Here is a 55468-nt window from a genome sequence, read left to right as displayed (position 1 = left end):
GTCGGGGTGCCGTCCCGGGTGAAGGTCGACCTCAACCGCTCCTGCTCCTCCTTCGAGGCGGTGGCGGGGCTGGACGACCTGGGCGCGGGCGGCGGGCCGGTGGTGTTCAGCGTCGAGGGCGGGGACGGCCGCACGCTGTGGCGCTCGCAGCGGATCGGGCCGTGGGACCGGCCGGTCCCCGTACGGGCCGACCTGGCCGGCCAGACCTCGATCCGCCTGGTCGTCACCCCGGCCCCCGGCAGCTGGTCGCTGATCGACGTGGCGGACTGGGCGGACGCCCGTTTCACCTGCGCGTAGGGCGCCGGCGGCCGGTCAGACCGCGCAGGCCCCGTCCGTGCAGCCGTGCGCCTCGGCCGGGGCGGCGCTCTCGGCGGCGGTGTCCGCGGCGACCTGCTCCAGGACCCGCAGGAAGGTGTCGGCCTCCTGGCCGCCCTGGACGGCCCACCTGCCCTCGAAGACGAAGGTGGGCACGGCGCTGATGCCGAGCTCGCGGGCCTCGGCCAGCCGGGCGCGGACCTCGGCCGCGCCCTCCTCGCCCGCCAGGTACCCGGCGGCCCGGTCGCGGTCCAGGCCGGCGGCGACGGCCAGTTCGGTCAGCTCGGCGCGGTCACCGACGTCGACGCCGTCGCTGAAGTGGGCCTTGAGCAGCAGTTCCTTGAGCCGGGACTGCGCGGGGGCGCCGTACTCGGTCTCGGCGAGGTGCAGCAGCCGGTGGCCCAGGAAGGTGTTGACGTGCAGCGCGGTGTCGAAGTCGAACGCGACGCCCTCGGCCCGGCCCAGTTCGGTGACCCGGTCGTCCATCGCGACCGACTGCGGGCCGTAGCGATCGGCCAGCCACGCGCGGTGCGGGCTCGCGCTCGCGGGGGCGTCCGGCACCAGCTGGTACGGCCGGTAGACCACCTCGACGTCGGCCTTCCCCGGGAAGCGGTCCAGCGCCTGCTCGAACCGGCGCTTCCCGAGGTAGCACCAGGGGCAGGCGATGTCGCTGTAGATTTCGACCTTCATCGGGGGACGGGCTCCTGTCCGTGTGGGGCTGAACGAGAAGATGAACGCTCAACCATTGAGCGGCATTCCCCGACGTCCACGAACCGCGGCAGGCCACCGTGGCCGTCAGCCCGCCGGCGGGGCCGGGACGACCAGGACCGGACAGGCCGCGTGGTGCACCGCCGCCGAGGTGACCGAGCCGAGCAGCAGCCGGGTGAAGCCGCCGTTGCCCCGGGTGCCCAGCACCGCGGTGTGCTGCCCGGCGGTGCAGGCCAGCACCACCTCCACCACGTTGCCGAGCACCACGTGCAGCGACAGCTCGCCGCCGTACGGGCGCTCGCGCGCGGACTGGACGGTGCCGACGGCCCGGCGCAGCCCGTCCGCCATGCTCTCGGTGAGCCGCTCGACGCTCTCGTGCACCAGCTCCTCCATCCCCGGCGGGTAGCCGGTCGGGGACGGGTTGACCACCGCGAGGACGTACAGCGGCAGCCGGAACAGCTCCGCCTCGGTCATCGCCCGGTCGAGGGCCCAGAGCGAGCCGTCCGAGCCGTCGCAGGCGGCCAGGATGCCCGGACGCCCGGCGGCGGGCGGCTCACCGAGCACGGGGAACGGTTCTCGCACGGCGGCCTCCCGGGTGACGGACCATCAGGCCAGGATCACCGATCGGCCCGGCCGGCCCCCGCAGGACGCGCCCGGATCAGGCCGGGCGGGCCAGGGCGCGCCGCTCGGCCGGCGGCAGGCCGGTCCAGCAGGAGCCGTGCCGGCGGGCCGCCACCCGGCGCAGCCAGAGTTCGGCGGCGATCAGGTCGGCCAGGCCGGCCAGCGTGCCCGGCGGCAGCGCGGCGCCGGGCGCGGCGGCCCGGCCCAGCGAGGCCCGGACGGCGGCCGGGTCGATCAGACCGGCCTCGCCGAGCAGCGGCCGGTCGAAGAGCTCGGCCAGGCCGTCGGCGGCGAGCCGCAGGCCCCGGCAGGCCGGCGCGGCCCGGTCGGGGCGGGGGCCGCGGCCCCAGTCCGCGGGCAGGTCGGTGCGGCCGGCGCCGGTCAGGACGGCGTGCAGCAGTGCGTGCCGGGCGCCCGGTTGCAGCCGGACCTCGTCGGGCAGCAGCCGGGCGGCCCGGACCACCTGGTTGTCGAGGAACGGCGCGTGCAGACGCTGGCCGTGCTGCTCCGCGGCCTGGACCAGGGTGCGGTAGCCGGCCGCGTGCCGGTGCAGCGCGAGCCTGGCCCGGCGGGCACCCGGCAGCTCGGTGGGGGCGCCGCCGCGGGCGGCGATCCGCAGCCGTTGGGCGACCGAGGCGAGCGCGTGGTCGGAGAGCCAGCGGGCGGCCGGGCCGGGTACCGCCCAGGCCAGCGCGGCGGCCGAGCCGGCGCCCGCGGTCGGCCCCGGTTCGGGGACCTGCCGCAGGGTCAGGGAGACGGCCAGGTCGTCCAGGGCGTCGGCGTAGCCGGCCCGGGCCAGCCGGTGGGCGGCCCGCAGCACCGTGACCGGCGTCCGCACGGCCCCGGTCAGGGCCCCGGCGGCGGCCCGGTCCGCCCCGGCGAGGGCGGCGACCGGTCCGAGCAGTTCGCGGGAGCGGCCGAGCCGGATCAGGTCGGCGAGGCGGGCGGGGTGGCCGTCCAGCACGTGCCGGGCGCCGTAGCCGGTCAGGTGGTCGGTCCCGCCGGCCCGGAAGCGGCTGCCGTCGGCACCGGCGGCGAGCAGCGCGGCGCCGGGCTCGTCGGTGAGCGGCCCGGCCGGGGCCTCGGCCGGCGGGTCGACCAGCTCGGCGTAGGGGAGGGCCGGGGGCAGCACGACGTGGCGGAGCCTGGGCGCGTCGACGGCGAGGGCCGGCCGCTCGCTCTCGCCGAGGGTGACCGCGGCGAGGGTCTCCGGGGTGGCCGCCTCGTCCCGCGGGACCGGTCCGCGGGCCCAGGAGCCCTTCACGGCGCCGGACCTGACCGGCGGGGTCGCCGCCGGGGGCGCGGCGGCCGCGGCGGCGGGCCCGATCGGCACGGCGGCGGCGAGCAGGGCGACGGTGGCGGAGGCGGTGCCGTACGAGAGGTCGACGCCGAGCCGGGGGCGCTCCTGCGGACTGCCGGGAGTGGCCGGGGTGGCGGTCCTGACCCGGCAGCGGACGGCCTCCAGCAGCGCCCGGGTGAGCTCCCGGACGGCGGGCGCCTCGTCCCGTGTCCAGCGGCCGTCGCCGGTCTCCGGCTCGTACCCGGCGGTGTAGGGGCGGCCGCTGCGGATGCCGAGGGTGTGGCCGGCCGGCACCCGGTGGACGCCCGCGTACGGCGTGCCGGTGCCCAGCACCTCGGCGGCCTCGGGGACGGCCAGGACGGCGGCGAGATGGTCCGGGTCGAGCGGGGCGGCGACCAGGTCGGCGAGCGGGAGGGCGGCGGTGGCGTACGCGGTGCCGCCGCACCAGGGGGTGTGGAAGACCTGCTGCAGGCCGGCCAGGTCGGTGAGCAGGACGGTGCTGCGGACGCCCGCGCGCAGCACCACGATGTAGCTGCCGGGCCAGCTGGTGAGGTGGCGGACGGCTCCGCCGCGGGCGGCGGCCAGTCCGGCGGCGATCTCGGCGTCGGAGGCGCCGCAGTGGCCGACCACGGCGAGCCGCAGGGTGGCCGGGGAGTCCAGGTCGGTGGGGTCGTCCGGCTGCGGGCCGGTGCGGACGGTGGCGGGGGCGCCGGGGCGCAGGGTGGCCAGGCGGATCTCGTCCGGGCGCCAGTCCCCCACCGCCCAGAGCGGGTTGGGCCCGCCCCAGAGCGCGGTGCCGGCCAGTGGTCGCACGGCGGCCAGGGCCGGGTTCCCGGTGCCAGGGGAACCGCTCCAGCCGGTGAGCCACCGCATCGCGCCTCCGCCTGCCGAGGGGATCGGGCGCGTGCGTGGTGCGGGTCGGACGCGCCGTCAGGAGACATCGTGCCACTGGACGGGCCGCCGGTTACCCGTGTTGCGGAGGTGAGTTCGGCGGGGCCGGGCGCGGGCGCGGCGGATCGTCCCGCGGCGGGCGGTCCGGGCCTCCCCCTCCGTGACCCGGGCCGCCCCCGGTGTGGCACAGGAAGGGCCGTCCGGCGGCCCGTGGCATGGACATCGCCGGATGGCCGAAAGGCGCCGCACAGCCCGGGAGGGCATCCGCATGCCCTCCCGGACCCACCACCGCCCGCGGGGACGTAGGCGGTGGTTTCCCCCGGCCCGCCGGGTCCTCGGCGACGGGCCGTTCCACGGCGTCCAGCGAATCGCCGACCTGCCCCTGTGAGCCAGGGAGCACGGGTGGCGCACGTCGGCACAGGACCGGAGCACGGCCCTCCGCAGACGGCCGGCCGGGGCGCACGGGCCCCTCCCACCGCCGGTTCCCCACCGGTCGCGCGGGCGCGCGATCCCGCCATCCGGAATGCAGACTCTTAACCCTCGGAACCCGGACGACTACGCTAGGTGCAGCAGTACGGGAGCGGACACCCGCACAACGGGCCGACGCCGCCCTGCCGCTCGCCCGCCATCCGCGCACGACGTCGCCCGGGGGTGCCACCGCCACCATGACCGTCAGCTCACGAGGGCCGAACGAACGGCTCGGCGCACTCCTGTCGCTCGCCCAGATCAGCAACGCCGGTCTCGCCCGCCGGGTCAACGACCTCGGCGCGCAGCGCGGACTGACGCTCCGCTACGACAAGACCTCGGTGGCCCGGTGGGTGACCAAGGGCATGGTGCCGCAGCGCCCGGTGCCCCACCTGATCGCCACCGCCCTGGGCAACAAGCTGGGCCGGCCGGTGCCGCTGGAGGAGATCGGCCTGGCCGACTCGCACCCGACCCCGGAACTGGGCCTGGAATTCCCGCGCGAGGTGCCGGAGGCGGTGCGCTCGGCGACCGAGCTGTGGCGGGTCGACCTGGACCTGCGGCGCGGCCCGGGCGGCGGGCGGTGGAGCGACAGCCTGGCGGGGACGTTCTCGGTCTCGGCGTACGCGACCCCGGTCTCCCGCTGGCTGATCACCCCGGCGGACGGCTCGGTGGCCCGCGAGACCCTCGTACCCGACCTCTCCGGCTACCGGGTCGGGCACGCGGACGCGGCCAAGCTCCGCGAGGCGGCCCAGGAGGCCCGCCGCTGGGACTCCAAGTACGGTGGCGGGGACTGGCGTTCGTCCATGGTGCCGGAGTGCCTGCGGGTGGAGGCCGCCCCGCTGCTGCTGGCCTCGTACAGCGACGCGGTCGGCCGTGCGCTGTTCGGCGCGACGGCCGAACTCACCCGGCTGGCCGGGTGGATGGCCTTCGACACCGGCCAGCACGAGGCCGCGCAGCGGTACTACATCCAGGCTCTGCGGCTGGCCCGGGCCGCCGGCGACGTGCCGCTGGGCGGCTATGTGCTGGCCTCGATGAGCCTGCAGGCGGCCTACCGGAACTTCCCCGACGAGGCGATCGACCTGGCGCAGGCCGCGCTGGAGCGCAACCGGGGGCTGGCGACCGCGCGGACGATGAGCTTCTTCCACCTGGTGGAGGCCCGGGCCCACGCGAAGGCGGGCTCGGCAGCGGCCTGCTCGGCGGCGCTGGCGGCCGCCGAGATCGCGCTCGACCGCGCCAGGCCCGGGGATCCGGACCCGACCTGGATCGACTTCTACGCCTACGACCGGCTGGCCGCGGACGCGGCGGAGTGCTTCCGGGATCTCGGGGTCCCGGCCAAGGTGCGGCACTTCACCCGGGAGGCGCTGGCCCGGCCGACCGAGGGGTACGTCCGCTCGCACGGGCTGCGGCTGTTCGTCTCCGCGATGGCCGAGGCCGAGGCGGGCGACCTGGATGCCGCGGTCGCGGCCGGCGAGCGGGCCGTCGAGGTCGCGGGCCGGATCTCCTCGCACCGCAGCCGCGAGTACGTGGTCGAGATGCTGCGGCTGCTGGAGCCGTACCAGGACGAGCGCCGGGTCCGGGAGTTGGCGGAGCGGGCCCGGCTGGTCCTGACGGCCTCCGGGTAATCCGCGTGCGGGCCCGGCGGGCGGCGACTACCGTCGTCCTCGTCCGGGTGCGCGGGTGGGGGCTCCTTCGGATTCTGGCGTGCGCGGGTTCGACTCCCGTCACCGGCTGAAGGGCCGGTGTAGCTCAGCGGTAGAGCTCCAGACACAATGCCCCCGCCGCATTCCCGTCCTCCGGACACCATTTTCAGGAAAGCACGAACGCACCCGCTCCGGCGGCGGCCGAAATCCGGGTGCGGGCACGGCAGTCGAATGGCTACCGTCGTACCGTCCAGGTGCGCAGGCAGAGGCTACTTCTTCATCTATGGGTCGCGGGTTCGATTCCCGCCGCCGGCTCCGGCCGGTGTAGCTCAGTCCGGGAGAGCAATAGCAAACGCCTCGGCCGATCCCGGTTCTCTGGACACCATTCCTGAACAGCATGTCCGCACCTCCCGGTGCGCAGGGTCCCGGCTACTTCCTCCAACGAAACCGCCGGTTCCCGCTCTCAGATCTCGGGAGGCACAGCGCCGGTGCGCCCGGTGCGCAGGCCGTGGTTACTTCTGTGGAGCACCCTTCCGGGGGTGCGGTGAAGCCGATTCTCGACCGACCACTGCCGATTCGACCTCGGGCGCGCCGGCCGGCCTCCCCACTTCCTTTTCCAGCAGGGGGATTTCCGCATGTCTCGTTTCAACACCCGGCGCACCAAGGCGGGTCCGTCCTCGCCCGTGGCGACCACCGGGCAGGTGACCGCCAACCACCAGGGTGGCAGGGGCCACCTCCGGGACGAGAAGTCGGAGCTCTTCCTGCTGGCCGTCGCCAACCTGGTCGGCCAGGACACCTTCTACGAACGCGGCGGCGACCGCGACGACCGCTACACCACGCTGGTGCGCGCCCTGGCCGTCGAGGATCCCGAGTGGACCCTCGGCCTGCTGCGCTGGCTGCGCTCCGACGCCTTCCTGCGCACCGCGTCCCTGGTCGGCGCGGCCGAGTTCACCCGGGCCCGGCTGGACGCCGGCGCCGCCGGACACTCCCGGCAGGCCGTCGACGCCGTCCTGCAGCGCGCCGACGAGCCGGGCGAACTGCTCGCGTACTGGACGTCCCGGTACGGCCGGAGCCTGCCGAAGCCGCTCAAGCGCGGCGTCGCGGACGCCGCCCGGCGGCTGTACACCGGGCGCTCCCTGCTGAAGTACGACACCGCGTCCAAGGGCTACCGCTTCGGCGACGTACTGGAGTTGACGCACCCCTCGCCGCCGCCCGACCGGCCGTGGCAGAGCGAGCTGTTCCGGTACGCGCTGGACCGCCGGCACCGCCCGGAGGAGGCCCTGCCGCCCGTCGGGGACGGTCTGCTGGCCGCCAACCGCGACCTGCTCGCCACACCGCTCGCCGACCGGCGTGCCCTGGTCACCGGCCCCGGCGGCGCCGAGCGGCTGGCCGCCGCCGGTCTCACCTGGGAGGCACTGGCCGGCTGGCTGCAGGGCCCGCTGGACGCCGCCGTCTGGGAGGCGATCATTCCGTCCATGGGCTCCATGGCGCTGCTGCGCAACCTGCGCAACTTCGACCGGGCCGGGGTCTCGGACGAGGTCGCCGCGCAGGTCGCCCGGCGGATCGCCGACCCGGACGAGGTCCGGCGGTCCCGGCAGTTCCCGTTCCGCTACCTGGCCGCGTACCGGCACGCGCCGTCGCTGCGCTGGGCGTACCCGCTGGAGCAGGCGCTCGGCCACTCGCTGGCCAACGTGCCGGCGCTGCCGGGCCGCACCCTCGTCCTGGTCGACCGCTCGGGTTCCATGTTCGACCGCCCGAGCGCACAGACCCAGCTGAACCGCGCCGACTCGGCGGCGATCTTCGGCACGGCACTGGCCCTCCGGGCCGCCGACGCCGACCTGGTGCAGTTCGGCTCGACCAGCAACCGGCTCGACCTCGAACGGGGCGACTCGGTCCTGACGACGCTGCAGCGCTTCGGCGACCTCGGCGGCACCGACACCGCCAGTGCGGTGCGCAGCCACTACCGCGGCCAGGACCGGGTCGTCGTCGTCACCGACGAGCAGGCCTACGGCACCTGGCACGGCGACCCGCTCGACGCCGTCCCCGGCCACATCCCGGTCTACACCTGGAACCTGGCCGGCTACCGCACCGGACACGCGCCGTCCGGCACCGCCGGCCGCCACACCTTCGGCGGCCTGGGCGACTCCGCGTTCCGGCTGATCCCGCTGCTGGAGTCCGGCCGGGACGCCGACTGGCCCTGGCTGCGGTAGCGGACCCGAAACCCTCACCCCCGGCTCCCCGCCGTGAAAGCATCGCCTCGGGGAGCCGGCGGAAGGGGCTGCGGTGGGTTACGACGTCGATGTGCTGGTGGTGGGCGGCGGGATCGTCGGACTGTCCACGGCGTACGCGCTGACCCGGGCCAGGCCCGGGCTGGCGGTGGCACTGCTGGAGAAGGAACCGGACTTCGCCGCCCACCAGACCGGCCGCAACAGCGGCGTGATCCACAGCGGCGTGTACTACCGCCCCGGCTCGCTCAAGGCGCGGTACGCGACCGGCGGCGCCGCCGAGATGGTCGAGTTCTGCCGCGAGCACGGCATCCCGTACCAGGTGACCGGCAAGCTGATCGTGGCCACCGGCGCCGCCGAACTGCCCCGGCTGGCCGCGCTGGCCGAGCGCGGCCGGGAGAACGGCATCCCGGTCGCCGAGCTCGGCCCCGACGGCATCAGGGAGCACGAGCCCGAGGTCACCGGCATCGCCGGCCTGCACGTCGGCACCACCGGCATCTGCGACTTCCCCGCCGTGGCCCGCACCTACGCGCGCCTCGCCGAGGAGAAGGGCGCCGAACTGCGTACCGGCACCGAACTGCGCGCGGTGGTCCGGCGCCCCGACGGGGTGACGGTGCAGACCTCCTCCGGCGAACTGCGCTGCGGCGTCCTGGTGAACTGCGCCGGCCTGCACAGCGACCGGATCGCCCGGCTGACCGGCGACGACCCCGGGGTGCGCATCGTCCCGTTCCGCGGCGAGTACTACGAACTCACCGAAGCCCGCCGGGCGCTGGTCCGCGGCCTGGTCTACCCGGTGCCCGACCCGGCCTTCCCGTTCCTCGGCGTCCACCTCACCCGCGGCGTCCACGGCGACGTCCACGTCGGCCCCAACGCCGTCCCCGCGCTGGCCCGCGAGGGCTACGACTGGCGCACGCTCAAGCTCCGCGACCTGGCCGAGACGGCGGCCTTCCCCGGCACCTGGCAGATCGCCCGGCGCCACTGGCGTTACGAGATCGGCGAGTTGCACCGCTCGCTGTCCAAGCGCGCCTTCACCACCGCCGTGCAGCGGCTGCTGCCCGCCGTCACGGCCGCCGACCTGGTACCGGCCACCGCGGGCGTCCGGGCCCAGGCCGTGGCCCGGGACGGCTCGCTGCTGGACGACTTCGCGTTCGCCGGCTTCGACCCCGCCGACGCCGCCTCCGCCCGCCGCACGGTGCACGTCCTCAACGCCCCCTCCCCCGCCGCCACCGCCTCCCTGGCGATCGGCCGCGAGGTGGCCCGCCGGGCGCTGGCCGCGCTGGAGGCGGGCGGCTGACCGTCCGAGGTGAGGAATGCGTCACGCGCCGCCCCGGCCCTGCGCACGCCCCTTTAGACTTGGCCGATTGTGACTGCCACCGCCTCCCCCCAGCTGACCGAGACCGTCTCGCCCGAGACCGAGCTGCGCCCCTCGGCCCGGCTTTCCGCCGCCCCCGCGGGCTACCCGGCGCCGATGTACCCGCACAAGGCCACCGAGGAGCAGCACCGCGAGCACCGCATCCGCAGCTTCCAGCCGCGCCGCGGACGGATGACCAAGGCCCAGGCCGGCGCGCTGGACCGGGGCTGGGAGCAGTACGGCCTCGCGATCGACGGCACCCCGCTGGACCTCGTCGAGCTGTTCGAGGGGCGGCCGGTCACCCTGGAGATCGGCTTCGGCATGGGCGACACCACCGCCACCATGGCCGCCGCCGACCCGACCGCAGGCATCCTCGCGGCCGACGTCCACACCCCCGGCCACGGCAACCTGCTGCAGTTCCTGGAGCGCGACGACTCCCGCAACGTCCGGCTGGCCGCCGGCGACGCCGTCATCCTGCTCCGCGACATGCTCCCCGACGCCTCGCTGGCCGGTCTGCGGGTCTACTTCCCCGACCCGTGGCCCAAGCCCAAGCACCACAAGCGGCGCCTGATCCAGGAGTCCTTCCTGGAGCTGGTCCTGCCGCGCCTGGCGCCCGGCGCCCTGGTGCACTGCGCGACCGACTGGGAGGAGTACGCCGAGCAGATGCTCCGCGTGCTCTGCGCCTCCCCCGAGCTGGAGAACCTGCACCCCGAGGGCGACGGCACCGGCTGGCTGGAGCCCGCCGAGCACCCGACCGGCAGCGTCCCCGGCTACGCGCCCCGGCCGGGCTGGCGGCCGATGACCAAGTTCGAACGGGCCGGCCTCGCCAAGGGGCACGTCGTGCACGACCTGCTGTTCCGCCGCCGCTGAGCACACCCGTCGGCCCACCGCCGACGCAGGTCACGGGCACCACATCCGCACAGCGTTACCACAGGTGGGTGGATTGACGCGGCTTGTTCCGCACTCTCCCGCACGGCCGACCGGGTCGCCTACGCTTTCGGCGTGAGCTGTCCGTCCGGCGGCAGCGCGCCCGCAACGGTCTCCCTTCCCGCTGCGGGCGCCGGCGCCGCCGCCGACCGGCCCACGCACACCACCGGCACCCGGCGAATCCCGGGGCCGCGGGTGCGGCGGGCCGCCGTACCGCTGCCCCCGCAGGCCGGGCGGCTGCTGCACCGCCTGACCTCGCTGCGCCGCCCGGCGCTGTCCTCGGCCCTCGCCGCCGGCGCGCTGGCCGGCTCCGGGGTGCTGATCCTGCACCTCGTCCAGCGGCAGACCGGCACCACCGGGCTCCTGGTCGGCCTCGCCCTGGCGATACTGCCGTTGCCCTTCGTCCTCGGCTCGCTGGCCTGGCTGAACCGCACCGCCAGGGTGCCGCTGCGGCACATCCTGTTCTGCCTCGCCTGGGGCGCCTGCGCGGCCACCACCGTCGCCATCATGGCCAACGGCTGGGCCAGCGACTTCCTCATCGCCCACCAGGGCACGGCCCGCGGCGAGACCCTGGTCGCGGAGTTCGCCACCCCGCTGATCGAGGAGAGCGCCAAGGCCGCCGCCCTGCTGCTGCTCCTGCTGCCCTTCCACCGCCGGCTGCGCTGCCGCACCGAGCGCACCTGCGCCCTGCTCGCCCGCCAGCTGTCCGCGATCCGGCCGGACGGCTCACCACGGCCCCCGGTGCCCCCGCGGCGGGCCCGGGCCCGGCTGCGCCCGCTCCCGTACTTCCGACCCGCACCGCCCGGGCGGCGGGCCCGCTCCAGCCCGCGCACGCTGGCCGCCGGCACCGTCCTCGGCTCGATCACCGCCAGCGGCTTCGCCTTCACCGAGAACGCCCTCTACCTGGGCCGTGCCTTCACCGACGACCAGCAGGCCCGGCTGGACTCGATCGGCCTCGGCGAGCCCCCGAGCCTGCGGGACTTCGACGGCACCGTGCACACCTTCGTCCTGCGCGGTCTGCTCTCCCCGTTCGCCCATCCGCTGTTCACCGCGCTCACCGGCCTCGGCATCGCGATCGCCCTGACCACCGCCCGCCGCTGGCCGGCCCGGCTGGCCGCGCCGGCCGGGCTGCTGCTGGCGATCACCCTGCACGGCAGCTGGAACGCGGCGGCCGGGCTCGGCACGGACGGCTTCCTGCTCGTCTACGCCCTGGTGATGGTGCCCTGTTTCGCGGCCCTGGTCTGCTTCGCGGTCTGGGCCAGGACCCGGGCCTCCCGGCAGCCGGTCCGCACCGCGGCCGCGCCCGGGCGGGAATCGGATTTCCCTTCCGCTTGACCGTCCCGTACTGTTGGGTTCACCGACGCGGGGTGGAGCAGCTCGGTAGCTCGCTGGGCTCATAACCCAGAGGTCGCAGGTTCAAATCCTGTCCCCGCTACTCAGTAGCAACGAAGGCCCGGCAGCCAGTCTGCCGGGCCTTCGCCGTTCCCCCGCCGCGCCCTCCGCCGCCCCCGCCCCTTTTCGCGGGCACCGACGGGAATCGGATTTCCCTTCTGCCCGCCACTCCCGTACTGTCAGGTTCACCGACGCGGGGTGGAGCAGCTCGGTAGCTCGCTGGGCTCATAACCCAGAGGTCGCAGGTTCAAATCCTGTCCCCGCTACTCAGTAGCAACGAAGGCCCGGCAGCCAGTCTGCCGGGCCTTCGCCGTTCCCCCGCCGCGCCCTCCGCCGCCCCCGCCCCTTTTCGCGGGGAACGGCCACGAAGATCGAGAAAACGGCGCGCTCCCGCCGCCCCGAAAAACCGTTGCCCTCCTCCGAGGAGCGTGCCTACAGTGGCGGCACACTGAAAGGAGGTGATCCTGAATTGAGTTCCATCAGGATGCGTGAGGTGGCTGCTCGCTAGAGCCGCCCCTGCCTGTGCAGAAGAGGCGCGTACGGCCTCCGGCGGCAGGCGCAGACCCAAGCAGTCACCCGGCCCGTGGGCTCACCGGTACATCCCCGGTGCCTCGGCCGCCAGGGCCCCTCGCGGGCCCGGCGCCGAGGAGAGCAGCCCACGGGCCGCCTGCTGTCCGGACCCGGTCGGCCACGGCAGCCGGGACCCGGGTGCCCGCCTGCGGCAGGCCGCGGTGGTCGGACACCGGGAGTCCGGGGACGCCCGCTGCCGGATCGAGCAGGCGGGCCGCTTCGGCGGGGGCGACGACGGCGCCGAAGCGCGGGAAGGCGCGCCGGACGGCGTGGGTGTGCTCCCCGACGGCCATCCCCCGGGCCGGGGGCGAGCGGGAGTTCCACGATCCGGGTCCGCAGGTCCACCAGGACCAGGGCGGTACGTCCTCGATCGGTCACGGCCTCACCCCGACGAGTGCTGCCGTCCCCGGCGCGTAATCCGCTACAGTCGCAGCGACCTGACGGACCGTACGGGGGTGGAGTCGGTGGAGCTCGAACGCGGCGGCGAGCCGGTGCCGGCGGTGAAGATCGCGCTGGCCGGAGTCCTGGGGGCCGGGGTGCTGGGCCTCGCCCTGTTCGCCGCGGCAGCGCCGCACTGGGCGGCGGCGCTCGGCGGCGGGCTGATGGTGGCCGCGACCTTCTCGGTGGCGGGCGGCCTGCTCGGCTTCCTGTTCGGTGTGCCGAAACTGCTGACCAGCGGCGCCGCCGCGCATCCGGAGGACCGGGCGGCGACCTCCACGGCGAGCTACGCGCCCAACACCAACCTGGAGCAGGTCTCCGACTGGCTCACCAAGATCCTCCTCGGGGCCGGCCTCACCCAGATCGGCACGGTGCCGCAGCGCCTGCGGGAGCTGGGCCGGGCGCTCGCCCCGGTGGTCGGCGGCGGTCCCGGGGCGGCCGGCTTCGCGGCCGCGCTCGGGGTGTACTTCAGCGTGGTCGGCTTCCTGACCGGCTGGCTGCTCACCCGGCTGCTGCTGGCCCGGGCGCTGTCCGCGGCCGACCGGCAGACGCTGGCCGACTCCGTGAACAAGACCGTCGTCGCGGCCCCTTCGCTCGGCTTCAGCGCCGCGCAGGTCCGGGATCTGTTCCAGACCGGGGTGGAGGGCCTGCGCGTGCAGGCCCTGGCCCTCCTGCAGGGCGCTCCCGACGCGGGCAACCTCGACCTGGTGATCACCGCGATCGACCGCCACCTCTCGGCCTTCGAACTGCTGCAGGCCCTGCTGGCGGCCCGCGCCGCCGCCGACCTGCCCGACCTCACTCCCGAGCAGCGCGGCGCACTGCGCGACGCCGTCCGCTACAAGATGCGCAACTCCCGTAACGTGCCGCCGTATTCACGGCGCCGGGCGGTGGCGGAGGACGTGCTCAGGGTGCTGCCCGAGCAGCTGCCCGCCGGGACCGGCCCGGCCGGGCCCGCTCCGGACGCTGCCGGCCCGGCGGGTCCGACCTCGACCGATCCGACCGTACCCGATCCGGCCGTGCCCGCCCCGCGCTGAGCCCGGCCGCCCGGCGGCGGTGGTCGGCCGCGCGCAGGACCAGCACCCGGTGGGTGCCGGGCCGTCCGTACCGCCTGATCTCGGTGGCGACCTGATGGCGGCCCAGTTCGGCGCGCAGCGCGTCCAGTCGCGGGTAGGGCCGGCCGGTGGAGTCGTGCAGCGGGTGGATCCGGACCTCACCCGTCGGGTCGGTGACCCGGACCAGTTCGCGCAGGGCGGCGAGTTGCTCCGCCGGGGAGAACAGCGCGGGGTAGGCGAACAGCAGGTAGCTGCTGAGGGTCAGCGCGAACGCGCCGTCCGCGAACGGGAGTCGGGGCAGCGCGGCGGCCACGTAGTGCTCCGGGTGGACGGCCGCATCGGCGGCGAACAGCCGCCGGGAGCGGTCCCAGCTGCGCAGGTAGCGGTCGGCCCGGGACTCCCGGGGGAGGTAGCGGGCGGGCTCGGCCCGGATGGCGGCGGCCATCGTCTCCCGGCCGGCCCGGGCCAGCGCGGCCAGCGCGGGCGGCGGGACGGCGTAGCCGGGGTCGACCGCGATCGCCCGGCAGCCGAGCGCCCGGGCCTCGGCGACCAGCCCGGACGCGCCGCCGGGGCAGTCGAGGACCGGCCCGGGAAGGGTGCGCAGTTCACTGCGGGTGAGGCCGAACAGCCCGCAGTACTCGTCCAGCGGGCGGGAGGTGACCAGCACGGACACGGCTGCTCCTGACTCGGGGCTCGCTCGCGCACGGCGGGCGACGGGCCGTCCCAGCCGATCACGGGGTGGCGCGGGCCGCCCTCCGGCACCCGCCGAACGGGTGCTCCCGGGCGGGGAGCCGGAGGCGTACGGGCCGGGTCAGCGGCTGCCGGAGGCGTACGGGCCGGGTCAGCGGGCGCCGAGCAGGCCGCGCACGGCGAGGCGGTGCACGCTCGTCAGCCCGTGGACGATCTTCGGGGTGAGCAGTACCAGGGCGATTCCGACCACCGAGACCGCGGCGATCTGGTACGGCGAGGTGACGTAGTAGGCGTAGTACTCGCCCTTGCCGTTGGTGAACTCGACGACCCGGTAGCCGGGCCAGTCCAGGTAGCGCTCGAAGACCCAGTGGTAGGCCGGGTAGAGGGCGACGACCCAGCCGGTGACCAGGAAGACCACGGTGATCACGAAGCTGGCGATAGCCCAGGGCAGCATCAGGACCTGGTAGAGCGCGGCCCGCCAGCCGGCCGGGTCGGCCAGCCGGGCGGTGACGCCGCCCCAGAAGCCGCGCCGGCCGGACCGGAGCGGACCGGGTGCGGTCACCGGGGTGTCCAGCAGGGTGCGCACGCGCTCCCGGTCGAGGGCGCCGAGGCCACGGGAGGCGGTCAGCATCAGGGCCAGCACCGGCAGGCCGAGGGCGGTGACCACCAGGCCGAGTCCGAGCGAGAAGAGGACCACCACGAACACGAAGCCGAGGAGCGCGATCGGCAGCCCGGTGAGGACGAAGCCGACCTCGCGGTAGGTCGAGGCGCTGAACGGCGCCCGCCAGAAGGCCGGTCGCGGGGTCACGGGGTGGCTGTACGGGCTGGTGCTGGCGGTCATCTCAGGCCCCTCGAAGTCGTCCGTTCTCACGACGTCCACGATGCCGAACGGGGGCTCAGCGGAGTATCCGGTCCGCTGCCGGATCGGGGGTGGGGTTGTCCCCACCCCCGGCGGGCCACTCGTGCTCCAGCAGCGAGTACTGCATGCCGTCGAGCCAGCGGCCGGCCCGGTTCAGCTCGTGCCGGATCCGGCCCTCCAGCTGGAAACCGGCCCGGGCGAGCACCCGGGCCGAGGCGGCGTTGCCCGGGTCGGTACGGGCGGCCAGCCGGTGCAGGCCAAGGGTGTGGAAGCCGAATCCGCAGAGCAGCGTGACGATCTCGCCGGCGTACCCGTGGCCCCAGGTGTCCCGGCGCAGCGCGTACCCGAGGACGGCGGCCCGGTCGCCTTCGAGGGTGAGGGCGGCGGTGCCGACCAGGGGCGCGCCCTCGCCGTCGGCGGGCCGGGCGACGGCGAGGCGGTACTCGGTGCGGGGGCGCTGCTCGGCGGCGTCCAGGTACTGCTCGATCTGGTCGGCGCAGTCCTCCAGGTCGCGCGGCTCGAACGGCAGGTAGCGGGCGGTCTCCGGGTCTCCGAAGACGGCGTGCAGGCCGGCGACCTCCGCCTGGGTGTGGTCGAACTCGCGCAGGATCAGGCGGGGGCCGGTCAGCCGTACTGGGTCCATGTCCGCCGACCCTACCCGTCGGGGTCTGCGGCACCGGCTACGGTTTGTCCGTGAACGACGAAGACCTGCAGCTCATTCCACACACCCGCGCCGCCGACCTGATCGCTTCGGCGGCCGAGGAGGGCGTGCCCGAGGAGGCGGTGCGGACGGTGCTGGCGCTGCTGGAGCTCAGCGGTGCCCGGATGCACGACGGCTACCCGGAGTTGGGCTCGGCGCTGCTGGAGCAGCTGCTGTACGAGCGGCTCTACCTGTACGTCCAGCCCGGCGGCGACCCCTCGGCGTACGGGGCCGCGGTGCTGCTGCTGATCGAGCACCAGCGGGCGGCACGCCGGCTGAACACCAAGCGGTACGAGCGGCTGCGCGCGGAGGCCGAGTGGCAGGGCGAGGTGCTGTGCGGGCTGCTGCGGCGGGCCGACCTGGTGACCTGGCCCCGGCTGTACGCCCTGCTGCTGTGGGCGGACGGCGTGGACACCGCCGACCCGGACGCGGTGCGTGCCTGGCTGGACGCCTTCCGGGAGCTGCCGGAGCAGCAGCGCCTGGAGGCGTTCGCGGCGGTTCCGGGCCTGGACGCGGAGGAACGGGACGGCGGTTGGGGGCCGACCCGGCTGCTGATGATCGGAATGGCGACGGACGGCGCGCGGCTGCTGCTGGAGCAGGGCCTGATGCAGCGCAGCTACCGGAACCTGGCCGAGCTGACGGCGCTCGGCCGGCCGATGCCCGAGGAGCTCTCCGGGGACTTCGAGGGCTTCGAGGCGACGGTGGCCGTGGAGGCGCTGCGGCTGTACGGGGAGTGGACGGTGCCCGGCCTGCCGGCGCTGCTGGTCGAGGAGTACCCGGACCTGGCGCCGGAGCCGGGCAACGACGAGATCGAGGCGTACCTGGCGGACCAGGCGTCGGCCGTCCAGGAGCCTACGGATTGAGGCCGTGCGCCTGCATCCAGGCGAGCGGGTCGACGGGGGCGCCGCCGTCGGGGCGGACCTCCAGGTGCAGGTGCGGGCCGGTGACGTTGCCGGTGGCGCCGACCGCGCCGAGCACGGTACCGGGGGCGACCGGGCCGTCGGCGGTGGCGATCCGGGAGAGGTGGCAGTACCAGACCTCGGTGCCGTCCGGCAGGGTCTGGATGACCCGGTAGCCGTAGGCGCCGGACCAGCCGGCCGAGGTGACGGTGCCGGCGGCGACGGCGGTGACCGGGGCGCCGGTCTGCGCGGCGAAGTCGAGCCCGGTGTGCAGGTGCGACCAGTAGGAGTCGGACTGCCCGTAGTGCGCGCTCAGGGTGTAGTCGGCGACCGGCGGGGCGAGCGCGACCCGCGGGGCGTGGTCGGCCTGCTCCCGGGCTTGCACCGGGGGCCGGGCCTGGACCGAGGGCTGGGCCTGCACCTGGACCGAGGGCTGGACCTGGACCTGCTGGGCGGCGCGCTTGGCCTCGGCCTCCTGGGCGGCGGCGAGCCGGGCGGTCTCCTCGGCGCTGCTCCGGCCGTCGGCCTGCTGCTGGATCCGGGCGGCGAGGGCCAGGCCCGGGTCGGCGGCGGGCGCCTGGGCGGCGGCCGGTGCCTGGTCCTGGTCGAAGGAGTCGGCGGCGAAGACGGCGGGGGCGGGGGTGGGCGCGGGGGCGGCCTGGGCGGAGGACGCGGCGGCGAAGCCGGTGGCGCTGAGGGCCGCGGTCATCGCGGTGACGCCGAGCAGTGGCCCGCTGCTCCTGGCCTGACGGGGCATCCGGTGCCGGGCCGGGTCGGCGTTCTGGTCCACCGGGTGGACCGGGCCCACCGGGACCGGGTGGTCGAGCAGCTGGATCCCTGCGGCCGTGCCCTGGAGCGGGTGCGTCGACGCCACGGAGGCGTGCTCCTTTCCTTCCCTCTCGCCGACCGGGTTAGCTGACGGGTTCGGAGCAGGAAGGTCTCCTACGGCCTGGCCTGGGCCTGGCCGATTCACCCCAAGGAACGTGGTTCCCCGGCTCCCCGGGCCCGCCGGTGAAGGCGTGCCCGCGGATTGAGCGATGGCGCACGGTGCCGTCTGGGTACGGCGTTTCGTACCGCGCTGCGTTATCGAAAGTTAATCCTATGCGCCCCATGATTCCAAGCGCCTCGGCGGAGAGAATGCGACCCGGCCGGGCGCCCGGGGGCGGTTCGCCCGCTTTCGGGCCGACGCCCGTGACGGACTGCTACCGACCGGTTGAGTATCCGTACTCATGTGCCGGGAAAGGGACTTGGAGACCCTTTCGACATGAGCACAAAGATGCAGTCCAGGACCACGGCCGCGTACTTCGTCCAGGCCGTCATCTCCTTCGCCCTCGCCACCGCCGCCCTCGCCGCCGGGATCGCCTATCTCCCGGTGGACTCCTGGATGCGGGGTTTCCTGGCCGTCGGCCTGCTGTACGAGATCACCTCGGCGTTCACCCTGGCCAAGGTGATCCGCGACCGGCAGGAGGCCGACGAGCTGACCACCCGGGTGGACCAGGCCCGGCTGGACAAGCTGCTGGCCGAACACGACCCGTTCCGGATCGAGGGGGCCTGACTCCCGCCCCGGCCGCGCTCCGCAGCGCGGCTCAGCCGACCTCGGCGGCCTTCGCCTTCCGTGCGGCGAAGGTCTCGCCGCCGGCCGACCAGTGGGTGGCCGGGACCTCCTCGACCGCGACCCAGATCTTCTCCGGGTCCACGCCGGTGACCGTGGCGTAGGCCTCGGTCAGGGCCCGGACGATCTCGGCGTTCTGCTCGTCGCTCCGTCCGGACAGCTGCTTGACGTTGATGAAGGGCACGACGCCTCCTGGCGCTCGAACGGGCACGGGCACTGCGATCAGCCGCACGCTACCCCAGGGCAGCGGCCACCCCTTGACGGCTAAGGCTATTAGCCTTAGCTTTGGAGCTACAGGGGTTCGCCGAACCGGTCGAGCGCCCGTCGAGGAGCTCAGGAGGCAGCAATGACCAGCACCAGCACCCGGTACGTCGACGTCCCCGGCGGCCGGATCGCCTTCGACGACTCGGCCACCGGCGCCGGCCTCCCCGTCGTCCTGCTCCCCGGCATGCTCGACAAGCGCACCGCCTACCGCCAGCTGGTCCCGCTGCTGACCGCCGCCGGCCACCGGGTGATCACCATGGACCTGCGCGGCCTGGGAGAGTCCTCGACCGGCTTCACCGACCACTCCCCGGCCGCGATCGCCGAGGACGTGCTCGCCCTGCTCGACCACCTGGGCATCGAGCGGGCCGTGCTGGTCGGCAACTCCTACACCGGGGCCACGGTGGTCAGGCTGGCCGGCGACCGGCCGGAGCGGGTGGCCGGCATCGCGCTGATCGACGCCTTCATCGAGAACCTCCCGCCGAACGCCTTCCAGAAGGCCCTGGTCAAGACCCTCGGCGCGGCCGTGGTGCGGTTCCCGGCCCTGTGGGGCGCGGCGCAGCGGCTCTACTTCCCCACCGCCCGGCCCGCCGACTTCGACCAGTACCGCGCCGGGCTGGTCGCGATGCTGCGCGAGCCCGGGCGCAGGGCGGCCGTCCGCGGGTACGTCGCCGGCGACTCCGCGCCGGTCGGCTGGTCCTCCGCGGTGCGCTGCCCGGCCCTGGTGATCATGGGCGGCAAGGACCCCGACTTCCCGAAGCCGGAGGTGGTGGCGGACCGCCAGGCGGCCGCGCTGAAGGCCCGTAAGGTGATGATCGACGGCGGCGGCCACTACCCGATGGCGGGATTCCCGCAGGCCACCGCCGATGCCCTGCTCCCCTTCCTGGACGAGGTCGCCTGATGCCCCGGGTCGGACTCACCCCCGCCGCCGTCGTGGACCACGCCCTGGCCCTGCTGGACGACCAGGGCGGCGAGGCCCTCACCCTCGCCGCCGTCGCCGCCCGCGCCAAGGTCGCCACCCCCTCCCTCTACAAGCACGTCCCCGGCGGCCTGGCCGAGCTGCGCCGCCTGATAGCCGTCCGGGTCACCGAGGAGCTGGCCGACCGGCTGACCGCCGCAGTGCTCGGGCGCAGCACCGACGAGGCCGTCGAGGCGCTGGTGGCGGCCTACGTCGAGTACGCCGTGCGGCACCCCGAGCGGTACGCGGCGCTGCCGCAGGCGCCGGACGGCGCGGACCCCGACCTGGCCGCGGCGGGCGCCCGGCTGGTCGATGTGATCACGGCGGTGCTGCGCGGCTACGGCCTGGAGGGCGCGGAGGCGGTGCACGCGACCCGGACCGTACGGGCGGTGGCGCACGGCTTCGCCTCGCTGACCACCGGCGGCGGGTTCCAGGTTCCCGAGGACCTGGCGGTGACCCGGCAGCGCGTGACCGGGGTGCTGACCGAGGGGCTGCGCAACTGGCCCGGGCGGGTCTGAGGGTCCACCCGTGTCCTCCGGGCCCCGGGCGGCGTTGGGCAGGCCATGAAGAAGCGAAGCATGCTCGCCGTCGCCTCCCTCGCCGTGGGTGTGGTGGCCTCCCTGACCGCCCCCAGCGCGCACGCGGCCCCGGCCGTCGGGCAGGGCCTGACGCCCGATGCCATCACCGCCCCCGACCTCCCCGTGGACCTCGTCGGCACCGTCGCCGAGGGCAGCCCCGACGTGGACGGGCTGAACGCCCTGCCGGGGTTCCCCGTCTGAGCCGCCTCCCGATCCTCGTGGGCCACCCGGGCTTCCGGGTGGCCCGCTTGCCGTCCCGGGCCGGTACCGGTTCGGGTGGGATTCGAGACCGTTCCGTCACCGTCCACGGGTGACACTGGCGGGTACCCGAACGTTCCGTCGTTCGGCGGCCCGGCCGGCCACGCCCCGTCAGACCGGCGGTGCCGCACCGGCATCCCGGAGGACGTGGACAGATGACCAGGACCGTGCAGCCCGGCCGGAGCGCCGTCGGCCTCGTGCCCGCCCAGCGCGCCGGAGCCGGCCACGGCGAGGGCCGCCCGGCGGCCGCGTCCCCGCGGGGCCACCTGTCCCGTGCCTACGCCGTGGTCCGCGGCCTGCGCTCGATGCGGCCCGTCCCGGCGGTCGCCCAGGAGCCGTACGGCGAGTCCGACGGCCAGTAGCCGCACTCCCCGGAGCTCCCCGCACACGCACCGCCCTCGCACCGCCACCGCCCTGCAACCGGCCGGGCGTACAGGACGTCCATAAGATGTTCACATCGGACATCCGGCGGACTGAGCGGAAGGGACCGGTCGAGCCTCATGGACCTGACCTCGTCGCGCCCCGCCACCAGGACCGAGCTGCGCTGCGTCCGGCTGCTGCTGCGCTGCACCGGCGCCGCCGAACTGCTCGCCACGGTGCTCACCGAAGGGCCCGGCTGGATCACCGGCGAGGGCTCCGCCCTCTACCTGCTGGACTCCGACGGCATGCTCCGGCTGGCCGCCTCGCACGGCCTGCCGGACTGGGCCCACGAGCGCTACAACCTGGTCGACCCGACGAGCGACCTGCCCGCGGCCCTCGCCCTGCGCCGGCGCGAGACCGTCCTGCTCAGCCCCGACCGGACCCGCGGCGACCAGCCCGGCACCAACCACGGCCGCGGCACCGGGCTGGTCGCCCTCGCCGTCATGCCGCTGGTCGTGGACGGCGTCCCGATCGGCGCGCTCGCGGTGGCGCTGGCCCACCGCGGCACCGTCCCGCAGCGCGACGTGGAGACCCTGGAGACCATCGCCGAGGCCTGCGCCCACCGGCTCTCCCACCTGATCGACCACGTCCAGGCCGCGAGCCCGGTGCCCGAGGGCATCCGCACCGCCTCGTACCAGGGCGACCGGCCGCTGCTCTCGCTGGCCGTCCGGGCCGCCGGGGCGGGCGCCTTCGAACGCGACCTGGTCACCGGCGAGACCACCTGGGACAGCCGCGCCTACCAGGTCGTCGGCCTGCCCCCGCCGCCGGAGGGCGACACCGCCCCCGCGCCCGACCTCAGCCGGGTGGTGCACCCCGAGGACCTCCCCGACCTGCAGGCCGGCATGGCCGACGCGCTCGCGGCGGGCGGGCCGTACCGGCTCGACTACCGCGTCGTGCACGCCGACGGCACCATCATCCGGGTGGACGAGTCGGGCGAGGTGATGCGCGACCTGCACGGCCGCCCGGTCCGGATCGCCGGCCTGCTGACCGCCCGCGACCGGCCCGCGTACCCGGAGCGCTCCGGCCCGGAGGAGGGCGTCGAACCGTCGGCGGACGCCTCCAGGGCCGGGACCCGCTCGCTGCTGCTGCTCTCGCTGACCCGGGCGCTCTCCCGGGCCGTCACCGTCCGGGACGTCACCACCACCCTGACCGACATAGCCCGGCCGGCCCTCGGCGCGGCCAGCGTGGTGCTGGACCTGGTCGACGAGGGCCGGCTGCTGCCGGTCTCCCCGGCCGTCTACGGCGGGCCCTACCGCAGCGAGCTGAACCGGCTGCACGAGCTCTCGGCCGGCGTGATGCAGCAGTCGCTGGCCCGGGCCGTCCCGCTGTTCAGCGAGGAGGACGGGCCCGGACCGGGCGGCGGCCGGCTCACCCCCTCGGCCTGGGCGGTGCTGCCCCTGGTCGCCTCCGGGCGGCAGGTGGGATCCTGCCTGATCACCTTCGACACCGCGCGGATCTTCAGCCGCGAGGACCGCACCATGTACTCGGCCTTCGCCGGCATCCTCGCGCAGTCCCTGGAACGGGCCAGGCTCTACGACATCCACCACCACCGCGCCACCGAGCTGCAGCGGGCCATGCTGCCGCGCAGCCTGCCGCGGCTGGCCGGCATCGTCTCGACGGCCCGCTACCTGCCCGGCACCGAGGGCATGCAGATCGGCGGCGACTGGTACGACCTGCTGCGTCTACCGGACGGCGCGGTCGGCCTGGTGATCGGCGACGTCCAGGGCCACAACGCCGAGGCCAGCGCCGTGATGGGACAGCTGCGCAGCGGCCTGCGGGCGTACGCCACCGACGGGCACGACCCGGCCGCGACGCTGGCCAGGACCAGCCGGCTGCTCGCCGAGCTGGACACCGACCTGTTCGCCACCTGCCTCTACCTCACCCTGGACCCGGCCACCGGGACGCTGCGCGGCGCCCGGGCCGGCCACCCGCCGCCGATCCGGATCTCCGGCGGCTCGGCGTCCGAGCTGGAGCTGCCCGGCGGGCCGCCGCTCGGCGTCGCCCCCGGCTGGACGTACCAGCTGACCGTGCACGGCCTGGCGGTCGGCGAGACGCTGCTGACGTACACCGACGGTCTGGTCGAGGACCGCGGCGAGGACTACGACGACTCGGTGCGGCGGATGGTCGGCGGGCTGGAGCTGTGGGCCCGGCAGAGTGCCGGTGTGGGCGCCGACGGCGCCCAGGACAGCCTGGAGGGGCTAGCCGAGGCGCTCACGCTGAACGTCACCCAGCGCAACTCCCGCCCGGACGACGTCGCGCTGCTGCTCCTGCACCGAATCTCCACGGACGCGGCTACCCGCCGGTAGTCGGCCCCGGCACGATCCGGACGATCTGTTCGACGCTCGGCCGAACGCCCCCGCGGCGGCCATCGGAGTGGCGGCGGATCCGGCGCTGCGGCCGCTTCGGTGACCAGCACCGATGTGTTCACGTCAGGTAGTTCGATGATGGTGCCGACTGTGAGAGCTTGACTGATTAGGTTCAATTGACGATCGATCGGTTCACACGAACGTAGGATCATCGCCCTACAATTCGCCGCGTGACGATGACTCAGTGGTGCGGAGCAGCAGCCGGCGTCCTCGCCGTCCTCGCGTTGGTGGCAGCCGCGAGGTACCGAGCCGTCACCGTGACCCTGCGTGGCCGACTGGCCGCGCACGAAAGCGAACTCGACCGCCTGCGGGCCGCCCTGGAACGGGAGCTGGACCACCGCACCGCCGAGATCGCCGCCGTCCAGCAGGAGCAGGACCTCAACTCGGCGACCCGGCGGGCCTTCCTGAGCGTCGCCCGGCGCATCCTGGTGATGGCCCACGACCAGCAGGCCGGGCTGGACGAGATGGAACGCACCCACGACGACCCGGCCCTGCTCGACGGCCTGCTGAAGGCGGACCACGCGGCGGCCCAACAGGCCAGGCTGGCCCAGACGCTGGCCGTGCTCTGCGGCGCCCGGGCCGGCCGGCACTGGCCCGAGCCGGTGGCGCTGGAGGACGTGGTGCGCGGTGCGCAGTCCCGCATCCTGCCGTTCCAGCGGGTGGTGGTCCGCAGCCGGATCGAGACCGCCGTGGTCGGCGCCGCCGCCGAGGCGCTGATCCACGCCGTGGCCGAGCTGCTGGACAACGCGACCCGCTACTCGCCGCCCTCCACCCAGGTGTTCGTCACGCTGATGCCCGTCCACAACGGCGCGGTCGTCGAGATCGACGACTGCGGCGTGGGCATGCCCGAGCAGGCCGTCGAGAAGGCCGCCGCCGCCCTCGCCGGCGGCGGCACCCTGGAGGTCTCCCGCCTCGGCGAGGTACCGCAGCTGGGGCTGGCCGCAGTCGGCCGGCTGGCCGACCAGTACGGCTTCCGGGTCACGCTCAGCTCCGCGCCCTCGCCGTACGGCGGCGTGCGGGTGGTCGTCCTGCTGCCGAACGCGCTGCTCACCGAGCCGCTGCCGGCCGCCCTCCCCACGGCGCTGCCGGCCGGACCGCAGAGCACGCCGCCGACCGCCCTGCCGTCCGCGCCGCCGACCCTCCCGGCGGCGGTCGCGGCGCCCGCGGCACTCCCCGCCGCGGACCCGACCAGGGTCCCCGCCCAGCCCCGGGCCGCGGTCCAGCCGCCGTCCGGCGCACTCCCGCGCCGGGCCAACCGCCGGGGCGGCGAGCCCGCGCCCCGCCCGGAGCAGCCCGCGGACGCCCCCGCGCCCGCACGCTGCCCCGAGGAGGCCAAGACCTTCATGGCCCTGTTCCAGGCCGGCACCGCGAGCGGCCGGACGGCCGCCCGACAGGACCGGCCGTCCGATGCTCCCCACCCGTCCCCCGGACCGGCGGAGCCAACCCCCGAGTCCCCCCGACTTCCCCAGCGCTCCGGAGATTTCCATGACCACCAATCCTGACCTCGGCTGGCTGCTCTCGGACATCGTCGGCGTACCCGATGTCCGGCACGCCGTCGTGGTGTCCAACGACGGCCTGGAGATCGGCCGCAGCGAGAAGATCGGCCGCGACGACGCCGAACGCCTCGCCGCCGCCTGCTCCGGACTCCAGTCGCTGGCCCGGGGAGTGGCCCAGGGCTTCGGCGGCCACGGCAGCAGCACCCGGCAGATCGTCGTCGAGTACGGCGGCGGCTACCTGTTCGTGGTCGCGGCCGGGGCCGGGGCGCACCTGGCCGTGGTAACCGGCGAGGCGGTGGACGCCGGGCTGGTCGCGTACCAGATGCAGGTCCTGGTGGAGCGGATCGGCACCCACCTGACCAGTCCGCCCCGGGTCGAGCAGGCGGCCGGGGACGTCCGGTGAGCGGCCCGGTCCGGCCCTATGTGATCACCGGCGGGCGCAGCCGGACCAACCGGCCGGCCCTCGCCATCGAGAGTCTGGTCCACGCCCTGCCGGCGGCCGGACTCGACCCGGACCTGCTGGCCGGCGACCGCCTCAACCGGGAGCACCAGCGGATCCTGACGCTCTGCCACGACCTGCTGTCGGTCGCCGAGATCGCCGCCCACCTGCGACTGCCGGTCAGCGTCGTCCGGGTGCTCGTCGACGACCTCTGGGACCTCGGCGCCGTCCGGGTCCGCCCGCCCGCCCAGCAGGCCGACCGCCTGCCCACCACACTCCTCGAGGAGGTACTCGTTGGCCTCCGCCAGCTCCGCTGAGCCCGCCGTCGGCACGGCCGAGCCGTCCTACCTGCCCGCCACCGTCCAGGGCGCCGTGAAGATCCTGGTGACCGGCCCGTTCGGGGTCGGCAAGACCACGCTGGTCGGCGCGCTCAGCGAGATCACACCGCTGCGCACCGAGGAGGTCATGACCACGGCCGGCGTCGGCGTGGACGACCTCACCGGGCGGCCCGACAAGACCACCACCACCGTGGCGCTGGACTTCGGCCGGATCACGCTCAACCCGCAGCTCGCGCTGTACCTCTTCGGCACCCCCGGCCAGCAGCGGTTCTGGCCGCTCTGGGAGGACCTCTCGCGCGGCGCGCTCGGGGCTATCGCCCTGGTGGACGCCCGCCGCCTGGACGAGAGCTTCGACGTCCTGGGGCAGCTGGAGGAGCAGCGGATCCCGTTCGCGGTCGCCGTCAACGTCTTCCCCGATTCCCCCGAGCACCCGGAGGACGACCTGCGGGTGGCGCTCGACCTGCTGCCGGACGTGCCGATCCTGCGCTGCGACGCCCGCGACCGGCAGGCCGCCTACGACGTCCTGATCGACTTCGTGGACCACCTGCTCTCCACCGCCGTACTGGAGCTCCAGCGATGACGACACCCGAGCCCGAGGCGCCGGCCGTACCGCCGCCCGGCTGCCCGATGCACGCCGCCGGCGGCCCGTCGGCCGGGCCGGCCCAGCTGTACGGCGCCTCCGTCTCCGACGACCCGCACGGCCTGTACGCGCGGCTGCGCGAGCAGCACGGGCCGGTCGCACCGATCGAGCTGGAGCCGGGCGTCGAGGCCTGGCTCGTGCTCGGCTACCCCGAGCTGCTCGAACTGACCCGCAACGAGCAGCTGTTCTCCAAGGACTCGCGGCGCTGGCGGGTACCGGCCGAGGGCCGGCTGAAGCCGGACTCCCGGCTGCTGCCGATGACCTCCTGGCGGCCCACCCTGCTCAACCTGGACGGCGCCGAGCACCAGCGGCTGCGCGGGGCGGTCGCCCAGACCCTCGGCCGGATCGACCACCGCCAGCTGCGCGAGACCACCGAGGCCGCGGCCAACAGCCTGATCGACAGCTGGGGACCGGACGGCACCGCCGACCTGATCGCCCAGTACGCGCGCCGGCTGCCGCTGCTGGTCTTCACCCAACTGCTTGGTCTGCCGGCCGAGATGGGACCGCACCTGATCGAGCTGATCAGCCACTTCGTGGACAGCAGCGAGAAGTCCGTGCGGGCCAACGCCGAGTTCCAGGCCATCCTGACCGACCTGGTCCGGCGCCGCCGGGCCGAGCCGGGCGCGGACCTGACCTCCTGGCTGCTGGCCCACCAGGCCGCGATGACCGACGAGGAGGCCCTGCACCACCTGGTGGTGATCCTGGTCGCCGGCAACGAGACCACCATCAACTGGACCGGCAACACGCTGCGGCTGCTGCTCACCGACCGGCGCTTCCGCTCCACCCTCGCCGGCGGGCGGCTCACCGTCGCCGACGCCCTGGAGGAGGTGCTCTGGCGGGACCCGCCGACGCAGAACTTCCCCGGCCGCTGGGCCACCGGTGACACCGTGCTCGGCGGCCAGTACATCAGCGCCGGCGACATGCTGGTGCTCGGCCTGGCGGCGGCCAACGCCGACCCCTCGGTGCACGCCGGCGACAACATCGCCGGGAACCGGGCGCACCTGGCCTGGGGGGCCGGCCGGCACGTCTGCCCGGCCCAGCACCCGGCGCGACTGATCGTCGAGACCGCGCTGGAGACCCTGCTGCACCGCCTGCCCGACCTCCAGCTGGCCGTCCCCGCCAACGAGCTGGCCTGGCGGCCGTCCCCCTGGTCGCGCGCCCTGGTCTCCCTGCCGGTGCTGTACAGCGCCTTCACCCCGCCCCGAGCCGCCGCACCCGAAAGGCCGTCATGGACACCGCCGACACCCTCACTCCCGTCACCCTCGACGCCTTCGGACGCGACCAGCACGGAGAGAACGGCCGACTCCGGGAAGCCGGCCCGGCGGTCCTGGTGGAACTCCCTGGCGGGGTGGTGGTCTGGGCGATAACCCACCACGACACCCTGCAGGAACTGCTCGCCGACCCGCGGGTCGGCAAGAACCCGCAGCTGTGGAACACCTTCCGGGAGGGCCGGCTGCCCAGGGGCTGGCCGCTGCTCAACTTCGTCACCGTCCCCGGCATGATCACCGTGGACGGGGCCGACCACCGGCGGCTGCGGGCGCTGGTCACCCAGGCGTTCACCCCGCGCCGGATCGCCGAACTGGCACCGGCCGTGGAGGCCCGCAGCAACCGGCTGCTGGACGCGGTGGCCGGGCTGGAGGGCGACTTCGACCTGCGGGAGCACTTCGCCTACCCGCTGCCGATGCAGGTGATCGGCGAACTGCTCGGCCTGGCCGTCGAGCAGCAGGACCGGCTGCACGAGCTGTCCGACACCCTGGTCAGCAGCTCGGCCACGCCCGAGGCGGCGCTCGCCGCCCAGCAGGGCCTGTTCGCCCTGCTCGCCTCGGTGGTCGCGGCCAAGCGGGCCGAGCCCGGCGACGATCTGACCACCGACCTGATCTCGGCCCGCGAGGCGGACGACCGGCTCACCGAGCAGGAGCTGGTCGGCACCCTGCTGCTGATGCTGGTCGCCGGTCACGAGACCACGCTCAACCTGATCACCAACGCGGTACGCGCCCTGCTGGCCGCCCCGGACCAGCTGCAGCTGGTGCTGTCCGGCGCCCGGCCGTGGTCGGCGGTGGTCGAGGAGACCCTGCGCTACGACTCCCCGGTCGGGCAGTTCCCGCTGCGGTACGCGGCGCAGGACATCCAGGTCGGCGGGGTGCTGATCCGGCGGGGTGAGGCGCTGCTCGCCTCCTACGCCTCGGCCGGCCGGGACGAGCACCACTACCCGGACGCCGACCGCTTCGACCTGAACCGGCAGCCCGCCAAGCACCTCTCGCTCGGCCACGGCCCGCACTTCTGCCTCGGTGCCGGACTGGCCAGGCTGGAGGCCGAGACGGCGCTGCGCGGCCTGTTCACCCGCTTCCCCGGGCTCACCCTGGCGAAGGACGGCCCGGCGCCGGAGCCGATCGCGTCCTTCGTCAGCAACAGCGTCCGCACCCTGCACGTGCGCACGGGCTGACGCTCCCCGGGCGGCCCGGGGGGGGCGTCCCCGGGCCGCCGGCTGCCGCCGTCCGTGGCCGTGGCCGATACCCCGGGGGCCGGGGCTCGTTGGGCAGGGCATGACGAAGACCCCGGTGCTCGCCGTACTCTCCCTGGCCGCGCTCGCGGCGGCCGCCGCTCCCGCGCAGGCGGACCAGGTCCGCGACTACGCGCAGGGGGCGACCGCCGGGGAGGTCTGCCACCAGGAGCTGGCCCAGTACCCGGTGGTCGGGCCGGCCGCCGAGCACACCACCGGGGTCTGCGGGACGGTCGGCCGGGTGCTGGACCACCCACCGGTGTCGGTGGCCTGAAGCGCCCTCAGCTCTCGAACAGCGCGTTCATCTCGTCGAAGCCCAGCCCGTCCGCCAGCGCGTGGTAGCTGCCCTCGGCGTACACCTCACGGGCGGCGCGCCGCACCGCCGCGTAGGCGGCCTTGGCCAGACCCGGGCCGAGGCTGATCCGGCCCACGCCCAGGGCGGCGAGCTCCGCGACCGTCGGGGCCCCGGGCCCCGCCATCACGTTGAGCGGCACCGGCAGCGCCTTCACCAGGGCGGCGACGGTGGCGGGGTCGTCGACGCCGGGGACGAAGATGCCGTCCGCGCCGGCCTCCACATAGGCGCGGGCCCGGGTCAGCGCCTCGTCCAGGCGGCCGGCCGGGTCGCCGACGCCGAGCAGGAAGACGTCCGTCCGGGCGTTGAGGAACAGCGGGACCCCGGCCCGGTCGGCGGCCCGGCGGGCGGCCGCGATCCGCTCGGCCGCGTCGGCCGCCGGACGCAGCGCGCCCGGGCCGGACCAGCCGTCCTCCAGGTTGACGCCGACCGCGCCGGTGGCGAGCAGCCCGGTGACGGTCTCCCCGACGCCGTCGGCGGTGTCGGCGAAGCCGTGCTCCAGGTCGGCGGTGACCGGGAGGTCCACGGCCGAGGCGATCAGCGCGGTCTGGGCCAGTGCGCGGGCCCGGTCGAGCCGGCGGCCGTCCGGCACGCCGAGGGTCCAGGAGACGCTGGCGCTGGCGGTGGCGATCGCGGGGGCGCCGGCCTCGGCCACCAGGCGGGCGCTCGCCGCGTCCCAGACGTTGGCGAGCACCAGCGGCGCGCCGGGGCGGTGCAGGGAGTGGAGGAGCTTCGCCTTGTCGTGCTGCGTGGTCATGGTGACAACCTGCCATTCGGAGGGCGGGGCGGACCGGCGGATTTCGGACGTCGACCGTCCGGCCGGCTCCGGGCCCCGGAGCCGGGGCCCGGTGCGGCCGCGGCGCGGGGTCAGGCCTGCTTGGGGGCCGGGCTCATCCGGGAGGTGATGGCGATCCGGTTCCAGGAGTTGATGGTGATGATCAGGGCGATCAGCTGGGCCAGCTCCTGCTGGTCGAACAGCTTGGCCGCCGCGTCGTAGACCGCGTCCGGGACATGCCCGTCCGTCACCAGGGTGACGGACTCGGTGAGGGCCAGCGCGGCCCGCTCCCGCGCGGTGAACCACGGGGTCTCGCGCCAGGCCGGCAGCGAGTAGATGCGGTGCTCCTGCTCGCCCAGCTTGCGGGCGTCGACGGCGTGCATGTCGAGGCAGAACGCACAGCCGTTGACCTGCGAGGCCCGGATCTTCACCAGCTCCGCGAGGATCGGGTCGAGCCCGGCCGTGGCGGCCCGGTCCAGCTTGATCATCGCGCGGTAGAACTCGGCGGCCTGCTCGGGCAGCGAGATCCGCTGGACGGGCGCCGGGACAGCGGCGTCGGAGACGGGGGCGGCGGAGGCGGAGGCGTGCTCGTTCGTCGTCATGCGCTCCACCCTAGGTGTCGGGTGGACCGGTACTGTGGTTCATTTGACTCATGGAATCCTGGGCCACTTTCGGTGGCGACCTGCACCTCGACCTGTCCGCCGGCCGGGCGCGCGGACTCGGCCTGCGGGCCGCCCTGGAGGACGCGCTGCGCTCCGCCGTCCGGGACGGCCGGCTCACCGCCGGCACCCGGCTGCTCTCCTCCCGGGCGCTGGCCGCCGACCTCGGGATCGCCCGCAACACCGTCGCGGAGGCGTACACCCAGCTCAGCGCCGAAGGCTGGCTGACCTCCCGCCAGGGCTCCGGCACGATGGTGGCCGAACGCGGCACCCCGCCCGCCGCGGCCCCGCCGCCGGGGGTCCGGCCGAAGCCCGCCGTACGGCACGACCTGATGCCCGGCAGCCCCGACCTGTCCCGCTTCCCCCGGGCCGCCTGGCTGGCGGCGACCCGCCGGGCCCTGGCCGGCGCCCCGCACGAGGCCTTCGGGCTCGGCGACCCGCGCGGCCGGATCGAGCTGCGCCGGGCGCTGGCCGACTACCTGGCCCGGGTCCGGGGCGTGCGCACCGACCCGGAGCGGCTGCTGGTCTGTTCCGGGTACACCCAGGGGCTCGGGCTGGTCTGCCGGGCCCTGCACGAGGAGGGAGTCCGCACCCTCGCCGTGGAGGAGTACGGGCTGCCGCCCCAGCGGGCGGTGATCGACGCGGCCGGCCTCGCCACCGTCGCCCTGCCGCTCGACGAGGGCGGCGCCCGCACCGAGGCGCTGCTCGGCTCACCGGCCGGGGCGGCGGTGCTGACCCCGGCGCACCAGTTCCCGACCGGCGTCGCCCTGCGGGCCTCCCGCCGGGCGACGGCGGTCGCCTGGGCGCGGGCCACCGGCGGGATCCTGATCGAGGACGACTACGACGGCGAGTTCCGCTACGACCGCCAACCCCTGGGCGCCATGCAGGCCCTGGACCCGGACCGGGTGGTGTACGCCGGGACGGCCGCGAAGAGCCTCGCCCCCGGTCTGCGGCTCGGCTGGCTGGCCCTGCCGTCCCGGCTGGTCGAACCGGTGATGCGTCAGAAACGGCTGGCCGACGGGCAGTCGGGCGCCCTGGAGCAGCTCACCCTGGCCGAGCTGATCACCTCCGGCGACTACGACCGGCACATCCGGCGCAGCCGGCTGCAGTACCGCAAGCGCCGCGACCAACTGATCGCGGTGCTGGCCGAGCGCGCACCCGAGGTGCGGGTGACCGGCCTGTCCGCCGGTCTGAGCGCCGTGCTCGAACTCCCGCCCGGCTCGCTCGGCGAACAGGACCTGCTGCGGCAGGCGCAGTGGCTGGGCATCTCGCTGAGCGTCCTGTCCTGGTGCCGGGCACCGTCGGTCGAGCCCGCTCCGGACGCCAGGTCCGCGCTGGTGGTCGGGTACGGAACGCCGTCCGACCGCGCGTTCCCGGCGGCACTGGACGCGCTGTGCACGCTGGTCCGGCTCTGAGGCGGGCGCGCGGGGCCAGGCCGGCGACCTGACATTCCCGGCGGCCGGGCGGAATTTCCCCGCGGGCACGGCACTTTGAAGCGGCTACCCGGGTCGGGTGGCCCGGTGCACGAGGAGGGGAATCCATCATGACCATCGCCGTCATCGGAACCGGAAAGATCGGCAGCACCCTGGCACGGGCGTTCAGCGCGGCGGGGCTGGAGACCGTACTCGGCTCGCGGAACCCGGACGGGTCGGCGGACGGCCCGGTGAAGGTCACCACCGTGGCCGAGGCGCTGGCCGGCGCGGACACCGTGGTGCTGGCCCGGCCGGGGACGGCCGTGGACGAGTTCCTGGCCGAGCACGGCGCCGCACTGGACGGCAGGCTGCTGGTCGACGCGGCCAACCGGCTGGAGGCGGCGGTGCAGCACAGCGCCGCCCAGGTCGCCGAGCACGCGCCCGGTGCCCGGTACGCGCGGGCGTTCAGCAGCCAGGGCGTCGAGGTGTTCGCCGAGCCGGTCATCGACGGCGTGGTCTGCGACCACCTGTTCTCGGTGGCGGAGGAGGACCGGGCGGCCGTGGAGCGGCTGATCTCGGCGGTCGGCCTGCGGCCGGTCTACCTGGGGCCGGACCAGTACGACCTGGTGGACCACGCGCTGTGGATCTGGTTCCGGCTCGCGGTCGCCCAGGGGAACGGGCGGCACTCCGGGTTCCGGCTGCTCACGGACCGCGCCGGCGGCTGACCGCCGAGGGCCGACGGCTGACGGACCGGCTGAGGGAGCTCACCGGCCGTCCGCCGCCGTCCCGATCCCGTCAGCGCCCCCGCTGCCCGATCTCGAACAGCAGGATCACGAACCCCGCGAACACATGGGTCGCCACCATGTAGATGGTCGCCCGGATCCACACCCGGCGGTCGGTCCGCCGTCCGGCGTCGGTGGTGAGTCTGCTCATGGCCGTCCTTCCGACTACTGGATGAGCCCGCTCGGTCAGAGTCGGGGCGAGTCACCGAGGCAGAGCTCGCCACCCGGGCTCTGCAGCAGGGTGTGCAGGAAGAGGAGTTCGACCCCGTCGGGCGAGTCGGCGGCGATGCAGTGCGGGGTCAGGGAGTCGAAGTGGGCGGAGTCGCCCTCGTCCAGCAGGTGGACCGTCTCGCCGAGGGTCAGCCGCAGCCGGCCCCGGGTCACGTACAACCACTCCTCGCCGGGGTGCACCCGGACGACGGCGTCCTGGAGGCTCGGCGGCACCTGGACGTGCAGGGCCTGCATCGCCCGGCCGGGGGCGCCGGCCCGCCGGTACCCCCAGCCGCCCACCCGGTCGGGTTCGACGGCGGCGCCGCGGATCACCGGGTCCGGCTCTCCGGGCTGCTCGCCGAGCAGCCCGGAGACCGTCGTCCCGTAGGCGCGGGCCAGTCCGAGCAGGACCGGCAGCGAGGGCTGGCGCCGTCCCGTCTCCAGCCGTGACACGTAGGCTGGGGAGAGCCCGACCCGGGCGGCGGCCGTCTCCAGGGTGAGCCGGCCGGCCAGCCGGTGTTCGCGCAACCGGGCTCCGAGGCCCGCGACCTCCTGGTCGTCTGTCATGCGTCCAGTCCACACCCCGCACTGCCTCCAAGGCAAGAAACTTGCCCCAGAGGCAAACCGGCAGCTCAGCCGACCAGCACCCGGCCTTCGACCGGCTCCGACCGTTCCTGCGCCCCCGGGGCCGCCGCCTCCGGCACCCGCCGCGGCAGCGCCGCCATCAGCGCGAAGACCACCAGCAGCCCGCCGGCCACCCACCACAGCGAGCGGGTGAACGCGTCCACCACGGTCTGTCCGACCGGCGCACCGTCGTCCACCACCGAGAAGAACGCCACCGAGCTGAGCCCCAGACCGAACGCCACCCCGAGCTGCTGGGTGGTGTTGATCAGCCCGGAGGCGGATCCGGCGTGCTCCGTCGGTACCTGGGAGAGCACCGAGTCGGTGAGCGGCGCCACGATCAGGCCCATCCCCACGCCCATCAGCACCAGCGGCGCCGTCATCTGCCAGAAGCCGATGCCGGTGCCGTAGTGGGCGGACAGTCCCAGGTGGAGCAGCACACCGGCGGCCATCACGAGTGCGCCGGCCTGCAGCACTTTCCGCCCGTACCTCGGGACCAGCTTCTGCACCGAGAGCCCGGCCGCCGCCGAGACCGCGAGCGAGAACGGGACACCGCCCAGGCCCGACCGCAGCGGGCTCCAGCCGAGGCCCAACTGCAGGTAGAGGGTCCAGACCAGGAAGAAGATGCCCGAGACCACACCGAAGGTCAGCTGCACGCCGATGCCGGCCGCGAAGCTGCGGACCCGGAACAGCGACAGTTCCACCAGCGGCGAGCCGTCCCGCGCCGCCTTGCGGCGCTCGTACCGGACGAACAGGGCGAGCACCGGCAGGCTGCCCGCCATCAGCCCGAACCCCCACAGCGGCCAGCCCAGTTCGCGGCCCTGGGTGAGCGGGTAGAGCAGCATCAGCAGGCCTCCCGTGGCCAGCGCCATGCCCACCAGGTCGAGCCGCAGGGCCCGCGGGGCCCGGGATTCGATGATGAACCGGCGGCCCAGCAGCAGTCCGGCCAGTCCCACCGGCAGGTTGACCAGGAAGATCGGCCGCCAGCCGAGCCCGAAGAGGTCCCACTCGGTGAGCAGGGCGCCCAGCAACGGGCCGAGTACCGCGCCCAGCCCCACCATCGCGCCGAACAGTCCGAAGACCTTGCCGCGCTCGTGGGCGGGGAAGCCGGCGTGGATGATCGACAGCACCTGCGGCACCATCAGCGCGGCCGTCGCGCCCTGCAGGATCCGCGCGCCCACCAGCGCCTCGGCGCCGGGCGCCAGGCCGCAGAGCGCCGAGGCCGCCGTGAAGCCGGCGATGCCCAGCAGGAACAGCCGCCTGCGTCCGTGGATGTCGCCGAGCCGGCCGCCGGTGATCAGTCCCACCGCGAAGGCCAGGGCGTAGCCGGCGGTGATCCACTGGAGCGCGCCGAACGAGGCGCCGGTGTCCCGCTGGATGCTCGGCATGGCGATGTTGACGATGGTGACGTCGACCAGGTCCATCAGGCTGGCGGTCATCACCACCGCGAGCGCGAACCAGCGCCGGCGGTCACCGGGGGCCCCGGTCTCGGGCCCGTCCTCCCGGAGTGTCTGTGGCGTCATCGGCATGCTCCTACGTCGTGGGGTCGGTCGGGGGGCGGCGGGATCCGACGGGGCCGGTCGTGGCCCGCCGCACGTCCTCGCGCTTCCCGGTCGACGTTAGGGGCCGTGCAGGCCAGATCCTGTCCTAGTTCTCCGCCATGCTGGGGCCCATGACCGACACCCCGGCCCGGCTGCTCACCCTGCTCTCGCTGCTGCAGACCCCGCGCGAATGGCCCGGCAGCGAACTGGCCGAACGCCTGCGCGTCAGCTCCCGCACGATCCGCCGGGACATCGAGCGGCTGCGCGACCTCGGCTACCCGGTGCAGGCCGGCAAGGGGGTGCTGGGCGGCTACCGGCTGGCGGCGGGCACGGCGATGCCCCCGCTGCTGCTGGACGACGAGGAGGCGGTGGCCATCGCCGTCGGGCTCCGCACGGCGGCCGGGCACGCGGTGGACGGCATCGAGGAGTCCTCGGTCCGGGCGCTGGCCAAGCTGGTCCAGGTGCTGCCCGCCCGGCTGCGCCACCGGGTGGCCGCGATCGAGGCCGCCACCGTCCCGCTGCTGTTCGGCGACGGCCCCGGGATCGACCCCGAGGACCTGGCCCTGCTGGCCTCCGCGGTGGCCGCCCACGAGCGGGTGCGGTTCGGGTACCGGGCGGGGGACGGCGCCGAGAGCAGCCGCCGGGTGGAGCCGCACCGGCTGGTCTGCACCGGCCACCGCTGGTACCTGGTCGGCTGGGACCGGGACCGCGCGGACTGGCGGCTCTTCCGGGTCGACCGGCTCGACGCGCCCGAGCGCACCGGCGTGCGCTTCGAGCCACGCGAGCTGCCGGGCGGGGACGCGGCCGCGTACGTCGCCGAGAAGCTGGCCGGCCGGGACCGGCCGTACCGGGCGGTGGTCACCGTGCACGCCCCCGCCGACGAGGTGGCCCGCCGGCTCGGCCGGGTGGCGGGCGAGGTCGAGCCGCTGGACGGGCACAGCTGCCGGCTGCAGACCGGCGGTGCCGGGTCGATGGAGTGGCTGGCCCTGCGACTGGCCATGCTGGGGTGCGAGTTCGAGGTGCACGAGCCCCCGGAGCTGGCCGCGTACCTGCGCGCACTGGGGGCCCGGGCGTCCCGCGCCGCAGGCTGAACCGGCCTACGGACGGGGGATGTTGCGCAGGTTGCTACGGGCCAGGTCGATCATCCGGCCGACCCCGCCGGAGAGCACGGTCTTCCCGGCGGCCAGCGCGAATCCCTTGAGCTGGGCCGCGGTGATGTGCGGCGGGATGGACAGCGCGTTGGGGTCGGTCACCACGTCGACGACCGCCGGGCCGGGGCGCTCCAGCGCCTCCCGCAGCACGTCCGCGACGGCGGCCGGGTCGGTCACCCGCTTGGCCGGGATGCCGCAGGCGCGGGCGATCGCGGCGTAGTCCACGTCGCCGTTGTCGGTCTCGGCCTCCGGGTAGCCGCTGACCAGCATCTCCAGTTTGATCATGCCGAGCGCGCCGTTGTTGAAGACGACGGTCTTCACCGGCAGCCGGTACTTGGCCACCGTGAGCAGCTCGCCGAGCAGCATACCGATCCCGCCGTCCCCGGACAGCGAGACCACCTGCCTGCCGGGGAAGGCGAGTTGGGCCCCGATCGCGTGCGGAAGCGCGTTGGCCATCGAGCCGTGCAGGAAGGAGCCGATCACCCGGCGCTTGCCGTTCGGGGTCAGGTAGCGGGCGGCCCAGACGTTGTTCATCCCCGTGTCGACGGTGAACACCGCGTCCTCGGCGGCCAGTTCGTCCAGGGCGGCGGCGACGTACTCGGGGTGGATCGGCCGGTGGTGCTCGATGTCCCGGGTGTACGCGCCGACCACGCTCTCCAGCGCCTTGCAGTGCTTGTCGAGCATCGCGTCCAGGAAGGACCGGTCGCGCTTCTGCTCCAGCAGCGGCAGCACGGCCCGCAGGGTGGCCGCGACGTCGCCGTGCACGGCGAGCTCCAGCGGGGTCCGGCGCCCGAGCCGGGTGGCGTCGTGGTCCACCTGGACGGTACGGGCCTGCGGGAGGAAGGAGTCGTACGGGAAGTCCGTGCCCAGCAGCAGCACCAGGTCGGCCTCGTGCAGGGCCTCGTGGCAGGCCCCGTAGCCGAGCAGACCGCTCATGCCCACGTCGTACGGGTTGTCGTACTGGATCCACTCCTTGCCGCGCAGCGAGTGGCCGATCGGCGCCAGGACGGTCGCGGCCAGCTTCATCACCTCCTCGTGCGCGCCGCGGGTGCCCGCGCCGGCGAACACCGCGACCCTGGCCGCCGCGTTGAGCGCCTCGGCGAGCGCCTGGACCTGGGACCAGGGCGGGGCGGCGACCGCCTGTTCGGTGAGGAAGGCGCTCGTGCCGGTGGGGCCGGCGGCGGGCAGCGCCGCGACGTCGCCGGGGAAGACCAGCACGGACACCCCGGGCGCGCCGAGCGCGTGCTGCACCGCGACCCGCAGCAGCCGGGGCAGCTGGGCCGGGGCGGAGACCAGCTCGCAGAAGGCGCTGCAGTCGGTGAAGACCCGCTCCGGGTGGGTCTCCTGGAAGAAGCCGGTGCCGATCTGGGCGGACGGGATGTGCGAGGCCAGCGCCAGGACCGGGACACCGCTGCGCTGGGCGTCGTAGAGGCCCTGGATCAGGTGGGTGTTGCCGGGGCCGCAGGAGCCGGCGCAGACCGCGAGCCGGCCGGTCAGCTCGGCTTCCGCGGCCGCGGCGAAGGCCCCCGCCTCCTCGTTGCGCACGTGCACCCAGGAGATGCCCTCGGCCCGCCGGATCGCGTCCACCACCGGGTTGAGGCTGTCGCCCACCACCCCGTAGACCCGCTCCACGCCCGCCTGCCGGAGCACCTCCACCATCTGCTCGGCCACACTGCCCACGGGGCACCTCGTCTCGCTCGCCCGGCCCGTCCCTGCAGCACCATGCCTAGCACGACAAACCGGGCAAACCGCCCATGCGCGGCCGCCGCCGCCTCACTCGGCGGCCAGGTGCTCCGCCCCGCCCGACTGAACGATGCCCTGCACCCCGGCCTTGGCGTGCCGCCGGGCCGGCTCGCGACCGGGCGGCTGGATGCAGCGCTCCGGCACCTCGACCACGGCGGTCGGCCGGCTGACCGAGGCCTCGCGGTCCAGCCGCACCGGCTCCCCGTCGTGCAGCAGGGTCAGCGGCCCGCCCCGGCGCACGGTGTACGTGGTGGCCTCGTGGCGGATGTCCACCCGCAGCAGGCTCTCCCGGATCAGCAGCGAGAACGTCAGCCGCTGGATCCCGGCCGGCAGCCGGGGCCGGAAGGCGAGGTACTCGGCGTTGTCGCGCAGCCCGCCGAAGCCCGCCACCAGCGCGATGCAGGCACCCGCCAGCGAGGCCATGTGCAGACCGTCCCGGGTGTTGCCGCCGAGGTCCCGCAGGTCCATCAGGGCGGCCTCGGCGGTGTAGTCGTACGCCAGGTCGAGCTGGCCCACCTCGGCCGCGATCACCGCCTGGGTGCAGGCCGAGAGCGAGGAGTCCCGGACGGTCAGCCGCTCGTAGTAGGCGAAGTTGCGGGCCTTCTGCGCGTCCGTGAAGGCGTCCCCGCGCACCTGCATGGCCAGCACCAGGTCGGCCTGCTTGACCACCTGCTTGCGGTAGAGGTCGAAGTACGGGAAGTGCAGCAGCAGCGGGTAGCTCTCCCGCGGGGTGCCCTCGAAGTCCCAGAGCTGGTGGTCGGTGAAGCCGTCCGCCTGCGGGTGCACGCCGAGCTTCTCGTCGTACGGGATGTACATCGCGGCGGCCGCGTCCCGCCAGGCGGCGGCCTCCTCGGTGTCCACCCCCAGCGTCGCGGCCTCCTGCGGGTGCCGGGTGGCGGCCTCGGCGGCGTTGCGCAGGTTGGACTGCGCCATCAGATTGGTGAAGACGTTGTTGTCGGCCACCGCGCTGTACTCGTCGGGCCCGGTCACCCCCTCGATCCGGAACCGTCCGACCGCGTCGTGGTGGCCGAGCGATCGCCACATCCGGGCCGTCTCCACCAGCAGTTCGAGCCCGTAGGCCCGCTCGAAGTCGACGTTCCCGGTGACCCGGACGTAGCGGACCACGGCCGCCGCGATGTCCGCGCCGATGTGGAAGGCGGCCGTCCCGGCCGGCCAGTACCCGGAGCACTCCTCGCCGTGGATCGTCCGCCACGGGAACACCGCGCCGGCCAGGCCGAGTTGGGCGGCGCGCTCGCGGGCCATCGGCAGCGTGGTGTGCCGCCAGCGCAGGGCCTGCCCGACCGCGCCGGGCAGGCAGTAGGTGAGCACCGGCAGCACGAACATCTCGGTGTCCCAGAAGCTGTGCCCGTCGTAGCCCGGACCGGTCAACCCCTTGGCGGGGATGGCCCGTTCCTCACTGCGCGCACCGGCCTGCAGGACGTGGAACAGCGCGAACCGGACGGCCTGCTGGAGCTCGACGTCGCCCTCGATCTCGACGTCGCTGTGGTCCCAGAACTCCTCCAGGTAGTCCCGCTGTTCGGCCATCAGACCGTCCCAGCCGGTGTGCCGGGCCGCGGTCAGCGCGGCCTCCACCTGGTCCCGGACGGCGGGCAGCGAGCGGGTCGCCGACCAGCCGTACGCGATGAACTTGGTCAGCCGCAGCCGCTCCCCCGCCTCCAGCACGGTGGTGACGCTGATCCGGCCCTGGTCGTCGGTGGACTCGGCGATGGTGTCCACCCGGTCCGAGCCCTCGATCACGTGGTCGATGCCGGCCGCCACCCGCAGCTCGCTGTAGCGGGTGCGGTGCACCAGGACGGCCTTGGTGCCGGCCGCGTGGTGCAGCTCGGCCATCAGCGGCTGCTCCAGCGCGGCGGCGGCCCGCGGGTCCCGTTCCCCGCCCGGCAGCTGCTCGTTGGCGACCAGTTCGGACTGGACCACGATCCGGACCGGCCCGTCCACCGCCTCCACCGTGTAGTCGACCGCGGCGATCGCCCGCTGGGTGAGCGAGACCAGCCGCACCGAGCTCACCTTGACCGTCCGCCCGGCCGGCGAGGTCCACTCGGCGCCGCGCCGCAGCAGGCCGTCCCGGAAGTCCAGGCTGCGCTGGTGGCTGCGGAGTTCGCCGTACCGCAGGTCGAAGGGCTCGTCGTCGACCAGCAGCCGGATGACCTTGCCGTTGGTGACGTTGATGACGCTCTGCCCGGACTCCGGGTAGCCGTAGCCGCTCTCCGCGTACGGCAGCGGGCGCAGCTCGAACACGCCGTTCAGATAGGTGCCGGGGAGGCCGTGCGGCTCCCCCTCGTCCAGGTTGCCGCGCAGGCCGATGTGGCCGTTGGAGAGCGCGAAGAGCGACTCCGCGCGGGCCTGCGCGTCCAGGTCCAGGCCGTGCTCGGCCAGGCCCCAGGGGTCGATCGAGAACGCGTCCGTCCCGGTCACCGCGAGTCTCCCGGGATCAGCTCGCAGAGGTCGGTGACGACCAGGTCTGCGCCGTGTTCGCGCAGCTCGTCGGCCTGGCCGGTGCGGTCCAGGCCGACCACCGCGCCGAAGCCGCCGGCCCGGCCGGAGGCCACCCCGGCGAGCGCGTCCTCGAAGACCGCGGCGTGCTCGGGCGGCACCCCGAGCTCCTCGGCCGCGGCCAGGTAGGTGTCCGGGGCGGGCTTGCCGGCCAGGTGCCGCTCCCGGGCCACCACCCCGTCCACGACCACCTCGAACAGCCCCTCGATCCCGGCCGCCCGCAGCACGTCCCGGCAGTTGGCGCTGGACGAGACCACCGCGCGCGGCAGCCCGAGCACCCGCAGCCGGTGCAGGTACTCCACCGAGCCCGAGTACGGCTGGACGCCCTGCTCCTTGATCATGCGCAGCACGGTGTCGTTCTTGGCGCAGCTCAGCCCGTGCACGGTCCGGGAGCCCGCCGGGTCCTGCGGGCCGCCCTCGGGGAGGCGGATGCGGCGGGATTCCAGGAAGCCGCGGGTGCCGTCCAGCCGGGGCCTGCCGTCCACGTAGCGGTCGTAGTCGACCACCGGGTCGAAGGGGACGAACTCCTCGCCCTCGCGTGCGGCCTCGGCCCGCAGGAAGGTGTCGAACATGTCCTTCCAGGCGGCCGCGTGCACCTTGGCGGTCTGGGTGAGGACGCCGTCCAGGTCGAACAGGAAGGCGCGGATGTGATCCGGAAGTCCCAGCATGTCTGTCATCCTCGCTCGAACACACGGCGAAGCCGCCCATTGCGGCGCTGGTGGCGCGTCGCGAACGGGCGGCCCCGAGGTCCCGGGTCGGCTACCCGGTGGGCGCCTTGATAACCGCGAAGACCGCACCCTGCGGGTCCTGGACGATCGCGTAGCGGCCCCACGGCGCGTCGGTGGGCGGGGCGAGCACCGAGCCGCGCGCCTTGACCAGGGCGTCCACGGTGCTGTCGGTGTCGTCCACCGCGAAGTAGGTCAGCCAGTGCGAGGGGGTGCCGGGGGGCAGGGAGCCGCCGAGCTTCTGCACACCGCCGACCGCCTTGCCGTCCACGGTCAGCGACCAGTAGTGGGTGGCGCCCTCCATCAACGGCAGTTCCACGCCGAAGGCGGCGGTGTAGAACGCGGAGGCGACGGCGGGGTCGGCGGTGTTGAGCTCGTTCCAGACCAGTGCGCCGGGCTCGTTGACCACCTGCGCGCCGGCGAAGTCCACCGGCTGCCAGACGCCGAACACCGCGCCGGTCGGGTCGGCCACCACCAGCATCCGGCCCACCGTGCCGACGTCCATCACCGGCGTCAGCGTGGTGCCGCCGGCGGCGGTGACGGCGGCCAGGGTGGCGTCGGCGTCGTCGGAGGCCAGATAGGTGGTCCAGGCGACCGGCGGCTCGGGCATGCCCTCCGGGGCCATGGTGGGGCCGATGCCGGCCACCGGCCTGCCGTTGAGCGTGCAGATCGCGTAGCCGCCGAACTCGGCCGGGCCGATCTCGCCCTGCCAGCCGAACAGGTCGCGGTAGAAGTCCAGCGCCGCCTGCTGGTCCTTGGCCATCAGGTCCACCCAGCACGGCGTGCCGGGCCGGTAGGGGGTGGTGACTTCGGGCATTGCGTCTCCCAGGGTCGTGGTCCACCGCCCACCTTCGCCGCCGGGTCCGGATCCCGCCACCGGAGCGCCCCCGACCCGGTGCGGGGCGCTCGGCCGGGGGCGGTCGGCCGGGGCCGCGACGGTGCCGCCGATCTGCCTCCGCATCCTCCGCTCGGCCCGGACGCCGCACCTGGCGTTCTTCGGCCCGCGGCCGGTCGACGAGTTGGCGGGGCGAGGGCAACATCGGTGAGCAGGCGGACGGTCTCGCGGCGCGGGCGGCGGACTCTGTCGGCCTTCAGGTCGCGGATGGAGCGGACGCTCAGGGTCGGGAGATCGGCCAACTGACGTTGCGTCATGCCGGTGCGACGGCAGTGGCTTCGGATCGGGGTGCCGAGCCCGGACGGTCCGCCGGGGCCGGGGTTCCGGGTGAGCACGGGCTGTGGTGCGGGGGTCGGCGCGAGGTGCGTCACGGTGCTTCTCCCACCTTGGGGCGCGGACTGCCCGGTCGCAGGTGGGAGGGGGTCGGGAGCGACCGTCGCGCCGAGGGCCGCGGACCCACTCGTCATCCGTCCGGTCGCAATTCGTCGCCCGTGTACGGCTCCTGTAGGTCCCCACGGCGCCCGCCCGCCCCCGCCCGCCCGGGCCCGCCGTCGCCACCGGCCGTTCACCCCACCGGGCCACAGACGCGGAACACCCCGGCCACTGACGTGGCCGGGGTGTCGCGTTGCAGGTCGGAGGAGGTCTCCCGCCTCGTTCCAGTGGGCCGCCAGGGGCTCGAACCCTGAACCTACGGATTAAAAGTCCGCAGCTCTGCCAATTGAGCTAGCGGCCCGCCGACCGGCGCCGATCCGCGAGGACACGGCACCTGCGGGGCCGATCCTACCTGGTGATCACGCCGACGTGGCCAACAGTATTTCCGGCCACGTCACGGCCCGCACGGAGGTCACTCGGCGGGCGCGTAGTGGACCGCCCGGACGCGGCGGAGCCAGGACTCGACCGGGGCCTCGTCCGGGGCGTCCGGCAGGACACCGGGGCGGTCGAAGCGTGCCTCGGCCCCGGCCAGCAGGGCGGCCGCGTCGTCGGGGGTACGGGCGAAGCGCTCGCCGAGGGCGCGGACCCGCTCGGGCTCGGCGAGCCGGACGACCACCTCGCCCGTCTCGTGCAGGGCGAGCCCCTGCTCGACCAGCCGGACCAGGTGCCGGGCGTGTTTGGCCGCCCGGTCCAGGCCCTGCGGATCCGAGCGGTCCCGGTTGCTCAGCTTCCTGAACTGCTGGGTGGCGTAGCCGAGATAGGAGTTGCGGACGGCCCGTGCGCTGAGGAAGGTGCGCCGCAGCGCGATCAGCTCCTCGCCGAGTTCGGTCCGCACCTCGTACAGGTCCGCGGGCAGCCAGACGAGTTCGGACGCGGTCGGGTTGCAGCCGAGTGCGAGGCGGCACCACTTGGCGGCCTCGTGCAGGGTGCGGTCGGGCGCGGTGGTGACGTGCGACTCCGCGGGGCGGTGCAGGCCGTGGAGTTCGACCGTCGGCGCGGCGTAGAGGCCGAGCCGGTCGATGTCGGAGCCGGCGTGTGCCAGCCCGTACGCGGTGGAGCCGACGATGCCGGAGAGCAGGACGTTCACGGGTGGGTCGCCTCCTCGGCGGGTTCGGCCGGACGGTCCGCAACGGCCTGCGGACATCCGGCAGTTTCCCCCGGCACCCCGCCCCGGGTCGAACGAATTGTCGGCCCGTCGCTGCGTGCTCCCGCCCGGCCGCCCGCCGATACTGGCCCCATGGCTAACAGTGGGATCCCGGCGGACACCGGCCCGGACCTCGACCCCGGGCCCGACCCGGCCCTGCCGGGGAGACTCCGCGCCTGGTGGGCGCACCGGCAGTGGCTGGACGGCGCGCACGAAGGCGCGAGCGCCGCCGAGGTCCTGGCCGCGACCGGCTGGGCCCGTTCGGTCGGCGGCGCGGCCCCGTACCTGGGGCTGTTCGCCCGCGCCGGGCTGGACCGGGCGGCGGTGGACGCGGCCGTGGCCGCCCTGGAGGTGCACGAGCTGCCGTCCGCCCGGGGCTGCACCTACGTGCTGCCGGCCGCCGACTACGCGCTCGGCCTGGCGGCCGGGGCGGCCGCGCCCGAGGCCGACATCGCCTCCGCGGCCAAGCACCTGGGCGTGACGCAGGACGAGGTCGAGAAACTGTGCCTGGCCGTCACCGACTCGCTGTCACCGGACCGGCCGCTGGATCCGCCGGCGATCAGGGAGGCGGTCGGCGACGCCGTCCGCGGCCTGGGCGAGGCCGGCAGGAAGCGCGGGCTGTCGACCACCCTCCCGTTGGCGCTCGGCCTGCTCCAGTCGCGCGGCCGGATCCGCCGGGTGCCGTCCAACGGCCGTCTGGACCAGCAGCGTTACGGGTACGTCGGCTGGGACCAGCCGGTGAAGGGCTCGGCCGCCGAACTCGCCGAACGCTACTTCTCCTGGGCCGCGCCGGCCTCGGTCAAGCACTTCCGCTGGTTCTCCGGCTTCACCGCCGCCACGGCCAAGGCGGCCCTCGGCCCGCTGGAGCTGACCGCCCTGCCCGGCACCGACCTGCTGATGCCCGTCGAACTCGCCGAGGAGTTCGCCCGGTTCCGGCCGCCGGCCGAACCGCGGTACGCCCTGCTGGCGGGCATCGACGGCATCCACCTGCTGCACCGGGACCTGCCGCGCCTGATCGACCCGGCCGACGCACAGCGCCCCGTCCCGGCGGCCAGGGAGGGCCGGGTGTTCGGCACCGAGGCGGATCCGCAGACCCACATCGTGGTCGACCGCGGCCGGATCGTCGGGTTCTGGGAGTACGACACCGAGCGGCAGGAGATCGTGCACCAGCTCTTCGTGCCGTTCGACGACGCCCTGCGGGAAGCCGTCCGCCGCACCGAGGAGTTCGTCCGGGACCAGCTCGGCGACGCCCGCGGGTTCAGCCTGGACTCGCCGAAGAGCCGCGCGCCGAAGATCGCCGCGATGCGGGCGGCGGCGACCTCCTGACCGGAGCGGCCGGTTCAGAGCTCGACCGGCAGGTAGTAGCCGTAGCCGGTCCGCCCCGGGTCGGCGGTGGCCAGGGCGGTGCGCAGCCCGTCCGGGGTGGCCGGGTACACCGTGTCGTACCAGAACTCGCCGCGGGCCGGGTCGACCGGCCAGGCCGGCCGCTCGTCCGCCGGGTCGGTGGCGAACTGCGCGTCGACGCCCGGCTTGTTGCCGCGCGGATCCAGCCGCACCCACGTCCCGCCGCCCTCCGGCCGCGGCCAGTGGACGGCTACCAGCGCGTGCAGCACGTCCAGCCGCTGGTAGCACAGGCCGGCCGGGATGCCCTGCGCCCGCAGGACGGCGGTCAGCAGGTGGGCCTTGCCGTGGCAGATCGCGTCACCGGCGGCGAGGACGTCCGAGGCCCGGTACGCGGCGCTCCACCGGCCGAGGTCGGCGGAGTGCGCCACCCGGTCGCGGACGTACTCGAAGGCGGCCCGGGCGCTCTCCCGCACGCTGTCCCGGCGCAGGCGGTCGGCGAGGGCCCGGATCTCCGGGTGCCCGTGGTCGATCACGTCGTCGGCGGCCAGGTAGTCGGCCGGATCGGTGGAGGCGGGCCGCAGCGGGGGCGGTTCGGTGGTCATGCCGGCCATCGTGGTCGACGCGCGGCCCACCCGGCCGGGAATTCCGGCATGTGGGCTACGGTCGGTCGCAGGCCACCACCGGTGCGAGGGAGTCAGCATGCCGTCCGAGACCGTCCTGATCACCGGCGGCGGCCGGGGAATCGGCGCCGCCACCGCCCGGCTCGCCGGTCGGCGCGGGTACCGGGTGTGCGTCAACTACCGCAGCGACGACGCCTCCGCACTCGCGGTGGTGGACGAGATCCGTGCCGCCGGCGGGACGGCGATCGCCGTCCGCGCCGACGTCAGCCGGGCCACCGGGGTCGAGCGGCTGTTCCGGGCCGTGGACGAGCAACTGGGCCCCCTCACGGCGCTGGTGAACAACGCCGGCACACTGGAGAGGCAGGCCCGGCTGGAGGAGTTGGACGAGGACCGGCTGGCCAGGATCTGGGCCGCCAACATCACCGGGCCGTTCCTGTGCGCCGGCGCCGCCGTCCGCCGGATGTCCACCCGGCACGGTGGCCGGGGCGGCGCGATCGTCAACGTCTCCTCGGCCGCCTCCCGCCTCGGGTCGCCGAACGAGTACGTCGACTACGCCGCCTCCAAGGGCGCGCTGGACAGCATGACCCGCGGTCTGGCCCTGGAGGTCGCGGGCGAGGGCATCCGGGTCAACGCCGTCCGCCCGGGCCTGATCCACACCGGCATCCACGCCCTGGGCGGCGAGCCGGGGCGGGTCGACCGGGTCGCCCCGCAGCTGCCGATGGGGCGCGGCGGCCGGCCCGAGGAGGTCGCCGAGGCCATCCTCTTCCTGCTCTCACCCGCCGCCTCGTACGCCACCGGGACCTTCCTCGACGTGGCCGGCGGCCGTTGAGGCACAGGTCGGCAACGAGCCGCCGGCGCGCCACCCGCCGGCGCTAGCGTGAGGGCATGACCGACCACGGGTTCGACGCTGCCGTTGCCCTCCTGGACATCCCCGACGTACCGAACTTCCGCGACGCCTCCTGCGGCCGGCTCCGGCCCGGCCTGCTCTACCGCTCCGCCGCCCTCTCCGGCCTCACCCTGGAGGGCGCCCGACGGCTGCGGCCGCTCGGCATCCGGACCGTCATCGACCTGCGCACCCACGCGGAGCTCGCCACCGCCCCGGACCGGCACCACGACCTCGGCCACACCTATCTGCACGCCCCGCTGCTCCCGGAGCGTCTCGACGCGGAACACCCGTGGCCCAGCGACCAGTTCGCCGTCTACCGGCTGATGGCGGAGGTCGGCGGCGCGGCGGTGGCCGCCACCGTCCGCGCCCTGGCCTCGGGCGGCGGACCGGTCCTGGTGCACTGTGCGGTCGGCAAGGACCGCACGGGCCTGACCGTCGCCGTCCTCCAGCACCTGGCCGGGCTGGACCTCGGCGAGATCACCGCCGACTACCTCCGCTCCAACCCCGGCCTGGGCCTCGACGCCGGGCCCGTCCCCTACCTCGACGAGTTCGGCGAGCAGCACCTCTCCCACCCCGCCGAGGCGGACCGCCTGCACACCGCGCTGGACCGCATCCGCCAGCTCCACGGCTCGATCGAGGACTACCTGACGGCCCACGGGGTGCACGGCGGGGAGCTGGCCTCCGTCCGGGAGCTCCTGACGGCGTAGCGCCCCGCGCTCAACGCCCGGCCCGCCGTTCCTCGTACCCGACGGCCGCCCCCAGCACCGCCGCCGTGACCGCCACCTGGGCCAGGGCCGACACCTGCGTCCCCAGCGGGATCGTCGCCGCCACCACGGCGGCGGCGACCACCCGGGCGGAGTTGGGGGTCAGGGTGAGGGTGCGGCGGATCGCGGCGTTGGCGGCGAGGAAGAGGGCGGTCCCGCCGGCCAGGGCGGCGGCCGGGGCGGCGCCGAGGGCCTCGGTGGGGTGGGCGACGGCGGACTTCGCGCCGGTGGCCAGGAGGATCACGCCGAGCAGCAGGACGTAGTGGCCCATGTTGTAGACCCGGATCGCCAGTTGGTTGCGGCGGGCGCCGGGCAGGGCGGCCAGGTAGCGGCCGGCGTACTCGTCGTCGTCACGGCCGAAGTACGCCCACCAGAGGGCCACGCAGACCATGAGCGACAGCACCGCCGCCCCGACCAGCGGGGCGGACAGCTCGGCGTCGCCGGCCCCGACGCCGATCGCGATCACCGACTCGCCGAAGGCGACGATCATCACCAGCCCGTGCCGCTCGACGAAGTGCGGGGCCCGCAGCTGGAACCGCGGCAGGTCGACCAGGTACGGGATGGCGAGCTGGACACCCACCGAGGCGCCCCAGAGCAGCAGTTGGGCGGTGCCCTGCAGGTACCCGCCGGTGACCACCAGCGCGGCGTTGATCAGGTTGAGCGCCCCCATCCGAAGGACGGAGCCGAGCGGCACGTCGGCGCCGGCGAACATCCCCGTGTGCACGGCGATGACCAGCAGGTACGCCAGCCCGAAGGCCACCCCGCTGCCCTCGAAGGCGTGCGGGACACTCAGCGCGACGACCAGGAAACCACCCATGCCGGTCAGCAGCAGGCCGCGCCGCGGGTGCGTGGTCGGCGGCATCGCGTTGGTGAGCCAGATGAACGCGTCGTACATCCACCAGATCACCGCGAGCATCACCAGGACCCTCGCCAGCCCGCCGGCCGTGAGGTGGTGGGCGAGGCTGGCGGTGAGCTGGGTGACGGTGAAGACGAAGACGAGGTCGAAGAACAACTCCAGCGGGCTCACCCGGAGATCGGCTTCGGCCCGGTGTTCGGTGTCGGTGGTCACAGGGGCGAGTATGGATCATGAGGAGCGTCCGGCGCGGGCGGTCCGAAAGACCCGCTCGCAGCCTGTCCCAGGACCCCGAGGCCCAGGGCAGCCCGTCACCGGCTCCTGGCGCCCCCTCGGCCGGTCCCGCCGCTCGACCGACTCGCTCGACCGAGCCGCCCGCTCAGCCGAGCCGCTCCCCCGCCGGCCCGAAGCGGTCCTCGAAGGCGGCCCGGTTCGCCGAGACCGGCTGACGGTCCCAGACCGCGAAGACCACCCGGTCGAACGCCGCCCCGTGCTCGGTCAGCGCGGTCTCGAAGGCCTCCGCCACCACCGCCGGGTCGTTGCGGAACACCCCGCATCCCCAGGCCCCCAGCACCAGTTCCCGCACCCCGTGCTGCGCCGCCACCGCCAGCACCCGGTCGGCGCGCGCGGCCAGGATGCCGCGCACGTCCACCGGCCGCCCCGGCGAACGCAGCGCCAGCTGGCCCGCGTTGGGCGCCGGCGAGGTGAGGAACGAGACGGTGTACGGCTCCGCGAGGAGGTCGCCGCGCCCGTCACGGACCACCGGGACCTGCGGGGACCAGATCACCCGGTGGCTGTAGCGCAGGTCGGTGGAGGCACGGTGGGCCTCGTAGTAGTCGGGCGCCTCCAGCAGGCAGCGGTACAGCAGCGCCGACCGGCAGAGGTCCTCCTCCTGGGCCTTGGCGCCGCGCAGGTACCCGCCCCCGGGGTTGCGCGCGGAGGCGAAGTTGAGCACCGCGACGTGCTCGCCGCCGGCCTCGGTCAGCCGGCGCGCGGCCTGCATGCTGCCCTCGGACGTCACCTCGACCGGCCCGCGCAGCGGCCCGCGCTCCCCTCCCCGCAGCGGCTCCTCGGCACTGTACGAGATGGTCCCGGCGCATGCCCGGGCGAGCGACTCGCCGATCTCGACCGGCTTCCCCCACCTGTTCCGGTAGGTCCCCCGCTCGGCGATCTCCTCGTTCTCGACCGCCACCTGATGCATTCTGCTGCTCATACCGGTGACCGTACGCGAGGCGGTTGCGGCGCGCCACCGAGTTGTTCTCATTTCGAGAATTCCAAGCCCGGCGGCCTGGCAGCCGGCGGCCCGCCACCCGGACACGGCAAAGGCCTGGGGCCGACCCACCGGAGTGGATCGGCCCCAGGCCTCAGTGCGGTGGCGCTGTCGCGCCGTCAGATGTCAGCTCTTCCAACGCGGCTTGCGGTCGCCGCCGTTGAAGCCGCCCGAGCGGTTGTCGCGGTCGCCACCGAAGGAGCGGCCACCCGGACGGTCGTCACGGTTGAAGCCCTGCGGGCGGCCACCGGAGCGGTGGTCGTCGCGGCGGGCGAACGGACGGCTGCTGCCGGCGCTGCGGTCGCGGTCACCGAACGACGGGCGGTCACCGAACGAACGGGCCGGACGGTCGTCACGGTTGAAGCCGCCCGAGCGGTTGTCCCGGTCGCGGTTGAAGCCGCCGCCGGTGCCGCCGCCGCGGTTGTCGCGGTCGCCGAAGGGGCGGGCCGGACGGTCGTTGCCGAAGGAGCGGCCGCCGCGGTCGTCACGGTCCCGGTTGAAGCCACCCGAACGGTTGTCACGGTCACCGAACGAACGGGCCGGACGCTCGTCACGGTTGAAACCACCGGAGCGGTTGTCCCGGTTGAAGCCACCCGAACGGTTGTCACGGTCACCGAACGAACGGGCCGGACGCTCGTCACGGTTGAAACCACCGGAGCGGTTGTCCCGGTTGAAGCCACCCGAACGGTTGTCACGGTCACCGAACGAACGGGCCGGACGCTCGTCACGGTCGCGGCCGAAGGAACGGCCACCGCGGTCGTCCCGGTCCCGGTCACGGCCACCGCGGTCGTCCCGGTCCCGGTTGAAGGACGGACGCTCGTTGCGCGCCTCGCGGTACGCGGGGACGCGCTCCTCCTCGACCACCGGAGCGGCCTCGGCGACGGCCGGCTCGGCGGCGTCGGCACCGGCCTCGGCGGCCGGCTCCTCGTCCTCGATGCCGAGCGCGGCACGCTCACGGGCGGCGCGGGCGGCCAGCCGGTCGGCCTCCTCGCGCAGCTCGGCGGCGCGGCGCTGCGCGCGCTCCAGCTGGCGGGTCATCTCGGCGACCTCGCGCTCCGCGGCACCGGCGATGCCGGAGGCGGACTCGGCCTGCACCTCGACCAGCGAGCGGGCACCGGTGATCCGGGCCACCTCGGGGTCGAAGGCGTGGTCGAGGATGTGGCGCGAGGCGTCCACGCCCGCGTCCTCCATCAGGCGGAACACGCCGCGGCGCTGGTGCGGCAGCACCAGGGTGACGACGGTGCCCGACCGGCCGGCCCGCGCGGTGCGGCCGGAGCGGTGCAGGTAGTCCTTGTGGTCACCGGCCGGGTCCACGTTCAGGACCAGGTCGATGCCGTCGACGTGGATACCGCGGGCGGCGACGTCGGTGGCGACGACCACGTTGACGTAGCCGTCCTTGAAGTCGCCCAGCACCCGGGTACGGGCGCCCTGGGTCATACCGCCGTGCAGCGCGTCGGCCTTCACGCCGGCTTCCAGGAGCTGCTCGGCGACCCGGTCGGCGCCCATCTGGGTGCGGACGAAGATGATCGTCCGGCCCTTGCGGGCGGCGATCGCGTTGGTGATCGGCGCCTTGTCCTTGGGCTTCACCACGAGGATGTGGTGGGTCATGGTGGTGACCGCGCCGGCCGACGGGTCGACCTCGTGGGTGACCGGCTTGTTCAGGTAGCGCTTGACCAGGGTGTCGATCTCGTTCTCCAGGGTGGCGGAGAACAGCAGGCGCTGGCCGCCGGCCGGCACCTGGTCGAGGATCTCGGTGACCTCGGGCAGGAAGCCCATGTCGGCCATCTGGTCGGCCTCGTCGAGCACGGCGACCTGGACGTCGGCGAGCTTCGCGGCGCCGCGGTTGATCAGGTCGCGCAGGCGGCCCGGGGTGGCGACCAGGACGTCCACGCCGCGCTCCAGCGCGTACATCTGGTTGGACATCGAGGTACCGCCGCAGACGACCTTGAGCTTGAGGCCGAGCACCGAGCCGAACGGCTCCAGCGCGTCGGCGACCTGCATGGCCAGCTCGCGGGTCGGGACGAGGATCAGGCCGCGCGGGTGCTTGGCCCGGGTGCGCTCGCCGCCGGCGAGGCGGGTGAGCAGCGGCAGGCCGAAGCTCAGGGTCTTGCCGGAGCCGGTGCGGCCACGGCCGAGCACGTCCTTGCCGGCCAGCGCGTCCGGGATGGTCGCGGCCTGGATCGGGAACGGGGTGACGACCTCGCGCTTGGCGAGGGCACGCACGATCTCCTCGGGCAGGCCCAGGTCACCGAAGGTGAGGGTGGGCTCGGCGGGCTCGGCGGCCTCGTCCGCGGTGGTGTCCTCGGCGGTGTCGAGGTCATCGGCGGCGACCTGGTCGACCGCGGCGGCGGTCTCGACCTCGGCGGTCTCGATGGTGTCGGTGAGGGCGGTGTCGGTGGCGTCCGACCCGTTCGCGGGCATGGCGAAGCGGGTGTCGTCAACGAGAGACAATGCAAAACCTTCCGGAAGTGGCACGCGCCAAAGTCCGGGGTTCTGTAAAGACCGCCTCTATGCGGTCAGCCACGGATCGCCGGAACGCGCCAAGGGCGCCGTAGTGGAGAAAAGGCGCCAATCAAATGAATCAAACGAACGATCTACCACCATAGAGGAACCTCGGGATCAAAGGCAAACCTGCTGGCCAGAGCGCTAATGCCCGGTGGGGGCCGCACTCGGAGCCGAGGATCCTGAGTTACTGGTGGATGGTTCTGGGTCCAGTGTGGCAGATGGAACGGGAGAACTCGCCTGCGTGCTGGGTGACGGATGCGACACTCCGGACGGGCTCGGGGCCGGGCTGGGCCGGCCCGACGGGCTCCCGGTCGGCCCGGCGGAGTCGCTGGGCACCCCGGGCACCACCACCGGCGCCACCTCGGACTCACCCGGCAGCGGCCCGCTGCCGACCGTTCCGGCCACCGGGGTCGTGCCCGGTGAGACCCCTTCCACCGCCACCGCGGCCCCGTGCTCACCGTGCTGGCCGCTCCCGGCGTTGCGGGCCGCGCCGGTCGCCCCGCCCGGCTTGCCGGACACACCGGCCTGCCCGGACGGGCGCGCGGTGCCCTGTTGGTCGGCGGAGCCCGACCCGACCGACATGCAGCCGCTCAAGCCGAACCCGGCGAGGGCGGCGGCCACCACGCCCACCGCCATCCGCCGACGCCCCGTACGATCCGCCACCACCGAGCCACCTCCAGCGCCTGCCCCACCCGGGCCGGTCCCGTTCTCGGTGCCCAACGCGCGTGCGCCCCGGCAGACACGGGCTACCGCCCGGTCGGCCCTGCGGCCGACACCCGCTCACCCCCACAGGGCGCGGGCCACCGCCGTCCCGGTGTACGCGGCGCCCAGGCCGGCCAGCACGCTGCCGGCCACGTTGGCCGCGGCGTAGAACCGGGCGCCCGTCTCGGCCAGCCGCAGGCTCTCGTACGAGAAGGTCGAGTAGGTGGTGAGCGCCCCGCACAGGCCGGTGCCGAGCAGCAGCTGCAGCCGGGAGGAGGCCGCCCCGGCGGCCACCGCGCCGGTCAGCAGGCCGAGCACCAGGCAGCCGGCCGCGTTCACCGCGAAGGTGCCCCACGGGAAGACCGAGTCGTGCCGGGCCTGCACCGCACGGTCCGTCAGATAGCGCAGCGGCGCGCCGACCGCCGCGCCCGCGACCACCAGCAGCCAGTTCACGCGTCGCCGCCGTCCCCGCGCCCGCCCCGGCCGTACCGGACGACCTCGACCTCGTCCAGCAGCACCAGGCCGCTGCCGATCAGGGCGTCCAGCTCCGGCAGGAAGGCCCGGATCCGCTCGGCCGTGTCCACGATCACCACCGCCACCGGCAGGCCCTCGCTCAGCGACAGCAACCGCGAGGTGTGCACGGTCGAACCGGCGCCGAATCCCTCGACCCCGTGGAACACGCTCGCGCCGGCCAGTCCCGCGGCATGCGCGCGGTGCACGATCTCCGCCGACAGCGGGCGGTGGTGCCAGGTGTCGTTCTCGCCGATCAGCACGGTCGCCCGCAGCTCACGCACGGTCATCCGGACCTCCTCCGCAGGACGGGCCGGGTGGCCGTCGCCGCCGCCCAGACCGCGGCGAGCGCCGCGAGCACGGTGCCGAGCAGATAGGCGAGGGCGCGGCCGGGCTCGCCGCGATCGATCAGCTGCTGGGCGTCCACGGCGTACGTCGAGAAGGTGGTGAAGCCGCCCAGGACGCCCGTCCCGAGGAACGGGCGGAGCAGCGGATGCGCGGCCCGCGCCTCGGCGACCACCACCAGCAGGACCCCGATCGCGGCGCACCCCACCGCGTTGACCAGCAGCGTCGTCCACGGGAAGGCCCCCGCCGCGGTCGGCCACCGAAGGCCCGCCCCGTACCGTGCCGACGCCCCGATCGCGCCGCCCAGTGCGACCGCCGCCACCGCGGGGCCCTGCCCGCGGAGCAGCACCGGGCGCCCCGGCACCGCGGTTCCCGGCTCCCGGCCGGTACGACTCGAACGCACACCTCAGTCAATCACTACCGCCGATCACCTGGCACCTCGTCACCGCACACCCGACAATGGGGCGGTGGAGATGACCCGGGACGAGTTCGAGACGCTGGTCGCCGACGCCCTCGACCAGATCCCGCCGCAGCTCGCGGCCATGATGGACAACGTCGCGGTCTTCGTCGAGGACGAACCCGACCCGGCCGACCCCGACCTGCTCGGCCTGTACGAGGGCACCCCCCTGACCGAGCGCGGCGAGTGGTACGCCGGGGTACTGCCCGATCGGATCATCGTCTACATGGGGCCGACCCTGCGGCTGTGCGAGAGCCAGGAGGAGGCCGTCGACGAGGTGCGCACCACCGTCATCCACGAGGTCGCCCACCACTTCGGCTTCGACGACCACGAGCTGCACGAACTCGGCTGGTCCTGACCCCTGCGCCCGCTCCACGGCCCCGGACCCGCCGAACCGAAACCGTTTTGGCGTTCCCGCCCGGCATCCCATATGCTTCTCACGTCCCCGACCGCTGCAAGCCAGCCGGGCGGGCCGCAAGCCCTCATCGTCTAGTGGCCCAGGACGTCGCCCTTTCAAGGCGGTAGCACGGGTTCGAATCCCGTTGGGGGCACGGCAGTACCGTAGTAAAGTCAGTGCCGCGAGGTGCTGAAGCGGATGAGATCCGCACGAGGTCCTGTGGAGCAGTTGGTTAGCTCGCCACCCTGTCAAGGTGGAGGTCGCGGGTTCAAGTCCCGTCAGGATCGCTCGCCTCGCAAGAGGCGGTGCAGTACGGCCAGGTAGCTCAGTTGGTACGAGCGTCCGCCTGAAAAGCGGAAGGTCGCCGGTTCGACCCCGGCCCTGGCCACATAGTTTGACCAGTCACGATGCCCTCGAAGCAGCTCGCTTCGGGGGCATTTTTGCGTCGTTTGACGCCAACGGCACAGCGGACGGTCACCGCCCTCCCACTCGAAGGCAAGTACGTGACGTACTTGACGTACTTGACGGTCGGCGCGACCCTGGTTCTCGGACGAGGAGGTCCCAATGACAGCGGTCCACTACGAGAGCTACACCGAAGCCCGCGCACACCTGAAGGATCTACTGGACGCAGCCGGGCAGGGCCGGGTCGCGACCGTTCGCCGGGACACCGGGTACGCGGCGGTGGTCGACGCGGGGCGGCTGCGCCACGCGCTCGCGCTGCTGTGTCCGTCCAAAGCCGAGGTGGTCGCCGAGGGCGGTGGCTGGTCGGTGTTCTTCCCCGGCCTCCCGGTCGCTGCGGATGGCGGCACGTTCGATGAGGCCATCGACGAGATGGTCGACGCGATGCGCGAGTACGCGGAGGACTGGCAGGACCGGCTCCTGAACGCGCCCAACCATCGCGACAACTGGGGCCTGGTCCAGTTGATCGGCATCAGCGACGACGCGCAGCT

Annotated in this window: 53 protein-coding genes, 6 tRNA genes and 1 riboswitch (2 of these 60 running past the window's edge); of the genes, 34 read left to right on the top strand and 25 right to left on the bottom strand. The window is 74.5% G+C overall.

Going from position 1 to position 55468, the window contains the following annotated elements:
- Positions 1–297, top strand: partial view of an NPCBM/NEW2 domain-containing protein gene (locus OG871_RS21125; RefSeq protein WP_371498529.1) — the 3' portion only. 228 nt of this gene lie to the left of the window's left edge; 297 of the gene's 525 nt are visible here — the last part of the coding sequence; the start codon falls outside the window, past its left edge; it ends in the stop codon at positions 295–297.
- A gap of 15 nt (positions 298–312) precedes the next feature.
- On the opposite strand, the gene OG871_RS21120 is transcribed toward OG871_RS21125, so the two are convergent.
- From OG871_RS21120 to OG871_RS21110, 3 genes are all read right to left on the bottom strand, one after another.
- Complete coding sequence (locus OG871_RS21120) at positions 313–1005, bottom strand: DsbA family protein (protein WP_371498528.1); 693 nt, start codon at positions 1003–1005, stop codon at positions 313–315.
- 105 nt (positions 1006–1110) lie between these two features.
- A complete protein-coding gene (locus OG871_RS21115; RefSeq protein ID WP_371498527.1) occupies positions 1111–1605 on the bottom strand; it encodes a universal stress protein in 495 nt (164 codons plus the stop codon).
- Between the two features lie 76 nt (positions 1606–1681).
- A complete protein-coding gene (locus OG871_RS21110) occupies positions 1682–3817 on the bottom strand; it encodes an asparagine synthase-related protein (protein WP_371498526.1) in 2136 nt (711 codons plus the stop codon).
- A gap of 683 nt (positions 3818–4500) precedes the next feature.
- Here OG871_RS21110 and OG871_RS21105 point away from each other — a divergent pair.
- The 8 genes from OG871_RS21105 to OG871_RS21070 all read left to right on the top strand — a co-directional run bounded on the left by OG871_RS21105 (position 4501) and on the right by OG871_RS21070 (position 13877).
- On the top strand, positions 4501–5922 hold the full coding sequence (locus tag OG871_RS21105; protein WP_371498525.1) for an MFS transporter: 1422 nt from the start codon (positions 4501–4503) through the stop codon (positions 5920–5922).
- A gap of 653 nt (positions 5923–6575) precedes the next feature.
- Positions 6576–8150 carry a TROVE domain-containing protein gene (locus tag OG871_RS21100; protein ID WP_371498524.1) on the top strand — a complete coding sequence of 525 codons (1575 nt, stop codon included), beginning with the start codon at positions 6576–6578 and terminating at the stop codon, positions 8148–8150.
- Between the two features lie 73 nt (positions 8151–8223).
- Positions 8224–9459: an L-2-hydroxyglutarate oxidase gene (lhgO, locus tag OG871_RS21095; RefSeq protein WP_371498523.1), complete on the top strand. Its 1236-nt coding sequence runs from the start codon at positions 8224–8226 to the stop codon at positions 9457–9459.
- Positions 9460–9633: 174 nt separating this feature from the next.
- The gene (gene trmB, locus OG871_RS21090) at positions 9634–10386 is read left to right on the top strand and encodes a tRNA (guanosine(46)-N7)-methyltransferase TrmB (RefSeq protein WP_371503371.1); all 753 of its coding nucleotides are present in this window, start codon (positions 9634–9636) and stop codon (positions 10384–10386) included.
- A 132-nt stretch (positions 10387–10518) separates the two neighbouring features.
- Positions 10519–11778, top strand: coding sequence for a PrsW family intramembrane metalloprotease (locus OG871_RS21085; RefSeq protein WP_371498522.1), 1260 nt, complete (start codon positions 10519–10521; stop codon positions 11776–11778).
- A gap of 26 nt (positions 11779–11804) precedes the next feature.
- Positions 11805–11878 (top strand) — tRNA-Met (locus OG871_RS21080).
- A gap of 149 nt (positions 11879–12027) precedes the next feature.
- Positions 12028–12101 (top strand) — tRNA-Met (locus tag OG871_RS21075).
- 759 nt (positions 12102–12860) lie between these two features.
- Positions 12861–13877, top strand: a complete 1017-nt coding sequence (locus tag OG871_RS21070; RefSeq protein ID WP_371498521.1) for a hypothetical protein — start codon at positions 12861–12863, stop codon at positions 13875–13877.
- 859 nt (positions 13878–14736) lie between these two features.
- Here OG871_RS21070 and OG871_RS21065 read toward each other — a convergent pair.
- Positions 14737–15426 carry a sensor domain-containing protein gene (locus OG871_RS21065; protein WP_371498520.1) on the bottom strand — a complete coding sequence of 230 codons (690 nt, stop codon included), beginning with the start codon at positions 15424–15426 and terminating at the stop codon, positions 14737–14739.
- 55 nt (positions 15427–15481) lie between these two features.
- A complete protein-coding gene (locus OG871_RS21060) occupies positions 15482–16087 on the bottom strand; it encodes a GNAT family N-acetyltransferase (protein ID WP_371498519.1) in 606 nt (201 codons plus the stop codon).
- A gap of 50 nt (positions 16088–16137) precedes the next feature.
- Here OG871_RS21060 and OG871_RS21055 point away from each other — a divergent pair, with 50 nt between their 5' ends.
- Positions 16138–17007: a hypothetical protein gene (locus OG871_RS21055; protein ID WP_371498518.1), complete on the top strand. Its 870-nt coding sequence runs from the start codon at positions 16138–16140 to the stop codon at positions 17005–17007.
- Here the strand turns inward: OG871_RS21055 and OG871_RS21050 are convergent.
- Positions 16997–17917, bottom strand: a complete 921-nt coding sequence (locus OG871_RS21050; protein ID WP_371498517.1) for a M23 family metallopeptidase — start codon at positions 17915–17917, stop codon at positions 16997–16999. The genes OG871_RS21055 and OG871_RS21050 overlap by 11 nt on opposite strands.
- A gap of 11 nt (positions 17918–17928) precedes the next feature.
- Positions 17929–18090, bottom strand: a riboswitch (cyclic di-AMP (ydaO/yuaA leader).
- 217 nt (positions 18091–18307) lie between these two features.
- On the opposite strand from OG871_RS21050, the gene OG871_RS21045 reads away from it, so the two are divergent.
- Positions 18308–18598, top strand: coding sequence for a YiaA/YiaB family inner membrane protein (locus OG871_RS21045; protein WP_371498516.1), 291 nt, complete (start codon positions 18308–18310; stop codon positions 18596–18598).
- Between the two features lie 31 nt (positions 18599–18629).
- Here the strand turns inward: OG871_RS21045 and OG871_RS21040 are convergent, their stop codons facing one another.
- Positions 18630–18839, bottom strand: coding sequence for a 4-oxalocrotonate tautomerase family protein (locus tag OG871_RS21040; protein ID WP_371498515.1), 210 nt, complete (start codon positions 18837–18839; stop codon positions 18630–18632).
- Between the two features lie 162 nt (positions 18840–19001).
- Between OG871_RS21040 and OG871_RS21035 the strand changes: the two genes are divergently transcribed.
- The 12 genes from OG871_RS21035 to OG871_RS20980 all read left to right on the top strand — a co-directional run bounded on the left by OG871_RS21035 (position 19002) and on the right by OG871_RS20980 (position 29183).
- A complete protein-coding gene (locus OG871_RS21035) occupies positions 19002–19817 on the top strand; it encodes an alpha/beta fold hydrolase (RefSeq protein WP_371498514.1) in 816 nt (271 codons plus the stop codon).
- Positions 19817–20392 carry a TetR/AcrR family transcriptional regulator gene (locus OG871_RS21030; RefSeq protein WP_371498513.1) on the top strand — a complete coding sequence of 192 codons (576 nt, stop codon included), beginning with the start codon at positions 19817–19819 and terminating at the stop codon, positions 20390–20392. Before OG871_RS21035 ends, OG871_RS21030 begins: the two co-directional genes overlap by 1 nt.
- 45 nt (positions 20393–20437) lie before the next feature.
- Positions 20438–20653, top strand: coding sequence for a hypothetical protein (locus tag OG871_RS21025; RefSeq protein ID WP_371498512.1), 216 nt, complete (start codon positions 20438–20440; stop codon positions 20651–20653).
- A 212-nt stretch (positions 20654–20865) separates the two neighbouring features.
- The gene (locus tag OG871_RS21020; RefSeq protein WP_371498511.1) at positions 20866–21072 is read left to right on the top strand and encodes a hypothetical protein; all 207 of its coding nucleotides are present in this window, start codon (positions 20866–20868) and stop codon (positions 21070–21072) included.
- A 138-nt stretch (positions 21073–21210) separates the two neighbouring features.
- Positions 21211–23436: a SpoIIE family protein phosphatase gene (locus tag OG871_RS21015; RefSeq protein ID WP_371498510.1), complete on the top strand. Its 2226-nt coding sequence runs from the start codon at positions 21211–21213 to the stop codon at positions 23434–23436.
- Between the two features lie 236 nt (positions 23437–23672).
- On the top strand, positions 23673–24998 hold the full coding sequence (locus OG871_RS21010) for an ATP-binding protein (protein ID WP_371503370.1): 1326 nt from the start codon (positions 23673–23675) through the stop codon (positions 24996–24998).
- Positions 24982–25395 carry a roadblock/LC7 domain-containing protein gene (locus tag OG871_RS21005; RefSeq protein WP_371498509.1) on the top strand — a complete coding sequence of 138 codons (414 nt, stop codon included), beginning with the start codon at positions 24982–24984 and terminating at the stop codon, positions 25393–25395. Before OG871_RS21010 ends, OG871_RS21005 begins: the two co-directional genes overlap by 17 nt.
- A complete protein-coding gene (locus OG871_RS21000; protein ID WP_371498508.1) occupies positions 25392–25748 on the top strand; it encodes a DUF742 domain-containing protein in 357 nt (118 codons plus the stop codon). The genes OG871_RS21005 and OG871_RS21000 overlap by 4 nt, the downstream gene beginning before the upstream one ends.
- Positions 25726–26349: an ATP/GTP-binding protein gene (locus OG871_RS20995; RefSeq protein WP_371498507.1), complete on the top strand. Its 624-nt coding sequence runs from the start codon at positions 25726–25728 to the stop codon at positions 26347–26349. Before OG871_RS21000 ends, OG871_RS20995 begins: the two co-directional genes overlap by 23 nt.
- On the top strand, positions 26346–27776 hold the full coding sequence (locus tag OG871_RS20990; protein ID WP_371498506.1) for a cytochrome P450: 1431 nt from the start codon (positions 26346–26348) through the stop codon (positions 27774–27776). The genes OG871_RS20995 and OG871_RS20990 overlap by 4 nt, the downstream gene beginning before the upstream one ends.
- A complete protein-coding gene (locus OG871_RS20985) occupies positions 27740–28852 on the top strand; it encodes a cytochrome P450 (RefSeq protein WP_371498505.1) in 1113 nt (370 codons plus the stop codon). Before OG871_RS20990 ends, OG871_RS20985 begins: the two co-directional genes overlap by 37 nt.
- Positions 28853–28952: 100 nt before the next feature.
- Positions 28953–29183, top strand: coding sequence for a hypothetical protein (locus OG871_RS20980; protein WP_371498504.1), 231 nt, complete (start codon positions 28953–28955; stop codon positions 29181–29183).
- A gap of 7 nt (positions 29184–29190) precedes the next feature.
- On the opposite strand, the gene OG871_RS20975 is transcribed toward OG871_RS20980, so the two are convergent.
- Complete coding sequence (locus tag OG871_RS20975; protein ID WP_371498503.1) at positions 29191–30018, bottom strand: isocitrate lyase/phosphoenolpyruvate mutase family protein; 828 nt, start codon at positions 30016–30018, stop codon at positions 29191–29193.
- A gap of 110 nt (positions 30019–30128) precedes the next feature.
- Positions 30129–30638: a carboxymuconolactone decarboxylase family protein gene (locus OG871_RS20970; RefSeq protein WP_371498502.1), complete on the bottom strand. Its 510-nt coding sequence runs from the start codon at positions 30636–30638 to the stop codon at positions 30129–30131.
- 50 nt (positions 30639–30688) lie between these two features.
- Here OG871_RS20970 and OG871_RS20965 point away from each other — a divergent pair, with 50 nt between their 5' ends.
- The gene (locus OG871_RS20965) at positions 30689–32110 is read left to right on the top strand and encodes a PLP-dependent aminotransferase family protein (protein WP_371498501.1); all 1422 of its coding nucleotides are present in this window, start codon (positions 30689–30691) and stop codon (positions 32108–32110) included.
- Between the two features lie 128 nt (positions 32111–32238).
- A complete protein-coding gene (locus tag OG871_RS20960) occupies positions 32239–32832 on the top strand; it encodes an NADPH-dependent F420 reductase (RefSeq protein WP_371498500.1) in 594 nt (197 codons plus the stop codon).
- A gap of 70 nt (positions 32833–32902) precedes the next feature.
- Here OG871_RS20960 and OG871_RS20955 read toward each other — a convergent pair whose 3' ends face one another.
- The 3 genes from OG871_RS20955 to OG871_RS20945 all read right to left on the bottom strand — a co-directional run bounded on the left by OG871_RS20955 (position 32903) and on the right by OG871_RS20945 (position 35249).
- Positions 32903–33040 (bottom strand): DUF6126 family protein, encoded by a 138-nt coding sequence (locus tag OG871_RS20955; protein ID WP_371498499.1) that lies wholly within the window; start codon positions 33038–33040, stop codon positions 32903–32905.
- Between the two features lie 35 nt (positions 33041–33075).
- Positions 33076–33666, bottom strand: coding sequence for a helix-turn-helix domain-containing protein (locus tag OG871_RS20950; protein ID WP_371498498.1), 591 nt, complete (start codon positions 33664–33666; stop codon positions 33076–33078).
- A gap of 65 nt (positions 33667–33731) precedes the next feature.
- Positions 33732–35249 (bottom strand): MFS transporter, encoded by a 1518-nt coding sequence (locus OG871_RS20945; RefSeq protein WP_371498497.1) that lies wholly within the window; start codon positions 35247–35249, stop codon positions 33732–33734.
- A gap of 143 nt (positions 35250–35392) precedes the next feature.
- On the opposite strand from OG871_RS20945, the gene OG871_RS20940 reads away from it, so the two are divergent.
- Positions 35393–36352 carry a helix-turn-helix transcriptional regulator gene (locus OG871_RS20940; RefSeq protein ID WP_371498496.1) on the top strand — a complete coding sequence of 320 codons (960 nt, stop codon included), beginning with the start codon at positions 35393–35395 and terminating at the stop codon, positions 36350–36352.
- Positions 36353–36358: 6 nt separating this feature from the next.
- On the opposite strand, the gene OG871_RS20935 is transcribed toward OG871_RS20940, so the two are convergent.
- The 6 genes from OG871_RS20935 to OG871_RS20910 form a co-directional block, all read right to left on the bottom strand.
- Entirely contained in the window at positions 36359–38092 is a 1734-nt protein-coding gene (locus OG871_RS20935) for a pyruvate dehydrogenase (protein WP_371498495.1), read from the bottom strand.
- A 93-nt stretch (positions 38093–38185) separates the two neighbouring features.
- Entirely contained in the window at positions 38186–40591 is a 2406-nt protein-coding gene (locus tag OG871_RS20930) for a glycoside hydrolase family 65 protein (RefSeq protein ID WP_371498494.1), read from the bottom strand.
- On the bottom strand, positions 40588–41337 hold the full coding sequence (locus tag OG871_RS20925; protein WP_371498493.1) for an HAD family hydrolase: 750 nt from the start codon (positions 41335–41337) through the stop codon (positions 40588–40590). Before OG871_RS20925 ends, OG871_RS20930 begins: the two co-directional genes overlap by 4 nt.
- A 91-nt stretch (positions 41338–41428) precedes the next feature.
- A complete protein-coding gene (locus OG871_RS20920; protein ID WP_371498492.1) occupies positions 41429–42211 on the bottom strand; it encodes a VOC family protein in 783 nt (260 codons plus the stop codon).
- A gap of 738 nt (positions 42212–42949) precedes the next feature.
- Positions 42950–43022: transfer RNA gene (locus OG871_RS20915), tRNA-Lys, on the bottom strand.
- A gap of 111 nt (positions 43023–43133) precedes the next feature.
- Positions 43134–43808 carry a DNA polymerase beta superfamily protein gene (locus OG871_RS20910; RefSeq protein WP_371498491.1) on the bottom strand — a complete coding sequence of 225 codons (675 nt, stop codon included), beginning with the start codon at positions 43806–43808 and terminating at the stop codon, positions 43134–43136.
- A 150-nt stretch (positions 43809–43958) separates the two neighbouring features.
- Here OG871_RS20910 and OG871_RS20905 point away from each other — a divergent pair, with 150 nt between their 5' ends.
- Positions 43959–45191, top strand: coding sequence for a DNA glycosylase AlkZ-like family protein (locus OG871_RS20905; protein ID WP_371498490.1), 1233 nt, complete (start codon positions 43959–43961; stop codon positions 45189–45191).
- Between the two features lie 14 nt (positions 45192–45205).
- Here the strand turns inward: OG871_RS20905 and OG871_RS20900 are convergent, their stop codons facing one another.
- On the bottom strand, positions 45206–45811 hold the full coding sequence (locus OG871_RS20900; RefSeq protein ID WP_371498489.1) for a transglutaminase family protein: 606 nt from the start codon (positions 45809–45811) through the stop codon (positions 45206–45208).
- A 97-nt stretch (positions 45812–45908) separates the two neighbouring features.
- Here OG871_RS20900 and OG871_RS20895 point away from each other — a divergent pair, with 97 nt between their 5' ends.
- A complete protein-coding gene (locus OG871_RS20895; RefSeq protein WP_371498488.1) occupies positions 45909–46658 on the top strand; it encodes an SDR family oxidoreductase in 750 nt (249 codons plus the stop codon).
- A 56-nt stretch (positions 46659–46714) separates the two neighbouring features.
- Positions 46715–47422 (top strand): tyrosine-protein phosphatase, encoded by a 708-nt coding sequence (locus tag OG871_RS20890; protein WP_371498487.1) that lies wholly within the window; start codon positions 46715–46717, stop codon positions 47420–47422.
- A gap of 10 nt (positions 47423–47432) precedes the next feature.
- On the opposite strand, the gene OG871_RS20885 is transcribed toward OG871_RS20890, so the two are convergent.
- The 6 genes from OG871_RS20885 to crcB (OG871_RS20860) form a co-directional block, all read right to left on the bottom strand.
- The gene (locus OG871_RS20885; RefSeq protein WP_371498486.1) at positions 47433–48548 is read right to left on the bottom strand and encodes a low temperature requirement protein A; all 1116 of its coding nucleotides are present in this window, start codon (positions 48546–48548) and stop codon (positions 47433–47435) included.
- Positions 48549–48711: 163 nt separating this feature from the next.
- Positions 48712–49545: a TIGR02452 family protein gene (locus OG871_RS20880; RefSeq protein ID WP_371498485.1), complete on the bottom strand. Its 834-nt coding sequence runs from the start codon at positions 49543–49545 to the stop codon at positions 48712–48714.
- 183 nt (positions 49546–49728) lie between these two features.
- Positions 49729–52053, bottom strand: coding sequence for a DEAD/DEAH box helicase (locus OG871_RS20875; RefSeq protein WP_371498484.1), 2325 nt, complete (start codon positions 52051–52053; stop codon positions 49729–49731).
- 834 nt (positions 52054–52887) lie between these two features.
- Entirely contained in the window at positions 52888–53262 is a 375-nt protein-coding gene (gene crcB / locus OG871_RS20870) for a fluoride efflux transporter CrcB (RefSeq protein WP_371498483.1), read from the bottom strand.
- Positions 53259–53609, bottom strand: coding sequence for a DUF190 domain-containing protein (locus OG871_RS20865; protein WP_371498482.1), 351 nt, complete (start codon positions 53607–53609; stop codon positions 53259–53261). Before OG871_RS20865 ends, crcB (OG871_RS20870) begins: the two co-directional genes overlap by 4 nt.
- Positions 53606–54067: a fluoride efflux transporter CrcB gene (crcB, locus tag OG871_RS20860; protein WP_371498481.1), complete on the bottom strand. Its 462-nt coding sequence runs from the start codon at positions 54065–54067 to the stop codon at positions 53606–53608. Before crcB (OG871_RS20860) ends, OG871_RS20865 begins: the two co-directional genes overlap by 4 nt.
- A 70-nt stretch (positions 54068–54137) precedes the next feature.
- Here crcB (OG871_RS20860) and OG871_RS20855 point away from each other — a divergent pair, with 70 nt between their 5' ends.
- The 5 genes from OG871_RS20855 to OG871_RS20835 form a co-directional block, all read left to right on the top strand.
- On the top strand, positions 54138–54479 hold the full coding sequence (locus tag OG871_RS20855) for a metallopeptidase family protein (RefSeq protein WP_371503369.1): 342 nt from the start codon (positions 54138–54140) through the stop codon (positions 54477–54479).
- A gap of 120 nt (positions 54480–54599) precedes the next feature.
- A tRNA-Glu gene (locus OG871_RS20850) sits at positions 54600–54672 on the top strand.
- A 59-nt stretch (positions 54673–54731) separates the two neighbouring features.
- A tRNA-Asp gene (locus OG871_RS20845) sits at positions 54732–54805 on the top strand.
- A gap of 27 nt (positions 54806–54832) precedes the next feature.
- Positions 54833–54906, top strand: a tRNA-Phe gene (locus OG871_RS20840).
- Positions 54907–55082: 176 nt separating this feature from the next.
- On the top strand, positions 55083–55468 hold the 5' portion of the coding sequence (locus OG871_RS20835) for a prevent-host-death protein (RefSeq protein WP_371498480.1). It continues 31 nt past the right edge of the window; the window shows 386 of its 417 coding nt (coding positions 1–386); its start codon is at positions 55083–55085; the stop codon falls past the right edge of the window.

It is taken from the genome of Kitasatospora sp. NBC_00374 (genome assembly GCF_041434935.1).
Classification (GTDB): domain Bacteria; phylum Actinomycetota; class Actinomycetes; order Streptomycetales; family Streptomycetaceae; genus Kitasatospora.
The sequence above is the reverse complement of the archived record's forward strand: the minus strand, read 5'-3'. Positions and strand labels throughout refer to the sequence as shown.

What these genes read in the sequence shown, in the direction of transcription:
- OG871_RS20925 (WP_371498493.1), bottom strand. Translation starts at nt 41,337, where the DNA reads ATGCTGGGACTTCCGGATCACATCCGCGCCTTCCTGTTCGACCTGGAC.
- OG871_RS20880 (WP_371498485.1), bottom strand. Translation starts at nt 49,545, where the DNA reads ATGAGCAGCAGAATGCATCAGGTGGCGGTCGAGAACGAGGAGATCGCC.
- OG871_RS21045 (WP_371498516.1), top strand. Translation starts at nt 18,308, where the DNA reads ATGAGCACAAAGATGCAGTCCAGGACCACGGCCGCGTACTTCGTCCAG.
- OG871_RS21030 (WP_371498513.1), top strand. Translation starts at nt 19,817, where the DNA reads ATGCCCCGGGTCGGACTCACCCCCGCCGCCGTCGTGGACCACGCCCTG.
- OG871_RS20900 (WP_371498489.1), bottom strand. Translation starts at nt 45,811, where the DNA reads ATGACCACCGAACCGCCCCCGCTGCGGCCCGCCTCCACCGATCCGGCC.
- OG871_RS20940 (WP_371498496.1), top strand. Translation starts at nt 35,393, where the DNA reads ATGACCGACACCCCGGCCCGGCTGCTCACCCTGCTCTCGCTGCTGCAG.
- OG871_RS20990 (WP_371498506.1), top strand. Translation starts at nt 26,346, where the DNA reads ATGACGACACCCGAGCCCGAGGCGCCGGCCGTACCGCCGCCCGGCTGC.
- OG871_RS20905 (WP_371498490.1), top strand. Translation starts at nt 43,959, where the DNA reads ATGGCTAACAGTGGGATCCCGGCGGACACCGGCCCGGACCTCGACCCC.
- OG871_RS21060 (WP_371498519.1), bottom strand. Translation starts at nt 16,087, where the DNA reads ATGGACCCAGTACGGCTGACCGGCCCCCGCCTGATCCTGCGCGAGTTC.
- OG871_RS20920 (WP_371498492.1), bottom strand. Translation starts at nt 42,211, where the DNA reads ATGCCCGAAGTCACCACCCCCTACCGGCCCGGCACGCCGTGCTGGGTG.
- OG871_RS21100 (WP_371498524.1), top strand. Translation starts at nt 6,576, where the DNA reads ATGTCTCGTTTCAACACCCGGCGCACCAAGGCGGGTCCGTCCTCGCCC.
- OG871_RS21120 (WP_371498528.1), bottom strand. Translation starts at nt 1,005, where the DNA reads ATGAAGGTCGAAATCTACAGCGACATCGCCTGCCCCTGGTGCTACCTC.
- OG871_RS20950 (WP_371498498.1), bottom strand. Translation starts at nt 33,666, where the DNA reads ATGACAGACGACCAGGAGGTCGCGGGCCTCGGAGCCCGGTTGCGCGAA.
- OG871_RS21025 (WP_371498512.1), top strand. Translation starts at nt 20,438, where the DNA reads ATGAAGAAGCGAAGCATGCTCGCCGTCGCCTCCCTCGCCGTGGGTGTG.
- OG871_RS20895 (WP_371498488.1), top strand. Translation starts at nt 45,909, where the DNA reads ATGCCGTCCGAGACCGTCCTGATCACCGGCGGCGGCCGGGGAATCGGC.
- OG871_RS20975 (WP_371498503.1), bottom strand. Translation starts at nt 30,018, where the DNA reads ATGACCACGCAGCACGACAAGGCGAAGCTCCTCCACTCCCTGCACCGC.
- OG871_RS20970 (WP_371498502.1), bottom strand. Translation starts at nt 30,638, where the DNA reads ATGACGACGAACGAGCACGCCTCCGCCTCCGCCGCCCCCGTCTCCGAC.
- OG871_RS20965 (WP_371498501.1), top strand. Translation starts at nt 30,689, where the DNA reads ATGGAATCCTGGGCCACTTTCGGTGGCGACCTGCACCTCGACCTGTCC.
- trmB (WP_371503371.1), top strand. Translation starts at nt 9,634, where the DNA reads ATGTACCCGCACAAGGCCACCGAGGAGCAGCACCGCGAGCACCGCATC.
- OG871_RS20855 (WP_371503369.1), top strand. Translation starts at nt 54,138, where the DNA reads ATGACCCGGGACGAGTTCGAGACGCTGGTCGCCGACGCCCTCGACCAG.
- OG871_RS21035 (WP_371498514.1), top strand. Translation starts at nt 19,002, where the DNA reads ATGACCAGCACCAGCACCCGGTACGTCGACGTCCCCGGCGGCCGGATC.
- OG871_RS21065 (WP_371498520.1), bottom strand. Translation starts at nt 15,426, where the DNA reads ATGACCGCCAGCACCAGCCCGTACAGCCACCCCGTGACCCCGCGACCG.
- OG871_RS20865 (WP_371498482.1), bottom strand. Translation starts at nt 53,609, where the DNA reads ATGACCGTGCGTGAGCTGCGGGCGACCGTGCTGATCGGCGAGAACGAC.
- OG871_RS21010 (WP_371503370.1), top strand. Translation starts at nt 23,673, where the DNA reads ATGACTCAGTGGTGCGGAGCAGCAGCCGGCGTCCTCGCCGTCCTCGCG.
- OG871_RS21110 (WP_371498526.1), bottom strand. Translation starts at nt 3,817, where the DNA reads ATGCGGTGGCTCACCGGCTGGAGCGGTTCCCCTGGCACCGGGAACCCG.
- OG871_RS21020 (WP_371498511.1), top strand. Translation starts at nt 20,866, where the DNA reads ATGACCAGGACCGTGCAGCCCGGCCGGAGCGCCGTCGGCCTCGTGCCC.
- OG871_RS20955 (WP_371498499.1), bottom strand. Translation starts at nt 33,040, where the DNA reads ATGAGCAGACTCACCACCGACGCCGGACGGCGGACCGACCGCCGGGTG.
- OG871_RS21105 (WP_371498525.1), top strand. Translation starts at nt 4,501, where the DNA reads ATGACCGTCAGCTCACGAGGGCCGAACGAACGGCTCGGCGCACTCCTG.
- OG871_RS21005 (WP_371498509.1), top strand. Translation starts at nt 24,982, where the DNA reads ATGACCACCAATCCTGACCTCGGCTGGCTGCTCTCGGACATCGTCGGC.
- OG871_RS20890 (WP_371498487.1), top strand. Translation starts at nt 46,715, where the DNA reads ATGACCGACCACGGGTTCGACGCTGCCGTTGCCCTCCTGGACATCCCC.
- OG871_RS20945 (WP_371498497.1), bottom strand. Translation starts at nt 35,249, where the DNA reads ATGCCGATGACGCCACAGACACTCCGGGAGGACGGGCCCGAGACCGGG.
- OG871_RS20980 (WP_371498504.1), top strand. Translation starts at nt 28,953, where the DNA reads ATGACGAAGACCCCGGTGCTCGCCGTACTCTCCCTGGCCGCGCTCGCG.
- OG871_RS21015 (WP_371498510.1), top strand. Translation starts at nt 21,211, where the DNA reads ATGGACCTGACCTCGTCGCGCCCCGCCACCAGGACCGAGCTGCGCTGC.
- OG871_RS20960 (WP_371498500.1), top strand. Translation starts at nt 32,239, where the DNA reads ATGACCATCGCCGTCATCGGAACCGGAAAGATCGGCAGCACCCTGGCA.